The 57,380-nt window shown below is 67.1% G+C and carries 47 protein-coding genes and 1 tRNA gene (1 of these 48 running past the window's edge); 23 read left to right on the forward strand and 25 right to left on the reverse strand.

Annotated elements, in window-relative coordinates; genetic code table 11:
* Positions 1–74: 74 nt before the first annotated feature.
* Together ACTHQV_RS00005 and ACTHQV_RS00010 are read right to left on the reverse strand one after the other, a co-directional pair.
* On the reverse strand, positions 75–623 hold the full coding sequence (locus ACTHQV_RS00005) for a tyrosine-type recombinase/integrase (RefSeq protein ID WP_440487723.1): 549 nt from the start codon (positions 621–623) through the stop codon (positions 75–77).
* Positions 624–773: 150 nt separating this feature from the next.
* Positions 774–849 (reverse strand) — tRNA-Thr (locus ACTHQV_RS00010).
* Positions 850–1,071: 222 nt separating this feature from the next.
* On the opposite strand from ACTHQV_RS00010, the gene ACTHQV_RS00015 reads away from it, so the two are divergent.
* Positions 1,072–2,130, forward strand: coding sequence for a PAS domain-containing protein (locus tag ACTHQV_RS00015; RefSeq protein ID WP_440487724.1), 1,059 nt, complete (start codon positions 1,072–1,074; stop codon positions 2,128–2,130).
* A gap of 216 nt (positions 2,131–2,346) precedes the next feature.
* Here ACTHQV_RS00015 and ACTHQV_RS00020 read toward each other — a convergent pair whose 3' ends face one another.
* Entirely contained in the window at positions 2,347–2,751 is a 405-nt protein-coding gene (locus ACTHQV_RS00020) for a hypothetical protein (protein ID WP_440487725.1), read from the reverse strand.
* A 360-nt stretch (positions 2,752–3,111) separates the two neighbouring features.
* Positions 3,112–7,725, reverse strand: a complete 4,614-nt coding sequence (locus ACTHQV_RS00025) for an NAD-glutamate dehydrogenase domain-containing protein (RefSeq protein WP_440487726.1) — start codon at positions 7,723–7,725, stop codon at positions 3,112–3,114.
* Positions 7,726–7,958: 233 nt separating this feature from the next.
* On the opposite strand from ACTHQV_RS00025, the gene ACTHQV_RS00030 reads away from it, so the two are divergent.
* The 5 genes from ACTHQV_RS00030 to ACTHQV_RS00050 all read left to right on the forward strand — a co-directional run bounded on the left by ACTHQV_RS00030 (position 7,959) and on the right by ACTHQV_RS00050 (position 16,283).
* Positions 7,959–9,758 carry a tetratricopeptide repeat protein gene (locus ACTHQV_RS00030; RefSeq protein ID WP_440487727.1) on the forward strand — a complete coding sequence of 600 codons (1,800 nt, stop codon included), beginning with the start codon at positions 7,959–7,961 and terminating at the stop codon, positions 9,756–9,758.
* Between the two features lie 403 nt (positions 9,759–10,161).
* Positions 10,162–11,787, forward strand: a complete 1,626-nt coding sequence (locus ACTHQV_RS00035; RefSeq protein ID WP_440487728.1) for a DUF5597 domain-containing protein — start codon at positions 10,162–10,164, stop codon at positions 11,785–11,787.
* The gene (locus tag ACTHQV_RS00040; protein ID WP_440487729.1) at positions 11,787–14,639 is read left to right on the forward strand and encodes a TIM-barrel domain-containing protein; all 2,853 of its coding nucleotides are present in this window, start codon (positions 11,787–11,789) and stop codon (positions 14,637–14,639) included. The genes ACTHQV_RS00035 and ACTHQV_RS00040 overlap by 1 nt, the downstream gene beginning before the upstream one ends.
* A gap of 116 nt (positions 14,640–14,755) precedes the next feature.
* Positions 14,756–15,808 carry an aldose epimerase family protein gene (locus tag ACTHQV_RS00045; protein WP_440487730.1) on the forward strand — a complete coding sequence of 351 codons (1,053 nt, stop codon included), beginning with the start codon at positions 14,756–14,758 and terminating at the stop codon, positions 15,806–15,808.
* 91 nt (positions 15,809–15,899) lie between these two features.
* Complete coding sequence (locus ACTHQV_RS00050) at positions 15,900–16,283, forward strand: hypothetical protein (protein WP_440487731.1); 384 nt, start codon at positions 15,900–15,902, stop codon at positions 16,281–16,283.
* 269 nt (positions 16,284–16,552) lie between these two features.
* Here ACTHQV_RS00050 and ACTHQV_RS00055 read toward each other — a convergent pair whose 3' ends face one another.
* The gene (locus ACTHQV_RS00055) at positions 16,553–17,485 is read right to left on the reverse strand and encodes a TraB/GumN family protein (protein ID WP_440487732.1); all 933 of its coding nucleotides are present in this window, start codon (positions 17,483–17,485) and stop codon (positions 16,553–16,555) included.
* Between the two features lie 147 nt (positions 17,486–17,632).
* Here ACTHQV_RS00055 and ACTHQV_RS00060 point away from each other — a divergent pair, with 147 nt between their 5' ends.
* Both ACTHQV_RS00060 and ACTHQV_RS00065 read left to right on the forward strand, forming a co-directional pair.
* Positions 17,633–20,782, forward strand: coding sequence for a helicase-related protein (locus tag ACTHQV_RS00060; protein ID WP_440487733.1), 3,150 nt, complete (start codon positions 17,633–17,635; stop codon positions 20,780–20,782).
* Between the two features lie 42 nt (positions 20,783–20,824).
* The gene (locus ACTHQV_RS00065; protein ID WP_440487734.1) at positions 20,825–21,586 is read left to right on the forward strand and encodes an SDR family oxidoreductase; all 762 of its coding nucleotides are present in this window, start codon (positions 20,825–20,827) and stop codon (positions 21,584–21,586) included.
* Positions 21,587–21,733: 147 nt separating this feature from the next.
* On the opposite strand, the gene ACTHQV_RS00070 is transcribed toward ACTHQV_RS00065, so the two are convergent.
* Positions 21,734–22,021, reverse strand: coding sequence for a 4a-hydroxytetrahydrobiopterin dehydratase (locus ACTHQV_RS00070; RefSeq protein WP_056456550.1), 288 nt, complete (start codon positions 22,019–22,021; stop codon positions 21,734–21,736).
* 45 nt (positions 22,022–22,066) lie between these two features.
* Between ACTHQV_RS00070 and ACTHQV_RS00075 the strand changes: the two genes are divergently transcribed.
* Genes ACTHQV_RS00075 through ACTHQV_RS00085 form a run of 3 tightly spaced genes read left to right on the forward strand, consistent with a single transcriptional unit; the run spans position 22,067 to position 23,657 of the window.
* On the forward strand, positions 22,067–22,462 hold the full coding sequence (locus ACTHQV_RS00075) for a metallopeptidase family protein (protein ID WP_440487735.1): 396 nt from the start codon (positions 22,067–22,069) through the stop codon (positions 22,460–22,462).
* Positions 22,459–23,025, forward strand: coding sequence for a heme ABC exporter ATP-binding protein CcmA (gene ccmA / locus ACTHQV_RS00080; RefSeq protein ID WP_440487736.1), 567 nt, complete (start codon positions 22,459–22,461; stop codon positions 23,023–23,025). Before ACTHQV_RS00075 ends, ccmA begins: the two co-directional genes overlap by 4 nt.
* Positions 23,022–23,657, forward strand: coding sequence for a heme exporter protein CcmB (locus ACTHQV_RS00085; protein ID WP_440487737.1), 636 nt, complete (start codon positions 23,022–23,024; stop codon positions 23,655–23,657). Before ccmA ends, ACTHQV_RS00085 begins: the two co-directional genes overlap by 4 nt.
* 25 nt (positions 23,658–23,682) lie before the next feature.
* Here the strand turns inward: ACTHQV_RS00085 and ACTHQV_RS00090 are convergent, their stop codons facing one another.
* The 13 genes from ACTHQV_RS00090 to coxB form a co-directional block, all read right to left on the reverse strand.
* On the reverse strand, positions 23,683–24,549 hold the full coding sequence (locus ACTHQV_RS00090; protein ID WP_440487738.1) for a class I SAM-dependent methyltransferase: 867 nt from the start codon (positions 24,547–24,549) through the stop codon (positions 23,683–23,685).
* Positions 24,549–25,943, reverse strand: a complete 1,395-nt coding sequence (thrC, locus tag ACTHQV_RS00095) for a threonine synthase (RefSeq protein WP_440487739.1) — start codon at positions 25,941–25,943, stop codon at positions 24,549–24,551. The genes ACTHQV_RS00090 and thrC overlap by 1 nt, the downstream gene beginning before the upstream one ends.
* An 11-nt stretch (positions 25,944–25,954) precedes the next feature.
* A complete protein-coding gene (locus tag ACTHQV_RS00100; RefSeq protein WP_440487740.1) occupies positions 25,955–26,563 on the reverse strand; it encodes an SURF1 family protein in 609 nt (202 codons plus the stop codon).
* Positions 26,560–26,943, reverse strand: coding sequence for a DUF983 domain-containing protein (locus tag ACTHQV_RS00105; protein WP_440487741.1), 384 nt, complete (start codon positions 26,941–26,943; stop codon positions 26,560–26,562). Before ACTHQV_RS00105 ends, ACTHQV_RS00100 begins: the two co-directional genes overlap by 4 nt.
* Positions 26,943–27,857 (reverse strand): cytochrome c oxidase subunit 3, encoded by a 915-nt coding sequence (locus ACTHQV_RS00110; RefSeq protein WP_440487742.1) that lies wholly within the window; start codon positions 27,855–27,857, stop codon positions 26,943–26,945. Before ACTHQV_RS00110 ends, ACTHQV_RS00105 begins: the two co-directional genes overlap by 1 nt.
* A 52-nt stretch (positions 27,858–27,909) precedes the next feature.
* A complete protein-coding gene (locus ACTHQV_RS00115; protein WP_440487743.1) occupies positions 27,910–28,443 on the reverse strand; it encodes a cytochrome c oxidase assembly protein in 534 nt (177 codons plus the stop codon).
* Positions 28,440–28,574: a hypothetical protein gene (locus ACTHQV_RS00120; RefSeq protein WP_440487744.1), complete on the reverse strand. Its 135-nt coding sequence runs from the start codon at positions 28,572–28,574 to the stop codon at positions 28,440–28,442. The genes ACTHQV_RS00115 and ACTHQV_RS00120 overlap by 4 nt, the downstream gene beginning before the upstream one ends.
* Positions 28,571–29,470 (reverse strand): heme o synthase, encoded by a 900-nt coding sequence (locus ACTHQV_RS00125; RefSeq protein ID WP_440487745.1) that lies wholly within the window; start codon positions 29,468–29,470, stop codon positions 28,571–28,573. Before ACTHQV_RS00125 ends, ACTHQV_RS00120 begins: the two co-directional genes overlap by 4 nt.
* A gap of 96 nt (positions 29,471–29,566) precedes the next feature.
* Positions 29,567–31,846, reverse strand: a complete 2,280-nt coding sequence (locus tag ACTHQV_RS00130) for a TonB-dependent receptor (RefSeq protein WP_440487746.1) — start codon at positions 31,844–31,846, stop codon at positions 29,567–29,569.
* Between the two features lie 187 nt (positions 31,847–32,033).
* Entirely contained in the window at positions 32,034–33,425 is a 1,392-nt protein-coding gene (locus ACTHQV_RS00135) for a DUF1501 domain-containing protein (RefSeq protein ID WP_440487747.1), read from the reverse strand.
* Positions 33,422–35,185, reverse strand: a complete 1,764-nt coding sequence (locus ACTHQV_RS00140) for a DUF1800 domain-containing protein (RefSeq protein WP_440487748.1) — start codon at positions 35,183–35,185, stop codon at positions 33,422–33,424. Before ACTHQV_RS00140 ends, ACTHQV_RS00135 begins: the two co-directional genes overlap by 4 nt.
* A gap of 200 nt (positions 35,186–35,385) precedes the next feature.
* On the reverse strand, positions 35,386–37,044 hold the full coding sequence (gene ctaD, locus ACTHQV_RS00145; protein WP_440487749.1) for a cytochrome c oxidase subunit I: 1,659 nt from the start codon (positions 37,042–37,044) through the stop codon (positions 35,386–35,388).
* Between the two features lies 1 nt (position 37,045).
* Positions 37,046–38,242, reverse strand: coding sequence for a cytochrome c oxidase subunit II (gene coxB, locus ACTHQV_RS00150; RefSeq protein WP_440487750.1), 1,197 nt, complete (start codon positions 38,240–38,242; stop codon positions 37,046–37,048).
* A gap of 203 nt (positions 38,243–38,445) precedes the next feature.
* Here coxB and pyrE point away from each other — a divergent pair, with 203 nt between their 5' ends.
* The 8 genes from pyrE (at position 38,446) to ACTHQV_RS00190 (ending at position 44,587) form a co-directional block, all read left to right on the forward strand.
* Positions 38,446–39,027, forward strand: coding sequence for an orotate phosphoribosyltransferase (gene pyrE / locus ACTHQV_RS00155; protein ID WP_440487751.1), 582 nt, complete (start codon positions 38,446–38,448; stop codon positions 39,025–39,027).
* Positions 39,024–39,752, forward strand: a complete 729-nt coding sequence (locus ACTHQV_RS00160; protein WP_440487752.1) for a pyridoxine 5'-phosphate synthase — start codon at positions 39,024–39,026, stop codon at positions 39,750–39,752. Before pyrE ends, ACTHQV_RS00160 begins: the two co-directional genes overlap by 4 nt.
* Positions 39,753–39,897: 145 nt before the next feature.
* Entirely contained in the window at positions 39,898–40,305 is a 408-nt protein-coding gene (gene acpS, locus ACTHQV_RS00165) for a holo-ACP synthase (protein WP_440487753.1), read from the forward strand.
* Positions 40,306–40,313: 8 nt separating this feature from the next.
* Complete coding sequence (lepB, locus tag ACTHQV_RS00170; protein WP_440487754.1) at positions 40,314–41,270, forward strand: signal peptidase I; 957 nt, start codon at positions 40,314–40,316, stop codon at positions 41,268–41,270.
* Positions 41,267–41,905 carry a maleylacetoacetate isomerase gene (maiA, locus tag ACTHQV_RS00175; protein ID WP_440487755.1) on the forward strand — a complete coding sequence of 213 codons (639 nt, stop codon included), beginning with the start codon at positions 41,267–41,269 and terminating at the stop codon, positions 41,903–41,905. Before lepB ends, maiA begins: the two co-directional genes overlap by 4 nt.
* A 42-nt stretch (positions 41,906–41,947) precedes the next feature.
* A complete protein-coding gene (locus ACTHQV_RS00180) occupies positions 41,948–42,862 on the forward strand; it encodes a hypothetical protein (RefSeq protein WP_440487756.1) in 915 nt (304 codons plus the stop codon).
* The gene (locus ACTHQV_RS00185; protein WP_440487757.1) at positions 42,862–43,374 is read left to right on the forward strand and encodes a DUF2141 domain-containing protein; all 513 of its coding nucleotides are present in this window, start codon (positions 42,862–42,864) and stop codon (positions 43,372–43,374) included. Before ACTHQV_RS00180 ends, ACTHQV_RS00185 begins: the two co-directional genes overlap by 1 nt.
* 19 nt (positions 43,375–43,393) lie before the next feature.
* On the forward strand, positions 43,394–44,587 hold the full coding sequence (locus ACTHQV_RS00190) for a glycosyltransferase (protein WP_440487758.1): 1,194 nt from the start codon (positions 43,394–43,396) through the stop codon (positions 44,585–44,587).
* 135 nt (positions 44,588–44,722) lie between these two features.
* Here ACTHQV_RS00190 and pepN read toward each other — a convergent pair whose 3' ends face one another.
* Complete coding sequence (pepN, locus tag ACTHQV_RS00195) at positions 44,723–47,314, reverse strand: aminopeptidase N (protein ID WP_440488292.1); 2,592 nt, start codon at positions 47,312–47,314, stop codon at positions 44,723–44,725.
* 96 nt (positions 47,315–47,410) lie between these two features.
* Between pepN and ACTHQV_RS00200 the strand changes: the two genes are divergently transcribed.
* The 3 genes from ACTHQV_RS00200 (at position 47,411) to ACTHQV_RS00210 (ending at position 51,583) form a co-directional block, all read left to right on the forward strand.
* On the forward strand, positions 47,411–49,081 hold the full coding sequence (locus tag ACTHQV_RS00200) for a M20/M25/M40 family metallo-hydrolase (protein ID WP_440487759.1): 1,671 nt from the start codon (positions 47,411–47,413) through the stop codon (positions 49,079–49,081).
* Between the two features lie 61 nt (positions 49,082–49,142).
* Positions 49,143–50,756 (forward strand): M28 family metallopeptidase, encoded by a 1,614-nt coding sequence (locus ACTHQV_RS00205; protein ID WP_440487760.1) that lies wholly within the window; start codon positions 49,143–49,145, stop codon positions 50,754–50,756.
* Complete coding sequence (locus ACTHQV_RS00210; RefSeq protein ID WP_440487761.1) at positions 50,753–51,583, forward strand: NAD(P)-dependent oxidoreductase; 831 nt, start codon at positions 50,753–50,755, stop codon at positions 51,581–51,583. Before ACTHQV_RS00205 ends, ACTHQV_RS00210 begins: the two co-directional genes overlap by 4 nt.
* Here the strand turns inward: ACTHQV_RS00210 and ACTHQV_RS00215 are convergent.
* From ACTHQV_RS00215 to ACTHQV_RS00225, 3 genes are all read right to left on the reverse strand, one after another.
* A complete protein-coding gene (locus ACTHQV_RS00215) occupies positions 51,493–52,404 on the reverse strand; it encodes a DMT family transporter (protein WP_440487763.1) in 912 nt (303 codons plus the stop codon). The genes ACTHQV_RS00210 and ACTHQV_RS00215 overlap by 91 nt on opposite strands.
* A complete protein-coding gene (locus ACTHQV_RS00220) occupies positions 52,401–53,402 on the reverse strand; it encodes a threonine aldolase family protein (protein WP_440487765.1) in 1,002 nt (333 codons plus the stop codon). Before ACTHQV_RS00220 ends, ACTHQV_RS00215 begins: the two co-directional genes overlap by 4 nt.
* A gap of 331 nt (positions 53,403–53,733) precedes the next feature.
* A complete protein-coding gene (locus ACTHQV_RS00225; protein ID WP_440488293.1) occupies positions 53,734–55,746 on the reverse strand; it encodes a transglycosylase domain-containing protein in 2,013 nt (670 codons plus the stop codon).
* Positions 55,747–56,037: 291 nt separating this feature from the next.
* Here ACTHQV_RS00225 and ACTHQV_RS00230 point away from each other — a divergent pair, with 291 nt between their 5' ends.
* Entirely contained in the window at positions 56,038–56,400 is a 363-nt protein-coding gene (locus tag ACTHQV_RS00230) for a DUF4440 domain-containing protein (RefSeq protein ID WP_440487767.1), read from the forward strand.
* Between the two features lie 120 nt (positions 56,401–56,520).
* On the opposite strand, the gene ACTHQV_RS00235 is transcribed toward ACTHQV_RS00230, so the two are convergent.
* Both ACTHQV_RS00235 and ACTHQV_RS00240 read right to left on the reverse strand, forming a co-directional pair.
* Complete coding sequence (locus ACTHQV_RS00235) at positions 56,521–56,970, reverse strand: DUF3291 domain-containing protein (RefSeq protein ID WP_440487769.1); 450 nt, start codon at positions 56,968–56,970, stop codon at positions 56,521–56,523.
* Positions 56,967–57,380 carry the 3' portion of an HNH endonuclease gene (locus ACTHQV_RS00240; protein ID WP_440487770.1) on the reverse strand. It continues 153 nt past the right edge of the window, so the window shows 414 of its 567 coding nt (coding positions 154–567); the start codon falls outside the window, past its right edge; the stop codon is at positions 56,967–56,969. The genes ACTHQV_RS00235 and ACTHQV_RS00240 overlap by 4 nt, the downstream gene beginning before the upstream one ends.

The raw sequence follows: 57,380 nt of genomic DNA on the forward strand, positions 1-57,380 counted from the left end.
CCACCTACGCCCGGCAATGGCGGCGGAGACGACAATGCACTAACTAACATGCCGGACCACCCGCTGGGGGCTGTTCAGGTGCGCAGGGTCGCGAAACCATAGCGGAAGACACGGCCGGCGAAGGAGCGGAGCCGAAGCGCCGTCTCATGATGCCCGCGACGCTCGACCCGCTTCAGCACGTCGAGAAGCTCATGCGGGGTGATCGCCGCGATCGGACGCTTGGCGATGCCGTCGAGGAGTGCCAGGAACCAGCGCGCCTTCTTGATGGTGGCGGGGGAACGTCCCTCGCGCTCCATCTTCTCGATATATTCCCCGGCGACGAGCGCGAACGTCGTCTGCGCCGCCAGTTCGGCCTTCAGCCGCCGCTGGCGCTTCTCCTCGACGGGATCGATCCCGTCATCGAGTTCGGCCTTGGCCTCGTCGCGCTTCCGGCGCGCCTGCACCAAGGTGACATCGGGGAAACTGCCCAGCGATAATTTGCGCTCGATGCCGCAGCACCGGTAGCGAAAGCGCCAGAGCAGGGCGCCGGATGGCTGCACCAATAGATACAGGCCGTCCGAATCAGCCACCTTGTAGGGACGCTCTGCCGGTTTCAGCGCCCGGATCTGCACAACCGTAAGCATGGGGCCACGCCTCCTGCAACGTTCGTGGCTCCATGATTCGTGGCCCCTTTTGAGTGGGCCACGGCGGAACATAATGAGATTTCACGGGACCGCCGAGAGGCAGTTTACCGCAGATTTCTGCGGTTTTCCAGGTTTGTTCCGGGGACGTGGTGGTGCCGCTTACAGGACTCGAACCTGTGACCCCCGCATTACGAATGCGATGCTCTACCAACTGAGCTAAAGCGGCCCGGGACGGTTTGCCGTCTGGACGCGGGCGATTAGCAGTGGGGGGCGGGGGTGGCAAGTGGATTTCCGCTGGAAAGTGTGCCCATGCGCTTTACCGGACGTTTACCACGCGTGGTACACAAGGCGAGCGATCGGGCAGAAGGCCCATGGAGATCTGAATATGGATATCGTGGGTGGGTCTTCGGAGCGGGGGGATGGGGACCGGGAGGGTGTTGGTAGCGAAGTGGTCTCCGTCGGCACCGACGAGCGGCGGATGCATGTCCGCGCCTACAACTACTGGGTGTCGCTGCTGCAGGGGCGGCCGTGTCCGCTGATCGAGTCGCTCGACCCCGCGGGCATCGCCGATTTCGGACCCAATAGCGTCCTGCTCGACTTCACCGGCGGACAGGACGATGCCGAGATCCGGTTCCTCGGCCATGCCCTGCGCGAGGAAAGCGGCACCGATTCGTCGATCGTCCGCCTGTCGCAGGTACCGTCGCGATCGCTGCTGTCGCGGCTGACCGACCATTATCTGCAGATCATCGCCAACCGCGCGCCGATCGGGTTCGAGGCCGAATTCGTCGGCCATCGCGGCTTTCCGATGCTCTATCGCGGCATCCTGATGCCGTTCTCGTCGGACGGCGAGGCGATCGATTACCTGTACGGCGTCATCAACTGGAAGGAAGTGGTCGACGCCAGCGTCCAGTCGCAGCTGGCAGCCGAGCTGACCGAGGCGCGCCGCACCACTACCCCGCGCCGCAGCCCCGTCCTTGCCACCGCCGCCGCATGGGCCGACGGACCGAGCGCACCGATAGCGCCGACCCCGGCCGCCGCCCCCGCACCGACGTTGGCCGAGCAGCTGGTCGCGACGCGCCGCACGATCGAGGCGGCCCCGGCATCGCCCGATGCGCTGGCCGCCGCCTACGACTTCCTGATCGCCAGCGACCGCGACGCGGCCGGCTATGCGGCGATGCTGGCCGGCGCCGGGCTGACCGTCGATCCGCGCGCGCCGGTCGAGACGCTGGTCCGCCTGCTGTTCGGCACGCCGCACGAAGGCCATGCCCGCCTGCTCGCCCGCGCGCAGCGCGCCGGCGTGGGCGAGGGCGAGTTCGCCGAATGGAACGAACGCACCGGCGCCCGCCCGGCCGCCACGCCGAACGTGGTCGTGCCGGTCGCGCCGGGCGACGAACCCTATGTCGTGCTGCTGGCGCGCGCGGTCGATGCCGGATCGGTCGAGATCATCGGTCGGGTCCATGCCGATGCGGCGTTCGTCGAGACCGCGGTGCGCGATCTGGGATATTGAAGCGAGCGCGGCGCGGGCGACCGTGCGGCCATCGCCGACGCCGCGCGCGATCCGGTCCCCGAGCGCGGTGATCGCCTGAATGGCTGCCTGAGCGGGCGCGAGGGACCGATCGGCCGAGCCCGGTCGCCCCGACCGGCCCCGTTTCCGACGCTATCAGCGAACGGGTCGGCGTCCGGCAGGTCTTCGCCTGCCGGGGGTCGGCGCCGATTGCGGTACCTACAGGTCGGAGCAGCGGATACGTGTTCCCACCATCTCGACGCGCATGCGCTCGCCTGCGCGGCCGTCAAAAACACGGACGGTGCCATCCTTCAGTCCGAGGGTGAAACGAAGCGGCCCCTCCATCGTGCAAGGCGACGAACGGCACATATTTTCCACGCGTTCCCGCTCCCCCGGCGTATCGTCGACGGGGTCGAGCCTCATGCTGAACGAGGTGCTGCCCCCGGTCAGCCAACGCTGCCCGGCGGTCAACATTTGCAGGTCGATGGCGCGCCGCGTTCCAGCCACGCGCTTTTCCTTCATAGGCAGCTCGGCCGCCATGCGTTGACAGAAGGAAGGCGCGACCGGGGGTGATGCGGCCGACAGCGCCACGGGCGCGATGGACGCCCACAGCATTCCGATCATTTCTAGTATCCCGCTGCTGCCGGCCCGATCCTGCCGGGGTTTCCGATCAGCCGACGGGTACTTCGGCGAGGTTACACCTGCATGTCCGGAATGACCGGACGTTTGCAGGGTGGCTCGGGCGCCGGCCTCCGGTGGGCTGCGCTGGATATGCGGTCGAGGGGCGCGACGTTCGCAGCGGGGCTTGCCCTGCGCCGGAGTCCTGCTTCTTTCCGCAATCGTGCGAGAAGTGGGACCCCGGAGCCCGGGGGCGGCGGGAGGCGTGCTGCCGGTCCAGTCTACCGCACGGTTCCGGTCACCCTCACCCTTCCGCGGCTGCGCCGCTCCCTCCCTCTCCCGCCGGGAGAGGGAACAGCGACCGTCTTACCGCGCGAGCAGCACCCGGGCCTGCCCGGCGATCTGGGCGAGCATCGCGGCGCTGGCCACCGGGGCCTGGCGAGCGCGGTGGACGAGGGCGGCGAACTGGGCGACGCGGTCGCGGTTCGCGTCCAGCCATGCCTCGACCGCGGCCTGCGGGTCCTTGCCGGCGTTGCGGCCCAGGAAGTCGAAGCGCAGCTGCTGAAAATCGCGCGCGAGGCCGGCGATGAGCAGACGTTCCCACGGATCGCCGGTCTGGATGCGCGCCGCCACCGCCTGCGCCCAATCCAGTCCCAATGCGAAGCCCAAATGGGTGAAGGCGAGCGTCAGCCGCGTTTCGTCTAGCTTCAGGCGGCGGCCGAGATCGGCGAGGCCGACCGCGCCGTCGAGTTCGAACAGGCGCACGACCTGTCCGGCCAGTTCCTGCGGCGCGCCGGCATCCTGCAACACACCGGCGATGCGGTCGCGCTGTTGCGCGGCCTCGGCACGCAGCAGCGAGCTGGTCTGTCCGGCGAGGCTCGCCACCCCCTTTTGCAGATGCGCGACGGCGTGGGCGGGCATGGTGCCGGCAGGGAATGCGCGTAGCAGGTCGGCGATCTGCGAGCGCACCCCGACCGCGACCTCGTCGAGCAGGGCGATGCGGGCGCGTTCCGAAATGTCGGCGCCCTCGATCCGGTCGTAGAGCGCATCGATGTCGAACAGCCGTTCGGCGGCGACGAACATCGCGGCGATATCGGCCAGCGCCTCGCCCTCTTCCTCGGCCAGTTCATAGACGTGGAGCACGCCCAGCCGGTTGACGATCCGGTTGGCGAGCTTGGTCGCGACGATTTCGCCGCGCAGGCGATGGTCGAGGATCGCCTGCTTGTGGGTTTCCTGCATCTCGCGCGGGAAGGCGGCAAGCAGGTCGCCGGCCATGTCGGCATCGGTCGCGATCGGGGCGTGCTCGATCGCCTCCTGCAAGGCCAGCTTGACGCTGGCGAGCAGCACCGCGAGTTCGGGGCGGGTGAGGCCGCGGCCGTCCTGTGCGCGGCGGACATAGTCGTCGCTGGTCGCCAGCCCCTCCACCACGCGGTCGAGCTTGCCGGCGGCTTCGAGCAGTTCGATGACGCGGACATAGCTCGGCACCGCAACGGGCCCGTCATTCTCCATCACCGACAGCGCCAGCGTCTGAAGCCGGTTATCCTCCAGCACCAGATGCGCGACATCGTCGGTCATCCGGGCGAGCAGCGCGTTGCGATCGTCGATCGCGAGGCGCCCTTCGATCACTTCGCGGTTCAGCGCGATCTTGATGTTGACCTCGTTATCCGAACAATCGACGCCGGCCGAATTGTCGATGAAGTCGGTGTTGATCCGCCCACCGGCCATGCTGAACGCGATGCGCGCCGCCTGCGTCACGCCCAGGTTCGCGCCTTCGCCGATCGCCTTGGCACGCAGGCTCTGCGCATCGACGCGGATGCGGTCGTTGGCGGGATCGCCGACGTCGAGATGGCTTTCGGCACGGTCTTTCACATAGGTGCCGATGCCGCCGAACCAGATCAGGTCGACCGGCGCTTTGAGGATCGCGGAGATCAGCGCGCTCGGCTCCATCTCGCGCTCGGTCACGCCGAGCATTGCGCGGACCGGATCGGTGAGCGCGATGGTCTTGGCGGTGCGCGGAAACACGCCGCCGCCCGCCGAAATCAGCGAGGGATCGTAATCGGCCCAGCTCGACCGGGGCAGTGCGAACAGCCGGTCGCGTTCGGTCCAGCTGGCCGCCGCATCGGGTTCGGGATCGAGGAAGATGTGGCGGTGGTCGAACGCGGCCTTCAGCCGGATCGCCTTGGACAGCAGCATCCCGTTGCCGAACACGTCGCCCGACATGTCGCCGCACCCGACCACGTCGATCGCCTGTGTCTGCACGTCGACGCCGAGTTCGAGGAAATGGCGCTGGACCGAAATCCACGCGCCCTTGGCGGTTATGCCCATCGCCTTGTGGTCGTAACCGACGCTGCCGCCGCTGGCGAAGGCGTCGCCCAGCCAGAAGTTACGTTCGAGGGCGAGGGCGTTGGCGACGTCGCTGAACGTCGCGGTGCCCTTGTCCGCGGCGACGACGAAATAGGGGTCTTCGCCGTCATGGATGGTCACGCCCTGCGGATGCACGACCTTGCCATCGACGATATTGTCGGTGATCGACAGAAGCGAGCGGATGAAGATGCGGTAGCTCTCGGTCCCCTCGGCCAGCCACGCGTCGCGGTTCGACGGGGCGGGGAGCTGCTTGGGGTAGAAGCCGCCCTTGGCCCCGGTCGGCACGATCACCGCATTCTTGACGCGCTGCGCCTTCATCAGGCCCAGGATTTCGGTGCGGAAATCGTCGCGGCGGTCGGACCAGCGCAGGCCGCCGCGCGCGACCGGGCCGGCGCGCAGGTGGATGCCCTCGACCCTGGGCGAATAGACGAAGACCTCGCGCCACGGCAGCGGCTTGGGCAGGCCGGGGACCTTGGCACTGTCGAGCTTGAAGGCGAGCGCTTCGTTGGCGGCCGGAGCGAAGGCGTTGGTGCGCAGCGTGGCGGCGACGACACCGCGATAGCTGCGCAGGATGCGGTCGTCGTCGATCGCGGACACCGCATCGAGACCGGTTTCGATCGCGGCGTCGGCGGCGGCGATGCCGGCGTCGCGGTCGGAGCGCGAGGGATCGTGGGCGGCGTTGAACCGCTCGATCAGCGCGGTGGCGACGCCGGGCGCACGGCGCAGCGCGTCGACGGCAGTGGCGAGGCTGTAGCTCAATCCGGTCTGGCGCAGATAGCGGAACCACGCGCGCAGCAGGACGACGGCGACGGGGGCGATACCGGCCTCGACGGTCAGGCGGTTGAAGGCGTCGTTTTCGGCGCGGTTCTCCAGCACCGCCTCGATCGCGCGCTCGACCACGGCGACGTCGAATTTGGGGGCGTTGCCCGATGCGATCTCGACCTCGAAATCATGGATGAAGCTCTTTTCGTCATCCTCCAGCCGGGTCGGCAGTTCCTCGATCACGCGGAAACCGAAATTCTCGAACACCGGCACCGCATCCGACAGCGGCAGCGCGCCGCCGCGGCGATACACCTTGATCCGCATCCGTTCGCCGGGCGCCGACAGGATGCGCACCGAGCGCGACGTCGCATCGGTCAGCCCCGCCACGCGGACGATGTCGCGCGCCGCTTCGTCGGGGAGGTTGGAATTGCGATAGTTGTTGGGGAAGGCGTTGGCGAAGCGCAGCGCCATGCGCGTCGCCCCCTCGGGTGCGAGTTCGGCGAGCGCGCCTTCGACCGCGGCGCGCCAGCCGCGCACCATGCGTTCGATACGCCGGTCGAGCTCGGCGGCTTCGGGCATCCGCCCGTCCTGGCGCAGGTCGAGGACGTAGCGGATCAGCGCCGCTTCGCCATCCTCCATCGCGATCGACCAGTTGAGGATCGAGGCGTTGGCCGCCTGTGCCAGCATGTCGCCGATCGCGAGGCGGCGCTGCGTCGTCACATCGTCGCGGCCGAGCCAGACGAAGGCGAAGAGATGCCGCCCCAGTGCCGAGCGGATCAGCACCAGCCGCGAGCGCGGGCGATCGGCGACCGACATGGCGGTCAGCGCCAGCTGCTCCAGCGCCTCCGGGCTGAAGGCGGTGGTCAGGTCGTGCGGCAGCGTCGAGATGGCGTGGTTCAGCGCTTTGCCCGCATGGCCCGACGGGTCGAAGCCGAATTTGGCGCGCAATTCCGCCAGGTTCCGGCGCAGCACCGGCACCTCGGCCGGATCGGCCTGCAACGCGGCGCTGGTCCACAGCCCGCCATGGATCGACACGCCGGTCACCATGTCCCCTTCGACCACCGGCACCAGCACCAGATCGACCGGGGCGCGGCGATGGACGGTCGAGATGCAGTTGGATTTGAGCAGCAGCGGCTGGCGGTTGCCGGCATCGAACCATTCGATCGCGCGCTGGCGCGATGCGTCGGCGAGCAGCGGCACCTCCAGCCGCGCGCGCGACAGGCCGAGGCGTTCGCCGACCACGCCGTCGCGCGACCATGTCTCATGCGCCAATTGCGTCAGGTTGCCCGCCACGAACCAGTTGAGCAGCGCCGCATCCTCGGCGGTGTCGGCATGCGCGGTCAGCCGCGCGGCATCGGCCTGCATCGCCGCCTGCATCGCCCGCCAGTCGGCGACGGCGGCGCGGACATGGTCGAGATTGCGTTCGATCTCGGCGACCAGCGCGTGGCGCACGCGGGCATCGGCGCGCTCCATTTCGATATAGATCATCGATTCGCGGCGACCCTCGCCCGCGAGATCGGTGAGCGTCCCTGCCGCGTCGCGGGTAACCGGCACGACCGGGTGGAGGATGCGGTCGATGGCAATATCGTGGGCGACGATGGTGCTGGCGATCGAATCGACCAGGAACGGCATGTCGTCGTTGATGACCGCCAGCCGCATCCGCCGTGCCTCGCCCCGGCTGAGCGTCTCCAGCGCGACGCTGACCGTGCCGGGCGAGCGGTGCGCAGCGGTCGCCGCCACGAACTGCGCGGCATCGGCGCGGGCCGCGCCGTCCAGACCTTCGATTTCGCCGGGGAGCGCACTGTCGACCAGCAGCGTTTCCAGGGGGCGGGCAAGCTTGGCTTTTGGTGTCATGCCCGGGCTATGCGACTCCTTGTTGGCCGGCTCAACCCTTGTGGCACATGCGAACAAAATTTCGCAATGCGGCAATTATATTACTCGTGCCCTGCCGATCCCGGTTTACGGTGGTTTGGTAGCGATCACATCCAGATCAGCCGCAATATCGCCATCGAACGACTTGCATTCCGCAAGATTAGGGCGCCTGATGTCGATCGATCCCGTTGCACGGGCAAGTGGAGCATAGCAATATGAAACGCTGTTTACTGTTCGTTGCTTGTGCCGGTGCGGCGATCGCTGTCGCTGCCCCCGCTGATGCCCAGCTGACCGCGCCGGTCCGCAACGGCGACACCACCATTACCGTCACCGGCCGCAGTACGAACGCGCAGAAGGTCGACGGGAAGAAGATCGAGATGAGCGGCTGGCGGATGGCGGAAACGCCGCACGTCGCAGTGTTCAGCCAGGGCGACGAGAAGCGGCTGCGCGCGACCGCGCACAATTTGGAAAAGCTGCATTTTCTGCTGTCGGCGCTGCTGGGGCGGGTCGATCAGCCCGACAACACGATCAAGATTTCGGTGACGATCATTGGCGATGCGGCGGAGTTCGAGCATCTGCGGCTGACCGATTCGCGCTGGCAATATGGTCCGTACCCGCACGAGTTCGCGCAGACGATCTATTACGATCCGCGTCCGGAAGGCCCGGTGCTGGCCACGACCGAGACGGGGCTGAACCTGATCCTGCGCCCGTCAACGGGTCGAGCTACAAGCCGAAATTGCGGTGGTGATGACGACAACCCGATTTCAGGCAACTTCCCTGTCTTACGCCCTTCCGGTGAGAGTATTGCCCGCGGCAGCCTGCAACCAGACACCGCAGAATATCTGTCATGGTTCGCGGTGAATGAGATTACAGTATGTCAGACTGCCGAATCTCGCCTGTATAGTGGCTTCGCCCAAAATTATCTGATGACCTATTTCCCGGCCGCCTATCCGCGCTGGTTCGTGCAGGGGTTCGGCGAACTCTTCTCGACCATCGTCGCCGGGGACACCTCGATCGATTACGGCCGGCGTCCCGAAGGCTTCTTCAAGGTCATGGACCGGTTCGGCGAATATCCGATCAAGCATGTCTTCGACGGCCGCTACCTGACCGGCGAGGGGCGGGCGTGGACCCCCTATCACGCATGGCGAATGGTCCATTTCCTGTATTTCAACGACACGTGGAAACCGCGGCTCGAACAATATCTCGCCGCGGTCGCCGGCGGGGCTGATCCGAAGCGCGCCGCGAGCGTCTTCGGCAAGCCCGCCGACCTGCAACGCGCGGTCATGCTGTTTCGCGGCAGCAAGGCGCCGTTCGACCGCGTCACCTTTCCCGCCGATCGCATCGCCGAACCGACCATCCGCCGGCTGACCCGTGCCGAGGCGGGGCTGATCCGTGGGCGGCTGGAAATGGGAGCGCGGATCGACGTGCCCGACAGCGGCCCGAAGCGCGACGCGGCGCTGGCGCGGCGCACGGCGTGGCTGGAGCGGCTGCGCGGCAACGCGACCCGCTTTCCCGACCTGATCGAGAATCAACTCCTGCTGGCCGAGGCCGAGTGTCGCGCGGGCAATCCGGCCGAATGCCTGGCTGCTGCCGACCGTGCGCTGGCCCAGTCGCCCGCCGATACCAATGCGATGGTGTGGAAGGGGACCGCGCTGACCCAGCTGGCGATGCGCGCGCCCGCGAACGAGCGGCGCCAGCGGTTGGACGAGGCGCGCGGGTTCATCGTCAAGGCGAACCGGCAGGACCCCGACGGCATCCTGCCGCTGATCGCCTATTACAACAGTTTCGAGGTTGCCGGCGACCGCGCCACCGATGTCGCGGTGGGCGGGCTGTACAAGGTGGTGCAGGCGGCGCCCGCTGCGCCGGAACCGCGGTTGAAGCTGGGCGAGGAACTGGTCGCGCGCGATATCGACGACGAGGCGCGCAGCACGCTGTTGCCGGTGGCGAAGGGACCGTTCGAGACACCCGAGCAGGCGGCGGCGGCGGCGTTGTTGCCGAAGGTGAGCGGGCGGTAGGGTTCTGGGTTTACGGCGACTGCGGGGTGTGGTCGGCAGGGGGAAGCCGTCCGTGTTGAAAGTGCCCTCGTGCGGGCGAAGCAGATGCGAACGTCCTCTACCTATCCCCGACCCCGCCGTACCCCCGCGGAGGCGGGGGTCCAGAGCCCAGCAAACTAAGGCTTGCGTCTGTGGCCCTGGGTCCCGGCCTTCGCGGGGATACGGTGCGGCGGATTTTTGTGAAGGTATCGCGCAAGGGGGCTAGGATACTGGGCGCTACGGGTTGTACTGTTGGGCTCCAAGCCCCCGCCTGACCCACAGCAACGCCGCCCGAATAAAGAAGGCAATTGTCTGATATGCCGTCCCGCGGTAAGGGCGTGACAACGTTGTCGGCAGCAAGCCGGTGGCGGCGGGGAGAGCGGCGATGCGCGGATGGGCGGTGGCACTGGCATCATGGGCGCTGGTCGCGGGGGCGGCGGCGTCGGCGGCGCCGGGCGAGGCGCCGCGGATCGAGAGCCGGGGTGGCCGCCATGCGCTGATAGTCGATGGTGCGCCCTTCCTGATGCTCGGCATCCAGGCCAATAACTCGAGCAACTATCCCGCGATGCTGCCGCAGGTATGGCCGATGGTCGAACGACTGCATGCCAATACGCTGGAGATCCCGGTCGCATGGGAGCAGATCGAGCCGGTCGAAGGACAGTTCGATTTCAGCTATCTCGACGCGCTGTTGCCGCAGGCGCGCGAGCGCGGCGTCAAGCTTGTGCTGCTGTGGTTCGGGACGTGGAAGAATACCTCGCCCGGATACGTCCCGGCATGGGTGAAGCGCGACAATGCCCGCTTTCCCAGGATGCGGACCAAGGACGGCAAGACGCATTATGCGCTGTCGCCGCATGGGCAGGCGACGTTCGAAGCGGACCGGAAGGCGTTCGTCGCGCTGATGCGCTATCTGAAGGAGCATGACCCCGACCACAGCGTCATCATGGTCCAGCCGGAGAATGAGACCGGGGTGTATCAGCAGGCGCGCGATTATTCGCCCGAGGCCAACCGGTTGTTCGCCGGCGCCGTGCCGCACGAGTTGGCGAAGCAGACCGGCAAGCGCGGGAACTGGAGCCAAGTCTATGGCGACAATGCCGAACCGGCGTTCAACGCCTGGTACACCGCGCGCTATATCGACCGGATCGCCGCGGCGGGGAAGGCGGTGTGGAAGCTGCCCATGTATGTCAACGCGGCGGTCGGCGGTCCGTTCGCGCCGCCGGGCAAGTCGGGGGGCGCGAGCGGCGGTCCCGACTGGCAGGTGATCGACGTGTGGAAGGCGGCGGCGCCGAACATCGATGCGGTCGCGCCCGACCTCTATACCCGCAGCGCCAAGGATTATCTGAAGTTCCTCGATCATTATGCGCGCCCCGACAATGCGCTGCTGGTGCCCGAGACCGGCAATGCCGCCGATTTCGCCCGCTTCCTGTGGCCGACGCTGGGGCGTGGCGGGATCGGCTGGGCGCCGTTCGGGATGGACGACACCGGCTATTCCAACCATCCGCTGGGCGCGGTGACGCTGGACGAGGCGACGCTGGATGCGTTTGCGCGACCCTATGCGTTCCTGAAACCGATGGCGCGCGGCTGGGCGAAACTCGCCTATGCCAACGCCGGCTGGGGCACGGCCAAGGACGCGCCGGAGGCCGAGCAGAGCAAGGTCCTGGGCCGATGGCGGGTGTCGGCCAAATATGGCGAATGGCAGTTCGGATCGATGGATTCGCCGTGGCTGAAGGCCGCCCCACCACCGAGCGCCACCCAGCCGGTCGGCGGCATGGCGGTGCTGCAACTGGCGGCCGACCAGTTCCTGGTCACCGGCACCGACATCCGCGTCAACATCGACCTAGCCGACAAGAGCAAGGGCGAGACCGCGATGTTCATCAAGGTCGAGGAAGGGACGCTGGCCGATGACGGCCGCTTCGTGGCGCGCCGGGTGATGAACGGCGACCAGACCGATTATGGATTGAACTTTACCGCGCGGCCGATGCTGCTGCGCGTGACGATGGGGACGTATCGCTGATGAAGACGCTTCGCTGGACGCTGTTGTCGCTTGCCCTGTCGGTATCCATGCCGGCGCTGGCCGCCGAGGTGGCGAAGGTGCCGGGCGGCGTCGTCGTGACCCCCGATGCTGGGCCGGCCAAGCGGGTGCGGGTGCTGGTCTATGGTCCCGACCGGTTCCGGGTGACGGCGGTGCCGGACGCAACGCTCGACACGCCCGACAGCCTGATGGTGACCGCCAAGCCCGAAGGTGCCTTCACGGTGCGTGAGACGCCGAAGATGGTCGTGGTCAAGACCGCCGGGGGCTCGGCCGAGATCGACACCGATGACGGGCAGGTCCGCTTCCGCGATGCCGCCGGCAAGCTGACGCTGGAGGAAGCGCCGCGCGCCGCCTTTACGCCGCGCAGCGCCGGGGGCGAGCAGTTCGTGTCGATCCGACAGCAGTTCAACCGCGGGACCGACGAAGGATTCTACGGTCTGGGCCAGCATCAGAACCGGCAGATGAATTATAATGGCGAGGACGTCGAACTCGCCCAGCACAATATGGACATCGGCATCCCGTTCGTCGTGTCGACGAAGAATTACGGCGTGTTGTGGGACAATAACGGCATCACCCGCTTCGGCAATCCGCAGCCCTACAAGCTGGTCGGCGAGGGAATGCAGGTCAGCTCGGGCGGGCAGGCCGGGTGGCAGGCGCAATATTATCTGGGCGACAAGCTGGCGGTGACGCGGCGCGAGCGCACGATCAACTATCAGTTCATCAAGGATCAGGCGAACTGGCCGGCCGAGGCCAAGGCACAGACCGTCGCCGCGACCACCGGACAGAATACCGCCGGCAATGCGGTGCAGGCGCAGAAGGTAGTGTGGACCGGCACCGTCATGCCGAGCGCTACGGGGGGCCAGAAATTCCGCCTCTATTCGTCGAGCTATGTGAAGGTGTTCGTCGACGGCAAGGAGGTGCTGAACCGCTGGCGGCAGAACTGGAATCCGTGGTTCCATAATTTCGATCTGCCGATGACCGCCGGCAAGGCCGCCGAGGTCCGGATCGAGTGGGAGCCGAATGCCGGCTATATCGCGCTGTTCCAGAACGATCCGCTGCCGGAGGCCGACCGCCATTCGCTATGGTGGTCGTCCGACGTTGCCCATGCGCTCGATTATTATTATGTCGGCGGCCAGAATATGGACGGCGTCATCGCCGGCTATCGCGCGCTGACCGGGAAGGCGGCGCTGATGCCGCGCTGGGCCTATGGCTTTTGGCAGAGCCGCCAGCGCTACAATACCCAGGCCGAGGTCGAGGGGGTGGTCGCTGAATATCGCAAGCGTGGCCTGCCGCTCGACAATATCGTGCAGGACTGGTTCTATTGGCCCGAGGATCAATGGGGCTGCCATTGCTTCGACCCGGCACGCTTCCCGCAGCCGCAGAAGATGGTCGAGACCGTCCACGGACAGAATGCGCGGATCATGATTTCGGTGTGGCCGAAATTCTATCCGAACACCAAGAATGCCGAGGAACTGAACGCCAAGGGCTATCTGTACCAGGGCAATCTGATCGCGAAGGAACGCGACTGGGTCGGCAAGGGCTATTTCAACACCTTCTACGATCCCTATGCGCCCGAAGCGCGCAGCATCTATTTCCGGCAGATGAAGGACGCGCTGGTCGACAAGGGCTTCGACGCGTGGTGGATGGATGCGACCGAGCCGGACATCCATTCGAACCTGTCGATCGAACAGCGCATCGAGCGGATGGGACCGACCGCGCAGGGGCCGGCGGAGGAATTCTTCAACAGCTATCCGCTGATCCATGCCGAGGGGGTCGCCGATGGCCTGCGCGTCGCCAAGCCGAATGTGCGGCCGTTCATTCTGACCCGGTCGGGCTATGGCGGCATCCAGCGCGCCAGTGCGGCGCTGTGGTCGGGCGACGTCGCGTCGCGGTGGGACGATCTACGCGATCAGATTTCGGCGGGCGTCAATCTGTCGATGTCGGGTGTGCCCAATTGGACGCATGATATCGGCGGCTTCGCGGTCGAGGATCGCTATGCGAAGAAGGACCCGGCGCATCTGGCCGAATGGAAGGAACTGAACCTGCGCTGGTTCCAGTTCGGTGCGTTCAGCCCGCTGTTCCGCAGCCATGGCGAGACGCCGTATCGCGAAATCTATGAACTGGGTGCCAGCGATCCGGCGCTGTACGATGCGCTCGCGAAGTACGACCGGCTGCGCTACCGACTGCTGCCGTACATCACCTCGCTAGCGGCGGAGACGTGGCACCGCGACGGGACGATGATGCGCGGACTGGCGATGGACTTCACCGCCGATCGCAAGAGCTGGGGCGTCGACGACGAATATATGTTCGGGTCGGCGTTCCTGGTGGCGCCGGTGACGCAGTATCGCGCGACCAGCCGTTCGGTCTATCTGCCGGCCGGGGCCGACTGGTACGACTTCACGACCGGTGCGTATCTGAAGGGTGGACAGACGATCACCGCCGCCGCGCCGATGGCAGTGCTGCCGCTCTTTGTCCGCGCCGGATCGATCGTCCCGACCGGGGCGGCGGTGCAGTCGACCGCTGAGAAGCTCGACGCGCCCTATGTGCTGCACGTCTTTACCGGCAGGGACGGCGCGTACACGCTGTTCGAGGATGACGGCCTTTCCGAAGGCTATCGCAAGGGGCAGTCGTCGCAGATTCCGCTAACGTGGAACGAGGCGACGAAGACGCTGACGATCGGCGCGCGCAAGGGCAGTTTCCCGGGCATGACGGCGAAGCGGGCGATGTCGGTGCGCTTCCATGTGCCGGGGACGGCGGTGGCGCCGGACTTTGCCGACAATCCGGCGACGGCGTTCGTGTATGACGGGCGGGAGAAGACGGTGCCGCTTCGGTAACGTCCGTATCCCCGCGCAGGCGGGGATCCAGGGTTCCAAGCGCCAACGGTGCATTGCTTGGCTCTGGGCCCCCGCCTACGCGGGGGTACCGTGGCGAATGTTGGTGGAGAGGTTGTATGGCGGACGCAAAGCGGGTGGCATTCGGGACGCTGGACGGCGCTCCCGCCGAGGCGATCGAAGTCCGTGCGGGTAAGCTGTCGGCGCGCATCCTGCCGTTCGGGGCGACGTTGCAATCGCTGTGCGTGCCCGATCGTGGCGGGGTGGTGGCCGATATCGTGCTGGGGTTCGACGACGTCCAATCCTATCGCGACCGGCCGTCCTGGTTCGGGGTGACGGTCGGGCGCTATGCCAACCGGATCGCGGGTGGGCGCTTCAGCCTCGACGGCCAAAGCTACGACCTCGAAACCAACAACGCGCCCAACCATCTGCACGGCGGATCGGACGGGTTCGACCAGCGGCTGTGGGACGTCGCCGAGATCGGCAGCGACGACGACGCGGCATGGGTCCGCCTGACGCTGACCAGCCCCGATGGCGATGCCGGCTATCCGGGGACGGTGCAGGCAGGCGCAACCTATCGCCTGACGTCGCAGGCGCTGACGATCGAATATGACGCGACGACCGATGCGCCGACGATCGTCAACCTGACCAACCATGCCTTTTTCGACCTGAGCGGGCGTGGCGAGGCGCTACGCCATCTGCTGACGATCGAGGCGGATGCAATTCTGCCGGTCGATGCGACATCGATCCCGACTGGCGAGCAGCGCGCGGTGGCGGGGACGCCGTTCGATTTCCGCACCCCCCATGCGATCGGCGAGCGGGTGCGCGACGGGCGCGACGACCAGATCGCGATCGGACGCGGCTACGACCATAATTTCATCGTGCGCGGCGAGCCGGGGACGCTGCGCCCCGCCGCAACGCTGACCGATCCGGAGTCGGGGCGGACGATGACCCTGTCGATCACAGCGCCTGGGCTGCAACTCTATTCGGGCAATTTCCTGGGCGGGGCGGAGCCGGGCAAGGGCGGGCGGCTGTACCGGCAGGGCGATGCCGTGTGTCTGGAGCCGCAAGCCTATCCCGACACGCCGAACCGGCCGGAATTCCCATCCGCACGGCTCGATCCGGGCCAGCGGTGGAACAGCATTATACGGTTTGCGTTCTCCACCGACTGATCGAACCGTACCGCGCTGCGACGACCGTTTGTTGCGCGGCGCACAACCGTGCTTGACGAAAACGTTTGCGTTTGCGAACGGCTTTAATCCTATGAAGCACCCCCTTCTCCTCGCCGCCACCGCTGCGGCCTTCGCCCTTTCGGCCTGCGGTCAGTCGCAGCCGGAGCAGCTCGACACGCGCGCGCCCGATCCGCTGGCATCGCAGCTCGCCAACCGTGCGCCGGTGGAACTGCCCCCGCCCGTCAAGGCGAGCGTGACGTTCCGCTGCAAGGACAACAGCCTCGTCTATGTCGACTTCTTCGAAGGCGACACGCAGGCGAATTTCCGCACCAAGCAGGGCGAAATGCCCGTCCGCCTGAAGGCCGAGGAAACGGGCAAGCCGCTGACCGCCGAGGGCGGGTACAGCCTGACCGGCACCCCGAAGTCGATCACCCTGACCCAGCCGGGCAAGGCGGCGCAGGCCTGCAACGCCTGATGCGATTACCGATCGCGGCTCCCTTCCGGGCCGCTGTCGTGACATATGCCTGACGGCCGGCGGAGCGATCCGCCGGCCGTTTTCTTGTGGGGTGCACCGCGCGCGATCAGCTCTGTGATCTTCATCCAACCCGTGTCGCGCCGACCGTCATCCCAGCGAAGGCTGGGATCTCCGCGTGATAGCGCGGGGCAGGTGCCGCGCGAGGCCCCAGCCTTCGCTGGGGCGACGTTTCGTTGCGACCGGGTGTAGGGCGCCAGCCGACGCTATCCTCAATATTTCACCCGCGTCGCGCGCAGCTTGTAGCGCTTGAGCGCGTCCTGCACGCTGCCGGTGCCGGCCAGATGTCCCGCGCCGACCGCGACGAAGACCGTGCCGGGGCGCTTCATCCGTTCCTCGATCCACTTGGCCCAGCGGGCATTGCGATCGGTCAGCAGGACGCGGCGCAGTTCGGGCGAGACGGTCATGTCCTCGTTCATCGTCGCGGCGAGCGCGGCGGGATCGCCCTTCGCCCATTGATCGACCATCTTGTCGATCTGTTCGCCGGCGGTCGGCAGTTCCTTGATCGTTTCGCTCAGGAACGTGACCTGCGCAGCGTCGGACAGCGTGTCGAAGAAGCCGAATTGCTGTTCGAGCGTCTCGAGGCCGGTAACCGGTTTGCCTGCGACCTTCGCCGCCTGCGAAATCGTCTGTTCGGCACCGCTTTGCGGGTCATAGCCCTGCTTTTGCAGCGTCACCAGCGTCAGCGTCGAGGCGGCGAACCACGGATCGAGCTGTTCGAGCGCCCCCGCCGGCAGCCCGGCATCGGCGACCGCCTTGGCATAGGCATCGCGTTCGGCGGCGGGGAGTTTTTCGCTCAGCTTCGGGCCGGTCACGTTGACCGCCGACTTCATCACCGCCGCCTGCGCCTGTTCCGGTGTCGGCATCGGGATTTCGAGCACGACCTCGTTCGATTTGTCGAAGGCGGTCTTCACCGCTTCGTCGAACCACGACAGGCCGGGTTTCAGGACGTGGATCGTCCCGAACAGATAGATCGTCGTGTCCTTGTCCTTGACCACCCACAAGGCCGGATCGGCGTCGCGCGACGTCGCGGCGGCGGTGTCGGTCGTGGTCTCGGCGGCTGGGGCCGGTGCGGTCTGCGCCATGGCGGGCAGGGCGGTCATCAGGCTGAACGCGGCGCCGAAGCGCAGCAGGATCGAGGACATCGGCGTCTCCACAGGGCCGGCGGACCGGCGGTGCCGCCTGCATAGCAGCGGCCGCTCCCATGCGACAGGCCGCAGGAACGGACGCGGCAGACGCTTCGTTCAACGATCCTCTCCGCCCGATAACAGGGCTTTGCCGGGATCTCCGCTATGCCGAACACCACCGCCGCCCCCGATCGTCCGGATAGGGGGGAGCATGCGATCGGACCGATCGCGGCACGTCTGGCGGTGGAGGTCGGCAAACGCCCGGTGCTGTTCGTGGCGAGCGACGAGACGCGCGCCGCCGCGATCGCCGCGGCGCTGGCGGCGCTCGCGCCGGGGGCGGATGTCGTGCATCTGCCCGTCAGCGATGCCTTGCCCGGAGACGATGCGCCGGCCTCGCCCGGCAATGCCGGCGCACGGGTCGCGGCGCTGCGGCGGTTGCGCATGGCGTCGGTGACGAAGCGGCGCGTCGCGTGTATCACCGCGCCTGAGGCTACCGCGCTGCGTATCGCGACGCCCGAAGATTTCGATGCCGCACCGCCGGTGCTGCGGATCGGCGATGCGATCGACATGGCCGACTTCGCCGATCGCGCGGTCGAACTGGGCTATGTTGTCGACGACCGGGTCGACGAACCGGGCGAGGTCGCGGTGCGCGGCGGCGTGGTCGACATATTTCCGGCCGATGCGATCTGCCCGATCCGCGTGACGGTGGCGGACGGCGCAATCACGACGATCCGCAGCTATGATCCGGTGACGCAGCGCGGCGATGCCGATCTGGGTGAGGTGACGATCGGTCGCGCCGCCGAGCCGGTGACGACCAAGGGCGTGTCCCTGCTCGACCATCTGCCGGGTGCAGCGGTGGCGATGGACGGCGATGCCGAGCGGCGGCGGGCACGGTTCCTCGACCTCGCCGAAGACGCGACGCGGCGGCGGCGGCGCGATGCGGCGACGCTGGTCGACCGGCAGGCGTGGGAGGCGTTGCTCAAGCAGCGCGACCGGATCGACCTGCCCAACGATGAACCGGCACCGCCGCGCTTCGTCACCAACCGCGCGCCCGCCCGCGCGTTCGGCAAGTTCGTGCGCGAGGTGCTGGACGGCGGGCGGCTGGTGCTGGCCGGCAGTCCCCGCGACCTGCGCTTCCTGCGCAAGCGGCTGGCGACGCTCGGCCGGACTGAGCCGGTTACGATCGACGCATGGGAGGAAGCGGTCCGCGCCGAACCGGGCAGCGCGATGCTGCTGACCGCACCGATCGATCGCGGCTTCGTGGCGGACGGGGTGACGGTGGTGACCGGGGGCGACCTGCTGGGCGGACGGGCACGCGGCGACGAGCTGGCGGCGGCGAGCGCCAATCCGCTGTTCGCCGAAGCTGGCGAGCTGCGCGTCGGCGACGTGATCGTCCACGAGGATTTCGGCATCGGCCGCATCGTCGGGCTGGAGCAGTTGCCGGGCGAAGAGGCCGGCGACGCGATCGTGCTCGAATATGCCAAGGGCGCGCGGCGGCTGGTGCCGGTGATGGAGGCGGACCGCATCTGGCGCTATGGCGCGGACGGTGATGCGGTGACGCTCGATGCCCTCGACGGGTCGAGCTGGCAGAAGCGGCGCGGTGCGATCGACGCAGCGATCGCCGAGAGCGCGCGCGAACTGGCGGCGATCGCGGCGGCGCGCGACGCGATCGAGGTGGCGCCGATCGAGGTCGATATCGCCGCCTATGAACGCTTCGCCGCGGGCTTTCCGTTCACCGAGACCCCCGATCAGGCGCGCGCGATTGCCGCGGCGCGTGCCGATCTGGCGGCGGGCCGGCCGATGGACCGGCTGGTGATCGGCGATGTCGGCTATGGCAAGACCGAGGTCGCGCTGCGTGCCGCCGCGATCGTCGCGCTGTCGGGGCGGCAGGTCGCCATCGCCGCACCGACGACGGTGCTGGTCCGCCAGCATGTCGAAACCTTCCATCGCCGCTTCGACGGGACGGGGATCGAGGTCGCCGGACTCTCCCGCCTGTCCGATGCGGCGGAGAAGAAGCGGGTCAAGGCGGGCCTTGCCGACGGATCGATCGGCGTGGTGATCGGGACGCAGGCGGTGGCGGGCAAGGGCGTCGAATATCACGACCTTGCGCTGGTGGTGATCGACGAGGAACAGCGCTTCGGTGCCAAGGACAAGGCGCGCTTACGCGAACTTGCCGACCATGTCATGACGCTGTCGGCGACGCCGATCCCGCGCACGTTGCAAAGCGCGCTGATCGGGTTGCAGCAACTCTCGGTGCTGGCCACCCCACCGGCGCTGCGCCAGCCGATCCGAACGGCGGTGACCGAATTCGACGAGGTGACGGTGCGCACCGCATTGCTGCGCGAACGCACGCGCGGCGGGCAGAGCTTCGTCGTCGTGCCGCGGATCGAGGATATCGAACCGCTCGAGGCACGGCTGCGCAAGCTGGCGCCCGAACTGACGCTGACCGTCGCGCACGGCAAGATGCCCGCGGCGGAGATCGACGCGGCGATGGTCGGCTTCGCGAACGGCGAGGGCGACGTGCTGCTCGCGACCAACATCATTGAGGCGGGGCTGGACGTGCCGCGCGCCAATACGATGATCGTCCATCATGCCGACCGGTTCGGCCTGTCGCAGCTGCACCAACTGCGCGGGCGGGTCGGGCGCGGCGGGCGGCGCGGACAGATATTGCTGCTGACCGACCCCGATCATGCCATCGCCGAGGCGACGCTGAAGCGGTTGCGGACCTTGCAGGCGTTCGACCGGCTGGGCGCGGGCTTCGCGATCAGTGCGCGCGACCTCGACCTGCGCGGGGCGGGCGATCTGGTCGGCGAGGCGCAGGCCGGGCATATGAAGCTGATCGGCATCGATCTGTACCAGTATCTGCTCGGCCGTGCGCTGCGCGCGGCACGCGGCGAGGTGGTCGACCGGGTGGTGCCCGAACTGCATCTAGGCATCGCCGGGCGGCTGCCCGAGACGTGGATCCCCGAGACCGAGATGCGGCTGGTGCTCTATGCCCGTCTGGCGCGGATCGAGGAGGAGGGCGTGCTCGATGCGTTCGAGGAGGAGTTGGAAGACCGGTTCGGCGCCCTGCCCGAAGAAGCGCGGCTGTTGATCGATCTGGCGCGGATCCGGTTGCTGGCGCAGGCGGCGGCGGTGGCGAAGGTCGATGCCGGCCCCGCCGCCATCGCGCTGACGCCGCAGGGCGGGGGCGCGGTGCCCGATGTCGACGGACTGACCGAAAAGAACGGGCGGTGGATCGTGCCGGCGCGGATCGACGACGCCGGCGAACGGTTGACAAAGGTGCGCGACGTGCTGGAGACGGTGGCGGCCTGAAAACCGCTGGCGTCGGTGCCGATCCTGGCGGATGTTGCGGGGATGAAAGCGATCTTCATCACCGGCGGCGGGTCGGGCATCGGGCGGGCGGTGGCGCAACTGTTTGCCGCGCGCGGCTGGCGGATCGGGCTGGCCGACGTGAATGCCGCCGGGCTGGCGGAGACGGCGGCATTGTTGCCGGGCGGCGCGGCGACGTTCGTGTTCGACGTGACCGATCGCGCCGCATGGGATGCGCCGCTTGTGGACTTCGCCGGGGCTGGCGGAATCGACGTGCTGTTCAACAATGCCGGGATCGCCGCGGGCGGGGTGTTTAACGAGATGACGCCCGCCGCGATCGAGCGGACGATCGCCGTCAACCTGACCGGGGTGATCCACGGCGCGCATGCGGTGCATGCCCTTCTGAAGGCGAGCGGCGGCTGCCTGCTCAACACCGCGTCGGCGGCAGGGATTTACGGGACGGCGGGGGCGGCGGTCTATTCGGCGACCAAGTTCGGGGTGCGCGGGCTGACCGAGGCGCTGGACGGCGAATGGGCGGCGGACGACATCCGCGTGCGATCGCTGATGCCGGGGTTCATCGATACGCCGCTGCTCGACGCCTCACTCGCCGGCACGAACTACAACGTCCGGCAACAGGTGCGCGCGGCGGGGCTGGAGTTCACGCCGGTCGAGGTGGTGGCGCAGGCGGCGTGGGATGCGGTCCATGGCGATGCGGTCCACACGCCGGTCGGCCCGACGGCCAAGCGGATGCGCTTCGCCGCGCGGTGGCTGCCGGGTAAGCTACGGCAGCAGATGCGGCGGCGGTAGGGTTTGATCGCAACGCTGACCGTTCGTCCTGAGTAGCCATTGAGCTTGTCGAAATGGCGTATCGAAGGACCGTTGGTGGCAGGTGCTTCGATACGGGTCTTCGACTTCGCTAAGCCCCCACTCAGCACGAACGGGGTAGGGCGCCGGTCACTCGACCAGCGCGTCGATCGCCTGCGCCATGTCGATGTCGCGGTCGGACAGCCCGCCCGCATCATGGGTGGTAAGCAGAATGTCGACGCGGTTGTAGACGTTTGACCATTCGGGATGATGATCGGCCTTTTCGGCCAGCAGCGCCACCTGCGTCATGAACGCGAACGCCTGCGAGAAATTGTCGAAGGTGAAGCTGCGCACGATCGCGTCGCGCCCCGCATCATGGTCCCAGTCGGGCAGGCCATCCAGCGCATCGGCGCGTTCGGCTTGGCTCAGCGGTTCCATCGTCCCTCCCTTGTCTCCCGATGGCGATGGCCTATTGCTTGGGCCATGTCCGATCAAGCGCGAACCGCCCCGAGTGCCGCCGAGATGGAAATGCTCGCGCGCGCGGCGCTCGCCCGCATTCCCGAACCGTTCGCCAGCCACCTGTCCGACATCGTCCTGCTGGTCGAGGAATTCGCCGATGACGAGACGCTGGCGGCGATGGAGATGGAGCCGTACGAGCTGACCGGCCTGTATCATGGCAGCCCGATCGGCGAGAAATCGATGTTCGACGGGATGCGGCTGCCCGATCGCATCCATCTGTATCGCCAGCCGCTGCTCGCCGAATGGTGCGAGACCGGCGTCGATCTGGGCGACCTGATCCGGCATGTCGTGGTGCATGAGGTCGGCCATCATTTCGGCCTGTCCGACGACGATATGCACGCGCTGGAAGCGGCGGATTGAGCCTGCTGACGTTCGATCGTGTAAGCGGCGCGCGGGGACGGCGAATGCTGTTCGCCGACCTGTCGTTCGATCTGGGGGCAGGCGACGCGCTGTTGGTGCAGGGGCCGAACGGCGTCGGCAAGTCGACGCTGGTTCGGATCGCCGCCGGGCTGTTGCCGCCCGCTGCCGGCAGCGTCACGCGCGACGGGGTGGTGGCGCTGTTGAGCGAGGCGGCGGCGCTCGACCCGCAACTGCCGCTCGCCGAAGCGCTGGGCTTCTGGGCCGGCCTGGACGGCGCGCGGGGGCGGGTGGCGGCGGCGCTGGCGGCGATGGGGATCGATACGCTGGCCGAGGTGCCGGTGCGGATGCTGTCGACCGGGCAGCGACGGCGGGCGGCACTCGCCAGGGTAATCGCCGGCGGCGCGCCGCTGTGGCTGCTCGACGAGCCGGCCAATGGGCTGGATACGGCGTCGCTCGAACGGCTGGAGGCGGCGATCGCGGTGCAGCGTGCCGCGGGCGGGGCGGTGCTGGTCGCCAGCCATGTGCCGGTGGCGCTGCCGGGCGCGCAAGTGGTGACGCTGTGACCCCGCTGATCGTCCGCGAATTGCGGATCGCGTGGAGCGGGGGCGGGTTGCTGCTACCGGTCGCGTTCTTTCTGCTGGTGGCGACGCTGTTTCCGTTTGCGATCGGGCCCGATGCCGCGTTGCTGGCGCGGATCGGCGGCGGGGTGGCGTGGGCGGCGGCGCTGCTCGCGGCGCTGCTGCCGATCGAGCGGCTGGTCGCGCCCGATGTCGATAGCGGCTTGGTCGACCAGCTGGTCGTGCGCGGGTGGAGCGACAGCGGCATCGCACTGGCCAAGACGATCGGCCACTGGCTGGGCTTCGCGCCCGCCGTGATGATGGCGGCGGGGCTGTCGGCGGCGTTGCTGGGGATCGATGCGCCCACGCTGCTGCTGCTGGAGGCGGGGTTGCTGATCGGCACGCCGGGGCTGGCGGCGCTGAGCGTCGCGACAGCGGCGCTGGTCGCAGGACTGCGCGGCGGCGGGGCGGTGGCGGGGCTGGTCATGCTGCCGCTGGCGTTGCCGATCGTGATCTTCGGCGCGGGGGCGCTGGCGGGCGGCGTGGGGGCGATGAAGCTGCTGGCGGCGACCAGCCTGTTGCTCTGCGTCGGCGGCCCGATCGTGGCGGGAGCGGCGATGCGGATCGGCCGAACCTGAAAATCCTCCCCGTGCCGGGGAGGATTTAGCGGCTCCACCTCGCAAAGATCGCCGTCGGCAGGGTCAGTCCGCGCGTCTCCTCGCGGACGCCCAGTTCGCCGCATTCGACCCGCCCGCCCAGATCGCCGAGCGACTGGCGCAGCAATTCGCCGATCGCCAGCGCCGACATGCGCACCGCATAGACCGTCAGGAACAGGAAGCGCGAGTCGCCGTCCAACAACTGCCGGCAATCGGCGATCAGCCCGGGCAGATGCTCCTCCAGCTTCCACACCTCGCCATTCGGCCCGCGTCCCCATTTGGGCGGATCGAGGATGATGCCGTCATAGCGGCGCCCGCGACGGACCTCGCGCGCGACGAATTTCGCCGCGTCCTCGACCAGCCAGCGGACCGGCTTGTCGGTCATGTCCGACAGGGCGGCATTGGCGCGCGCCTGTTCGACCGACTTCTTCGACGCATCGACATGGACCACGCGCGCCCCCGCCGCCGCCAGCGCCAGCGATCCGACGCCGGTATAGCCGAACAGGTTCAGGCATTCCGGGTTATTCGCCCCGTCCAGCCGCCCGCGCATCCAGTCCCAGACCGGCGCCATGTCGGGGAAGAAGCCGAGATGCCGGAACGGGGTGTTGCTCGCCGAAAACCGCACCTCGCGCCACGTCAGCGGCCAGTCGCGCGGCGGTTGTTTGAAGAACAGCCAGCGCCCGCCGCCATCCTCGTCCGACCCCGGCACGAATTCGCCATGCGCATCCCATTCGGCGAGCGCCGGCGCCCACATCGCCTGCGGTTCGGGGCGGATGAAGCGATACGGGCCATAGCGTTCGAGCTTGCGACCATGGCCGCAATCGATCAGCCCGTAATCGCCCCAGGGTTCGCCGATAAGTGCGATCGGGTCCATTACGCGCGCGGTGTCGCCCGTTCGGCGATCCATTCCGTCACCGCTTCGAAGGTGGCGGGCAAGGTGACGTAGCGTTCCTCGCGATCGAACAGGTCGCCGACGCGGGGCGGCAGCGCGGCACGGGTGCCGATCGCGCGTTCGACCGCGTCGGGGAATTTGGCCGGGTGCGCGGTGGCCAGCGTCACCATCGGCGCGTCGATGCCGCTGTCGAGCGCGGCTGCCAGCGCGATCGCGGTATGCGGGTCGATGATCTGCGCGGCATGGGTCTGGGCCCATAGCATCGCCTGCGCCATGCGGTCGGCGTCGACGCGCGCGCTCTGGAACAGCGCGCTCGCGCCCTGATGCTGCGCGTTGGTCAGCCGCATCGCCCGCGTTGATTCGAACCCGCGCATCTGCTCGCCCAGCGCCACGCCGTCGCGTCCGCCAAGGTCGTAGAGGAGCCGTTCGAAGTTCGAGCTGACCTGGATATCCATCGACGGCGTCGCGGTCGGGGTGACCTGCGCGCTCGAATAATCGCCGTTGGTCAGCGCGCGGTGCAGGATGTCGTTGACGTTGGTAGCGACGATCAGCTTGGCGATCGGCAGCCCCATCTGCGCCGCGACGAAGCCGGCGAACACGTCGCCGAAATTGCCGGTCGGAACCGAGAAAGCGATGGCCTTGTCCGGTCCGCCCAGCCGCACGGCGGCATAGAAATAATAGACGACCTGCGCCATCAGGCGCGCCCAGTTGATCGAGTTCACCGCCGACAGGCGGAAACGGCCCGAAAAGGCGGCGTCGTTGAACATCGCCTTGACCAGCGCCTGTGCGGTATCGAAGTCCCCTTCGATCGCGATATTGTGAACGTTGGGCGACAGGACGGTCGTCATCTGCCGCCGCTGGACGTCGGAGACGCGGCCGGCGGGGTGCAGCATGAAGATGTCGATATGCTCGCGACCCGCCACCGCGTCGATCGCCGCCGATCCGGTATCGCCGCTGGTCGCGCCGATGATCGTCAGCCGTTCGGTCGTACCGGTCAGGAACCGTTCGAAGAACAGGCCGAGCAGCTGCAGCGCCACGTCCTTGAACGCCAGCGTCGGGCCGTGGAACAGTTCGAGCAGCCACTGGTCGTGATCGATCTGCACCAGCGGCGTCACCGCTTTGTGGCTGAAGCGGCCATAGGCGGTTTCGCACAGCGCGAGCAGTTCGGCTTCGCTCAGGGCGTCGCCGACGAACGGCGCCATCACCTTTGCGGCGGTCTCGGCATAGCTCAGCCCGGCCAGTGCCGCGACCTCCTCGCGGGTCAGCGTCGGCCACGCATCGGGCAGATACAGGCCGCCATCGCTGGCCAAGCCGGCCAGCGTCGCGCCGGCGAAGTCGAGATCGGGCGCATTGCCCCTGGTGCTGACATACCGCATGGGGGGTGCGGTTAGCGGCTGCGGCGACGAAGTGCCAGCAAGTATATGATGACCGCGGCCAAGGCGAAGGCGAACCACTGGATCGCATAGGCGAGGTGGTTGTCGGGCAGGCTGGCGGGATCGGGCCGCCGGCTGGGCTCCAGACCGGGGGCGGGGGCGTCCGACACGATCATCGGCGCAGGGGGCGTAACGTGGCCGGTCATCCGGTCGAGCAGCGTCGGGCCGCCCGGCGCTTGGCTGAGCGTGCCGGCCACCGCGCCGCCGGACCAGACCGGGCGCAGCTTCGGATCGATGGCGACCCCCATGTCGACGCGGAACGGCTGGCCATCGGGGCTGCGGCAGGCGGCGATGTGGCGATAGCCCGAACTGCCATCGACCGCGCGGCCGGCGCCCATCGTCCAGTCGCCGACCTGGGCGCAAGCGGCGGTGACACGCGCGAACAGCAGGTCGTCGGTGATCCGTGCCGGCAGCGGTTGCACGGGCCGATCGAGATTGGCGCGGGCATGGGCGATCAGCGCCGCTTTCTCCGCCCGCCGCTGCAACTGCCACAGGCCCAGCGCGACCATCGCCGCGACCGCGAGCAGCACGATCAGCGTCGGCAAGATCGGCAGGCGTTTCACGGGCGCGGGTCGATCCGGCCTTCGCCTGCGCCGCGCTTATATTCGAGGGCGATCAACATGCCCTTGGCGATGCGCAGGCTGCCGACCACGCCGAGCATGGTCAGCGGCACCCAGAGCAGCACATGCACCCACCAAGGCGGACCGGCGGCGAGTTCTAGCCAGATGGCGAGGATGGTGATGATCGTGCCGATGCCAAGCGTCAGGAACGCCGCCGGTCCGTCCCCGACATTGAACGCGCCGAAGTCCAGTCCGCATGTCCGACAGCGATCGGCAAAGGCGATGAGGCTACGGAACAGGGTCGGTGCGGCGCAACGCGGGCACAGGCCGCGCACGCCGCAATCGAAGGGCGCGGGACCGCCTGCGCCCGGTTGATCGGGCATCAGCCGCCGTGGATCGGCGCGCCCCAGCCGCCCCATACATAGATGACGACGAAGAGGAACAACCACACCACGTCGACGAAATGCCAGTACCATGCCGCCGCTTCGAAGCCGAAATGCTGCTTCGGCGTGAAGTCGCCCTGATAGGCACGGATTAGGTTGACGGCGAGGAAAATGGTGCCGACCAGCACGTGGAAGCCGTGGAACCCGGTCGCCATGTAGAAGGCGGCGCCATAGTTCAGGCCCTTAAACGGCATCGGCGCATGGATATATTCATACGCCTGGATGCACGAGAACAGCGCGCCGAGGATGACGGTCAGCCACAGCCCCTTCTTGACGCCGTCATTCTCACCCACGCCGATCGCGCCCCACAGCCCCTTCAGCGCACCGCCGCGCTGGTTGTGGATCAGCGCGTGATGTGCCCAGGTGACGGTAGTGCCCGAGAGCAGCAGGATGAAGGTATTGAGCAGCGGCAATTCGAAGGCGTTGAGCACTTCGAGGCCGGCGGGCGGCCATTGCGCGGCGACGGCGGTATTGCCCGCCTCGATCAGCGAGACGCCGTCTTCGTGATTATACTGGATCGCGGCGGGGAAGAGCGAGAAGTCGAACCACGACCAGAACCAGCCGACGAAGAACATCACTTCGGAAGCGATGAACAGGATCATGCCGTAGCGCAGGTGAAGCTGCACCACCGGCGTATGATGGCCCGCCTTCGATTCGCGGATTACGTCGGCCCACCAGAAGCCCATGCAGGCCAGCGTCGCGATCAGCCCGGCGCCGAACACGAAGCCGCCAAGCGGCGCTTCGTTCAGATACATGACGCCGCCCGCCGCCATCATGAAGGCGGCCATCGAACTGGCGAGCGGCCAGATGCTGGGGGGCAGGATATGAAAATCGTGGTTCTTCGCGCCTGCCATCATCCGTCCCTAAGCTGTTCGCGCCTTGTGCGGAGCGTGTTTGCGCGTGATCCTAGCTCGTCGTCGCGCCCGAATCCACCGGGTAAAATGTGTAGGAGAGGGTGATCGCGCGAATGTCCTTCGCATCCGGATCGTCATGGATCTTGGGATCGACGAAGAAGATGACCGGCATGCGCACCTTCTCGCCCGGTTGCAGCGTCTGCTGGGTGAAGCAGAAGCACTGGATCTTCGTGAAATATTTGCCGGCCTGGCTGGGCGTCACGTTGAAGGTCGCGGTGCCGGTGACCGGGCGGCCCGACACGTTCTTCGCGGTGAAGAACGCCATGTCGCGCGCGCCGATATCGACGGTTTCGGAGGCGCGTTCGGGCTTGAACTCCCAGCCGAGCGCCGGATTGACGTTCGTGTCGAAGCGGACCACGACCCTGTCGCCGATGCCGCCGGGTGCCTGTTGCCCACGCTGGGTGGTACCGTTGAAGCCGGTCACCTGACAGAACATGCGGTAGAGCGGGACGCTGGCGAAGCCGACGCCGGTCATGCCGACGACGCCCGCGACCGACAGCAATGCCACGCGCAAATTGCGGGTCACGTGCCCATCCCCGCCTGAATCTTGACGATGGTGATCGCGAACAGCAGCAGCACGAACGCGCCGAGCAGCCATGCCATCACCTTCGCACGTTCGCGCTGCCGGGCGCGGATGCGGTCGTCCTGTTCGCTCATGCCAACACCCACCGGTCGGCGACCAGCGCGCCGAAGATCGCGAAAAGATACAGGATCGAAAAGGCGAACAGCCGCTTTTCCGGCTTCATCCTGTCATCCGGTTGCGTCGATCGCGTCGCGACCTGCACCGCCAGCAACCCGAAGGTCGCGGTCAGCAGGCAGGCGGCAATGCCATAGATCGCACCGGTCAGCCCCAGCGGCCATGGCGCGACCGCGACCGCCGCCATCGGAATGGTGTACAGCCCTATCTGGGTCCGTGTCGTCCGCTCACCGGCCACCACCGGGAGCATCGGCACGCCGGCATTGGCGTAATCCGTCTTCACGAATAGCGCGAGCGCCCAGAAATGCGGCGGCGTCCACAGGAATACGAGGCTGAACAACAGGAACGGTAGCAACGCGATGTTGCCGGTCGCCGCCGCCCATCCGATCAGCGGCGGAAACGCGCCCGCCGCCCCGCCGATGACGATGTTCTGCGGCGTCCGGCGCTTGAGCCACACCGTATATACCAGCACGTAGAACAGGATCGACACGGTCAGGATCGCGGCGGCAGCCAAATTCACCGCCAGCCCCATCAGCACCACCGAGAATATCGAGAGGCCCACGCCGAAATGGAGCGCCGATTGCCGGTCCATGCGCCCGGCGGGGAGCGGGCGACCCTGCGTCCGCTTCATCTTCGCGTCTAGATCGGCCTCATACCATTGATTGAGCGCGCCCGCCGCGCCTGCACCAAGGGCGATGCACAGCACGGCGGTGAAGCCGATCACCGGATGGATCGCGACCGGCGCGGCCAGCATGCCGCACAGCCCGGTAAAAACGACCAGCGTCATCACCCGTGGCTTGGTAAGGGCAAGGAAATCGCGCCAGTCGGCGGGCAGGGTGATCGTCTGCGCGGTCATCGCCGCCATATAGAGGGTTGTGGCGGCGGGGGAAAGCATTGCCCGCCTGTCATTCCGGGCGTGGCCGGAATGACAGGGCAGGGCGGGCGGGACGCCTTACCGGAACTTGCCCGACAGCGAGACGCCGATGATCCGCGGGTCGTTGAACACCGCGGCCATGTAATTCTCGATCACGCCCTTCAGGTTCTTTTCGTTGGTGATGTTGCGCGCGAATACCGACACTTCCCACGCGTCGGAGGGCGGGGCGTAACCGACCTTCAGCCCGCCTTCGAAATTGCCGTTCGCGGTGAATTCGCGCGCCCGGTACAGGGTGAACTGCGTATAGCCCTGCAGATTCCAGTCGGTGGCGATGAACACGCGGGCACCGTCGTTCAGCGGCTGGTCCCAGCGTGCGGTCAGGTCGAGCGTATACTCGGGCGCGTTGGGCAGCGGTTCGCCGTCGATCTGGGCAAAGGTGTTGGCGCCGATGCGGATCGTCGGGTTGTCGACAGTGCAGACGACCACTCCGTTGAGCGCGCAGACCTGTGCATAGACGCGCTTGTCGCGAATCGCCGAATGCAGCCAGCTGCCGCCCAGACCCAGCGTCAGTTGCGGTACCGGCTTCCAGTCGAGCTCGGCCTCGACGCCGTACGCCTGGGCCTTGTCGGCATTGAACAGCACGCCGTTGCCGTTCGAATCATTGCCGTTCAGCTGGATGTCCTTGACCCGGTAGCCGAAGACGGTGGCGTTCAGGCGCAGCGTATTGTCGATCAGGCTGCTTTTGAACCCTGTCTCGAACGACAGGATCGTTTCCGAATCGGCGGTGGTGAAATCGGCGTTGAACACCGCCGAACGTCCTTGGATCGTCGGTCCGCGGAAGCCGCGCGCGACACGCGAATACAGGCTGAAATCGTCGCTCGCCTTGTACAGCAGGCTGACGTCCCAGCTCGGCTCGGTCGACGACAGGCGGACATCGGTGCGCCCGCGATAGGTGACGACGTTGGCGGCGGTGTTGGCGGTCTTCACCAGCCGGGTGCGCTTCGTATCCTCGGTAATGCGCGCGCCGGCGGTCAGCGTCAGCTGGTCGGTCAGGTCGTAATGCGCCTGTCCGAATGCCGCCCACGACGTGTTGACGTCGCGCAGCCGGACCCAGTTGTTCGGGTTGCGCGCCGCCGTCGTCAGGAAGAAGCCGCGCTGATAGAATTCGGTGACGTCGCGATTGTCGAAATAGAAGCCGCCGACCTGGAACCCGAACGGGCCGCTCCCGGTCGAGGCGAGGCGAATTTCCTGCGACCATTGGTCAAGGTCGCGGATATTGCCGCGGCTTTGGCCGAAGCCGTTGGGGACGCCATTGACCGGGAACAGCGCGGCGGCGCCGCCATCGGTGTCGCCGCGGCTCGACCCGCTGGTCGTCTCGTACGCGGTGATCGAGCTGAGCGTCACCGGCCCGAAATCGAACGCCATCCGCGCCGACGCGCCATAGGTGTCGTACGCCTGCGGGTTGTTGCCGCCTTCGTCCAGCGCCACGCGGTCGCGCGGTTCGGCCGACACGTCGTTCGACCCGCGCTTCAACGCCGCGCGGTGGAAGATGGTCGAGGTGCCTTCATACCAGCGGGCATGGCCCGACAGGTCGATGGTGATCGCATCGCTCGGCTGCGCACGCACCTGCACGCGCAGGTTGCGGTCGTCGAAGCCGCCCATCGCGTCCTTCTTAGGCGTCTGGGTATTGTCGGCGCTGAACCCGGCATAGGTGTTGTCGACCCAGTCGTCGCGGTGCTGGACCAGCGCCGATACGCGCACCATCAGCCCGTCGGCGATCGGCCCGCCGACCCCGGCATCGAAGCTGGCGCTGTTATAGGTGCCGTACGATGCCTGTGCCCGGCTCTGGAAGGTCGCGGTCGGGCGGATCGTGTCGAACTTGATGATGCCGGCGGTGGTGTTGCGGCCGAACAGCGACCCCTGCGGTCCGCGCAGCACCTCGACCTGCGCCACGTCGAACACCGGGTTCGATTTCAGCACGACATGTTCGAGGATCACGTCGTCCTGGATCACCGTCACCGGCTGCGACGCGCCGAGATAGAAGTCGATATTGCCGAGGCCGCGGATATAGAAGCGCGGAAAGATGCGGCCGGTCGTCGTCTCGGCATACAGGCCGGGGATGCGCCCCGACAGCGACAGCAGCGTATCCTCGCCGCCCGCCTGGAACTGGCGCAGATCGTCGCCGGTCGCGACGCCGACCGACAGCGGCGTGTCCTGCAACCGCTCCTCGCGCCGTTCGGCGGTGACGACGATATCGTCGAGTCCGGCCTCGGGTTCGGCGGGTGCGGTCTGTGCGAATGCCGGCGTGGCGAGCGCGATCAGTGCGGCGCTGGCAAGCAGCGGCAGACGGAGTTGCATGGTCGGTTCCTTCCCTGTGACGGGTGGATCGCTTGCCGCACCGCCACCCGCGTTCCCCCGAACCCGGATGGCCAAGTGTCTGTACGGCAGGGCGGACCACCCCCGGCGGGCGCGCTAGGACCGACTTATGGCAATTGCGTGACAGTCGTATGCATTATGCGACCCGCGCACGGTTCCGCACACGGTTTCAGACGAAACCCTGTCCCCAGCTCGATTTGTCGTAATTGCCGATATTGGGCAGCACCGTCGACATGTCGCCGTCGGACACGCCGAACCATCGCGCCAGCGTCGAGGCATATTGGTCGACCGACATGGTCGGGATCAGGCGGCCCTGACCGACGTCATCGGGGGTGCCGGTGCCGACCAGTGGCGCGGTGCCGTACAGCCGCTTGCCGTTGACCGCGCCGCCCATGACGAAGTGCATCGATCCCCAGCCATGATCGCAACCATTGCCGTTCGATGGCAGCGTCCGCCCGAAATCCGAACCGGTAAAGGTCGTCACCTTGTCCGACACGCCCAGCGCCACCGTGGTGTCGTGGAACGCGCGCATCGCCTCCGACAAGAGGGTCAGCAGCCGCGGCTGATTCCCCGCCAGATTGTCGTGCAGGTCGAACCCACCCATCGACACGAAGAATACCTGCCGCTTGGTGCCCAGATCCCCCGAGATCGCGATCATCCGTGCGACCATGCGCAGCTGATCGGCCAGCCCGTTCTCTTCGGGGAAGAGCGGAAAATTCGTTTCCGGCGCGCCCGCCAAGCTGTTGGCCAGTTGCGCCTGTACGTCCATCGCCCGCTTGTTCACTCGCGCATATTCGTTCGCGAACATATGCGGATTGGTTTCGGTCATCATCTGCCGCAGCGTCTGCGCGGCGAGTGTCGATCCGTAGAGCGACGATGCATCGCGCAGCAGGGGCACCGGACCCCCCGTTCCGACATTATACTGGATGGCGTTGCGTCCCGACAGGAAGACGGCGTTGCCCGATGCGTTGATGCACGTCATCGCCGCCGTGCCGTTGCCCGACTGGAACAGATCGCCGATCCGTCCGCCCCAACCCGATCCTGCGCCTTCCGGGCTGGATGCCTGGAAGAAGCTCTGCTGGTCGTTGTGGCTGAACAGCTTGGGCGGCAGGCGCACCGACTTGTTCTGATATTGTGCCTTGGTCGTCGGCTGGATCAGCGTGCCGACATTCATCGCCACCGCCAGCCGTCCGGCGTCGAACAGCGGGCTGAGCGGTGCCATCGCCGGCGCCAGTGCATAGGCGCGGCCCCGCATGTCGTTGGTCGGCAGCAGCGCAGTCGGCGTCAGGTCTTCGCGTGAAAAGGCAAGCGAACTGCGCAGCGACGCATATTTCGCGTGGCTGGTCGGGTCATAGGGGACCAGCGTGTTGTAATGGTCGTTGCCGCCCGACAGGAAGATGCAGACCAGCGCCTTGTAATCGCTCGCGGTCGCCGCGGCCGCCTCGCCGATCGCGCCGAGGCTGGTGACGAACGGGGCGGCGACCCCGGCCACGCCGAACAGGGCGGAGCGTTGCAGGAACGCGCGGCGGGAAACGTCGGTCAGGATGGTCGGAGCGTTCATTTGAGCACCAGATAGTCGGGCGACGCGAGGGTCAGCAGGATCGCGACCCCGGTTCGGTTGAGCGTGGCGTTGTTCGCGGTCAGCGGGATGCTGTCGACGGCGGCGCGGATCGACGCGATGGTCGATGCGCGCAGCTGTCCGGCGGCGAGGATCAGGTTGACCTCTTCGACCAGTTTCGCACTGTCCGATGCCAATGCCATCATCGGCGCGTAATCGGCCTTGGTATCGCCGGTGCCACCGCCGACCAGCGACTGCATGTAGTTGATATAGGCAATGTTGGTCTGTTCGCTGGCGATCAGGAATTCGGGCGCGGTCAGCCCGGCCTGCACCATCGCCGTGCCCGGCGGGCTGAAGCCGGGGCGGACGAAGCCGAACACGCTCGGCGCGCGACCGATGCCCTGTCCCAGCCGGGTCGTGGTGCTGGTCGTGGAACCGAAGCCCCAGGCGTCGCTGGGCGAGGTGACGCCGAACGCACGCGCCCAGTTGGTCAGCCGCAGCACCGGTTCGCGCAGCCGGCCGCCGGTCGTGGTGTTGAGCGCCGCGGCGTCGTCGCGTGCTTCGGGGTCGAGCAGGATCGCGCGGATGATCGCCTTCATGTCGCCGCGCACGCCGCTGCCGTTATTGGCGAAGGCGGCGGCGACGCGCCCGACATAAGCCGGGCTGGGGTTCGACGTAACCATGCGCTGGATAAGCTGCTTCGACACGAACGGTGCGATGTTCGGGTGGCGGAAGATGACGTCGAGCGCGGCGTCGATCGCCGCCATGCCGCCGCCCGACACGGTCGATCCAAGGAAAGTCGACGGTCCCGTTTCGTTGAGCTCGCTGTTCATGATCAGCGGCTCGCGCATCCGGTCGGGCGTCTTGCGGTCGCTGGAGGCGAGCTGCAGCCCGGTGAACACCCGGGCCAGCTGCGATACGTCGTCGAGCGTATAGGTTTCGAGCGCCTGTCCGTTCGACATGCGGACGGTGCCGTCCTGCTCCAGCTGGTTTACGCCCAGCGTGAACAGCTGCATCAACTCGCGGGCGTAATTCTCGTCGGGCAGGCTGCCGGTCGACGGATTGGCCTTACGGTTGTTTACGAAGGTCAGGAACAAGCCCATCGCCCCGTTGCGGGTGATCGCGCCCAGCAGGTCGCGATAATTTCCGAACGCATGGTCGGCGAGCACATCGGTATAGGCGGCGACGGAAAGTGCGCGCCAGTCGATGTTCAGCACGCCCATCCCGACGACCAGATAGTCGAACAGCGCGAGCGTGACCCGCTGACGCAACGCGTCGGGGCCAGCGATCGCCTGTCGCCACACGCTTGCGTCATACTGGCTCTGGACGTTGACCTTGATCGATTCGGTCGCACCGTTTGCGACCATCCAGTCCCAGTGGCTGATCTGGCGCGGAATGGCGAATTGCGCCTCGATCCAGGCAGCGACCCCGGTATTCAGCACCGAATCGATGCTGGCACGGGTCGCACCCATCGTCGCTTGCGCCAGGAACCGGCTGGCCGAGCGTGCGGCGGAACTGGCGGACGGGGTCGGGCTGGGGGTCGGCGTCGGTGTCGGCGCCGGATTGGGACCGGCGACGGTGACCGTGCCGGGGCCAGACCCGCCGCCCGAATCACATGCGGCTAGCAGGGCGGCCGCGCCGATCACGCCGTGTTTGGCGGTCAGGCCCGTGGCGGGCGCCGCATCGACGGGCAAGGCCCGCGTCGTCTGTTCCGAAATCTGTGTCCGATCAGCGGTGTCGATGATCGTGTCGTCGCCCAACATGGCAATCCCCTGTACGCTGACGACGGGGATAAGGGCCTATGGTTGGGGAATGTTTAACGTACGGATTTTTCGGAGGAATCATGGTTAACCGGCGGTTAGCGCAACGGTTGCGCAGCCGTATCGAGCCCCGGAGAACCTACAAAAAAACGCCCCGGATCGCTCCGGGGCGTTGCCGATTTTTGTTGGAATGTGCCGTCCGGTCAGTCGACCTTCGGCAGCGTTTCGAACTGGTGGAACGGCGGGGGCGACGACAGCGTCCATTCCAGAGTCGTCGCACCGTCGCCCCACGGATTGTCCGCCGCCTTGCGCCCGGCCATCAACGAGATGACGACGTTGACGAAGAAGAACACCATGCCGATCGCCATGATGCCATATCCGGCCGAAGCGATGTGGTTGAAGAAGGCATAGGCGTCCGGATAATCCGGGTAGCGGCGCGGCATGCCCTGCGCGCCCAGGAAGTGCATCGGGAAGAACATGACGTTCACGCCGATGAAGAACACCCAGAAGTGCAGCTTGCCGAGCAGCTCGTTGTACATCTTCCCCGACATCTTCGGGAACCAGTAGTAGAAGCCGGCGAACAGCGCGAACACCGCACCCAGCGACAGCACATAGTGGAAGTGCGCGACGACATAATAGGTGTCGTGCAGCACGTCGTCGACGCCGCCATTGGCGAGCACCACGCCGGTCACGCCGCCGACCGTGAACATGAAGATGAACCCGATCGCCCACAGCATCGGCGTGGGGAAGCGCAAGCTGCCCCCCCACATCGTCGCGATCCACGAGAAAATCTTGATGCCGGTCGGCACCGCGATGATCATCGTCGCGGCGGTGAAGTACATCTTGGTGTTCACGCTCAGGCCGGTGGTGAACATGTGGTGCGCCCACACGACGAAACCGACCGCACCGATCGCGACCATGGCATAGGCCATGCCGAGATAGCCGAACACCGGCTTGCGGCTGAACGTCGCGACGATGTGGCTGATGATGCCAAAGCCCGGCAGGATCATGATGTACACTTCGGGGTGGCCGAAGAACCAGAACAGATGCTGGTACAGGATCGGGTCGCCACCGCCGGCCGGATCGAAGAAGGTCGTGCCGAACTTGCGGTCGGTCAGCAGCATCGTGATCGCCGCGGCCAGCACCGGCAGCGACAGCAGCAGCAGGAAGGCGGTGACCAGCACCGACCATACAAACAGCGGCATCTTGTGCAGCGTCATGCCCGGTGCGCGCATGTTGAAGATGGTGGTGATGAAGTTGATTGCGCCCAGGATCGACGACGCACCGGCCAGGTGCAGCGACAGGATCGCCATGTCGACGCTCGGCCCCGGTTCGCCATAGGTCGACAGCGGGGCATAGACCGTCCAGCCGGTGCCCGCGCCGCCGCCGAACATCGTGCTGCCCAGCAGCAGCGCGAAAGCGGGGATCAGCAGCCAGAACGAGATGTTGTTCATGCGCGGGAACGCCATGTCCGGCGCGCCGATCATGATCGGCACGAACCAGTTGCCGAAGCCGCCGATCATCGCCGGCATCACCATGAAGAACACCATGATCAGGCCGTGCGCGGTGATGAGCACGTTCCAGAAATGGAGCGCCTGATCGCCTTCATGGCCCGACAGCCATGGCAGCCACTGGATGCCCGGTTCGGCGAGTTCGAGGCGCATCAGCCCCGAAATCGCACCGCCGATGATCCCCGCGACGATCGCGAAGATCAGGTACAGCGTCCCGATATCCTTGTGGTTGGTCGACATGAACCAGCGCGCGAAGAACGCCGGCTTGTGATCGGCATCGTGATGATGCGCGTCATGGCCGTGTCCGTGCGCGTCGAACGCATGGTGGCCGGAAAGGGCGGAATCGGTCATCTTACTGGTCCACGTTGCCGACGCCGCCGCCGTTGCCGGTGGCGCGCTGGGTGGAGGGGGAGGCGGCTTCGGTCGCGTTGACGACCGGTGTGCCCGCATCGCTGGCGGTGTTGCCGGCTTCCGACGTGGCGTCGGCGGTATCGGCACCCGGCTGCGGGATCACGGCGTTGCTGGGGGCGGCGGCCTCGGCCGGGCTCGGCAGCGTGCCGCCCTTGGCGCGGATCCACTGATTGAACTGTGCCACCGGCACCGCTTCGACCGCGATCGGCATATAGGCGTGGCGCGCGCCGCACAACTCGCTGCACTGGCCGAAATACAGGCCCGGCTTCTCGATGGTGAAGCTGGTTTCGTTCAGCCGGCCGGGCACCGCGTCGAGCTTGATCCAGAAGGCCGGGATCGCCCAGCTGTGGATCACGTCGGTCGCGGTGGTGATCAGGCGGATCGGCACGCCGACCGGCAGCACGATGCGGTTGTCGACCGCGAGCAGGCGGGGACCGTCGGCATCGGTGCGGAACCGCTGGCCGGGGCCGACCTCGTTCCGCTCCTTCAGCATGTTGGCGGTCACCGACACGCCGCCATAATCGGGATATTCGTAACTCCAGAACCACTGGTTGCCGATCGCCTTCAGCGTCACCGCATTATCGGGGGCGGGCTTGAACTGGCGCGCGAGCAGCCCGATCGACGGCACCGCGATCGCGGCGAGGATCAGGACGGGGGCGGCGGTCCAGATGATCTCGATCGCGGTGTTGTGCGACGTCTTCGACGGGACCGGGTTCGCCTTCTCGCGGAACCGGATCGCGACATAGGCGAGCAGGAACAGCACCAGCAGCGAGATCGCGACGATCACCGGCATCAGGATGTTGTTGTGGAATGCCTTGCCCTCGCGCCCGTTCGGCGTGAACTGCGTCTGCAGGTCGATCGTGCGGTCGGTCGGCTGGCCGACATGCGGCGTCGCGACCATGCGCGGCGATCCGTCGGCGTTCAGCGTCGGGTCCTGCACCGCTGGCGGCGTGGGGGCCGCGGCGGTCGCGGGCGGCGTCACCTGTCCGGTCGGATTGGCCTCCGCCGATCCGGGGGGCGGCGCCCCCGCCTGCGGCGCGGTCGCGACTTCGCCGCTGCCCGGCGTCACCGCCGCCGGCTGCTGCGCATACGCGCCGCCCGCCAACGCGACGGCCGCCGCGAACTTGAACATCCTCATCCCAATGCTTCGCATCGTGTCGTGTCACCCCGTTACAAGTTATGCGGCACGCTTCTAGGACGGCGTGGTCGCATAGGGCGGGCGTTTGGAAACCCTAACCCACCGGGCTATACGCGGCATGTCGCCCGGCCTCAAGCGATGGTTGCGAACGCACCCCCGGCGGCAGTACAGGGCGCGCGACGGCAACCGGCGGGACGACAGCCATGAACGACGACGCGATCCTCGACGAATTCCGGCAGGCGGAAGCGCTGCTGGAGGGGCATTTCATCCTGTCGTCGGGACTGCGCTCGTCACGCTATCTGCAATGCGCCCGCGTGCTCATGGACCCGCGCCGCGCCGCGTGGCTGTGCGACGAACTCGCCCGCCGCCTGCCCGGCGACGTGCGCGAATCGATCGAGGTCGTGATTTCGCCGGCAATGGGCGGGGTGATCGTCGGGCATGAGATGGGCCGATCGCTGGGCGTGTCCGCGATGTTCCTCGAACGGCCGACCGGCACCTTCGAACTGCGGCGCGGCTTCCGCATCGACGCCGGCACCCGCGTGCTGATGATGGAGGACGTCGTCACCACCGGCCTGTCGTCGCGCGAGGCGATCGCCGCGATCCGCGCTGCAGGCGGCGAGGTGGTCGCCGCCGCGTCGCTGGTCGACCGGTCGAACGGGGCCGCCGATCTGGGCGTGCCGTTCTTTCCGTTGATCCGGCTAGACGTGCCGAGCTACCAGCCCGATGCGTTGCCCGCCGAACTGGCGGCGATCCCGGCGATCAAGCCGGGGAGCCGCGCGGCATGAGCGAGGTCCTTCGCCTAGGCGTCAATATCGATCACGTCGCGACCGTTCGCAACGCGCGCGGATCGGGCTATCCCGATCCGGTGCGTGCCGCACTGCTGGCGGCGGAGCATGGCGCCGACGGGATTACTGCGCATCTGCGCGAGGATCGCCGCCACATTACCGACGAGGATATCGCGCGGCTGTCAGCGGAGCTGACCGTGCCGCTCAATCTGGAAATGGCGGCGACCGAGGAAATGCTGGGCATTGCGCTCCGCCATCGCCCACACGCCGCGTGTATCGTTCCCGAAAAGCGCGAGGAACGCACCACCGAAGGCGGGCTGGATGCTGCGGGTCAGCACAATATCCTGGCGCCGATGATCCGCGAACTGGGGGCGGCACGGGTGCGGGTGTCGCTGTTCATCGAGCCCGATGCGCAGCAGATCGCCGCCGCGGTGGCGCTGGGTGCGCCGGTGGTCGAGCTGCACACCGGCCGCTATGCCGAACTGGCGGGCGACGAACAGGTCGCCGAATTGCGCCGCATCGCCGATGCGGCGGCATTGGCGGCGAAGAACGGGATCGAGGTCCATGCCGGACACGGGCTGACCTTCGACAATGTCATTCCGATCGCGGCGATCCCGCAGGTGCGCGAACTCAACATCGGCCATTTCCTGATCGGTGAGGCGATTTTTGGGGGGCTCGGGCCGATGGTGCGGCGGATGAAGGATCTGATGGAGACCGCACGGTGAAGCGGGGATCCTCCCCGGTACGGGGAGGGGGACCAGCCGCAGGCTGGTGGAGGGGGGTGTCCTACTCCACTACCGTTGCGGTTGGGGATGTCCCCCTCCACCACCGCTGCGCGGCGGTCCCCCTCCCCGTACCGGGGAGGATTTCATGATCGTCGGTCTCGGCTCGGACCTTTGCAATATCGAGCGTATCCAGTCGTCGCTCGACCGCTTCGGCGACCGTTTCCTCCAGCGCGTGTTTACCGAGGTCGAACAGGCCAAGGCTGCCAAGCGTCCGTTCACCCGCGCCGGGACGCTCGCCAAGCGCTTCGCCGCCAAGGAAGCCTTTTCCAAGGCGGTCGGCACCGGCTTCGCGCAGGGCGTGTTCATGCGCGACATCGGCGTGGTCAATGCCGCTTCGGGCGCGCCGACGCTGGCGCTGACCGGTGGTGCGAAAGCGCGACTTGACGCGATGATGCCCGAGGGCCACGTCGCGAAGGTGCATCTGACGATGACCGACGATCACCCCTGGGCCCAGGCGTTCGTCATCATCGAGGCGGTGCCGGCAACAGAGTAGGACGATTGATGGCCGATCATCTGGCGCTGGAGAACGATGGGGTTCCCGCGTCGTCGCCGACCCCGGCGCCCGCCCACCAGCATACGCCGCGGCGCGCGCGGCTCGACTGGAAGGGCGAAGTGCGCGGGCTGTTCTGGCTGTTGCTGGTGGTGCTGGGCTTCCACAGTTTCATCGCCAAGCCCTTCTACATCCCCTCCGAATCGATGCTGCCGGGTTTGCGCGTGGGCGATCGGCTGGTGGTGAGCAAATATGCCTATGGCTGGTCGTTCGTGTCGCCGACTATCCCCAATCCGGTGGCGATGTTCCGCGACATCGTGCTGCATCAGCCACAGGAGACGTGGAGCGTCCAGTTGCCGGCATGGCATGGTCGCATCTGGGGATCGATGCCGGAGCGCGGCGACGTGGTCATCGTCAAGCCGCCGGGCAGCAATACCGACCTCATCAAGCGCGTCATCGGCCTGCCGGGCGATCGGCTGGAGGTGGCGGGCGGCGTCGTCTACATCAACGACGTCGCCATTCCGCGCAAGGCGATGGGCGATGCGATGATCCCGGTCGACGCCAATACCCGTTGTGACGCCTATCAATATCCCGGCGCGCTGGTGCGGACCGACAAGGGTGCGTTCTGCCGCCTGCCGATGTACCGCGAGACGCTGCCCAATGGGCGGCAGTATGACACGATCGACCTCGGCTATTCGCAGGGCGACAATTTCGCGCCGATCATCATTCCCGCCAACCATGTCTTCCTGATGGGCGACAATCGCGACAACAGCGCCGACAGCCGCTTTTCGGAAGCCGAGCGCGGGCTGGGCGGGCCGGTGCCGTGGGAGAATATCGGCGGGCGTGCGGAATTCATCACCTTCTCGCTCGACGGCACGACCGGCCTGAACCCGGCGACGTGGTTCAGTTCGTTCCGCAGCGGCCGTGCGGGCACTTCGCTGGTCCCGTCGAAGGGCGCCGTGCAGTGAACGAGATCACGCTGTACGACTATTTCCGGTCGTCGGCGGGCTATCGCGTACGCATCGCGCTTGGCCTTAAGCGCGTCGCCCATGACCGCGTCGAGATTGCGCTGTTGAAGGGCGAACAGCGTGCGCCCGACCATCTGGCGCGCAACCCGCAGGGGCTGGTGCCGGCACTCGTCCTGCCCGACGGGACGGTGCTGACCCAGTCGCTGGCAATCCTCGACTGGCTGGACAGCACCTATCCCGAACCGCGGCTGTTCCCTGCCGATCCGCTGGCGCGCGCGCAGGCGATGGCGCAGGCGCTGGTAATCGTCGCCGACATTCATCCGATCGACAATCTGCGCGTGCTGCAGCGGTTGGAAAGCCAGTTCGGGGCTGATGCGGCGGCGAAGGCCGACTGGTATCGCCACTGGATCGCGCTGGGCCTGGATGCTTTGGAGGCAGCTGCGCCGGCGGACGGGTTTTTCGGGGGCGATGCGCCGGGTGCGGTCGATTGCTGCCTCGTGCCGCAACTCTATAATGCGCGGCGGTTCGAACTCGATCTGTCGTCCTGGCCGAAACTAGTCGCGATCGACGCGCGGGCCGCTGCGCTGCCGGCCTTTGTCGGCGCGCATCCCGACCGGCTGGCACCCGCTGCATGATGCTGGCGAACGCCGGGCCAACCGCGTAGGACGTCGCGCGACATGGTAAGCGATGCCGAAGCTGCGCGGGCAGGTCCCGACCTAGCCGGGCTGGAGCCGCTGGAGCGGTTCCGCCCGCGCTGGCCGCGTATGCTGGGGGCGGCGCTGTCGGCGCTGATGATCGTCGGGTTGGTGCGCGAGCTGTTCGACCATGGATGGGCCGGGGTCGAGCTGGCCGCACCGGATTCGCCGTGGTTCTATGTCTTCTTCGCGCTCGCCTATCTCTCGCCGCCGCTGTTCGACTTCCTGATCTTCCGCAGGCTGTGGCGGTTGCCGTTCGACGGGTTCGGCGCGCTGGTGCGCAAACGGATCGCGAACGATGTCGTCATCGGTTATTCGGGCGACGTGTTCTTCTATGCCTGGGCGCGAGCCCGGCTGAAGATGGTGACCGCGCCGTTCGGGGCGGTCAAGGACGTGACGATCCTGTCGGGCATCGCCGGCAATATCGTGACGGTCGGCATGCTCGCGGTGGCGCTCCCCTTCGCCTTCGAACTGTTCACCCCGCCGCAGCTGCGGATGCTCAGCTGGTCGGCGGCGGTTGCGGTCGGGGTTTCGGGCGTGCTGCTCCTGTTCTCGCGCCGGGTCTTTTCGCTACCGGCGCGGATGCTCGGCTGGATCTTCGGCGTCCATTGCCTGCGCCTCGTGCTGGGGTCCTTGGCGTTCGGTATCGCCAGCTATTTCGCCATGCCATGGGTGTCGATCAAATGGTGGCTGTTCCTCGCCGCCGGGCGTCTCGTGGTGGCACGTCTGCCGCTGCTGCCGAACAAAGACCTTCTTTTCGCCAACTTCGCGATTATGTTCATCGGGCATGGCGAAGCCCTGTCCGACCTCGTCGCATTCGTGGCGACGCTGACCCTGTTCACGCACGCGGTGTTGATGGCGGCATTCGGGCTTCCTGCGCTCGCAAGGAAAGAATGATGCAATTGCCCTTGGCGCTGATCGGTGCAGCGTTGCTCGTCGCGACGCCCGCCGCCGCACAATCGATCGGCAGCGACGCCGCCGCCTGCAACAATGGGCAGGGGCCGGCGATCCGCGTCAACGTCGTCGGGCTCAAGGACCGCACCGGCCGGCTGAAGCTGGAACTGTACCCGGCCAACGACGCTGATTTCCTGAAGGACGATCGCGACCTGCGCGCCGAGGGCAAGTTCTTCCGCCGCGTCTGGGCGGAGATGCCGGCATCGGGCGCGGTGCAGATGTGCATCCGCGCACCGTCGCCCGGCCGTTATGCGCTGCTGTTCACCCATGACCGCGACGGGCGCAACAAGTTCAATTTCATGCGCGACGGCGCCGGCTTTCCGGGCGCGGGCAAGCTCGGGCGGGCGCGGCCGAAACTGGCACAGGCGATCGTCAACGTGCCGGCGGGCGTGACGACGACCACGGTGCGCGCCCAGTATCTGCGCGGGCTGGGCGGTTTCGCCCCGCTCGGCTGACCCGATCGATCGATCCCCGATGCGCGTCGTCGACGTCAATGAATTCTATTCGCCCACCGGCGGCGGGGTCCGCACCTATATCGATCACAAGATGACGATCATGGCCGAGCTGGGCCACGAACTGATCGTGATCGCGCCGGCAAAGCACAATGCGGTCGAGGAACGCCCCGGCGGCGGGCGCATCCATTGGGTGAAGGCACCGACGCTGGTGCTCGACCCCAATTACGGCATCTTCGTACGCGGCGGCGCGATCCATGCGCTGCTCGACGAACTCCATCCCGATGTGGTCGAGGCATCGAGCCCATGGCGCCCCGCGACCATCGTCGCGGACTGGCCGGGCCATGCGGTGAAGGTCTATTTCGCGCATAACGACAATGTCGGCGCCTATCCGCTGCGCTGGTTCGAACGGCTGGCCAGTCGCGAGCGGATCGAGGAAGCGTTCATGTGGTGGACGCGCTACATGGCGCGCTACCTAGCCAAGATGGACGCGTTCGTCACCAACGGTCCGGCGCTCGAAAAACGCCATGCCGCGCGCGGGCTGACGGTGCATGCGTCGATGCCGCTCGGCATCCAGCGCGGTTTCTTTTCGCCCGAGCATCGCGACGAACAGTTGCGCGCGTCGTTGCTCGAACAGCTGGGCCTGCCGCCGGAAGGGCATTTGCTGCTCGGGCTAGGGCGGCACCATGCCGAGAAACGCTGGCCGATGATCTTCGATGCGGTCGAGATGGCGGGCGAGCATCTGCCCGTCGGCATGATCCAGATCGGCAGCGGGGTGCATACCCGCCGGCTGGAACACCGCTTAAAGAACAGCCCGCATATCAAGCTGTTCCGCCCTGTCTACGACCGTGTCCGCCTCGCCCGGATCATGGCCAGCTGCGACGCGCTGATCCATGGATCGGACGCCGAACCGTTCGGGCTGGTGGGACTGGAGGGGCTGGCCTCGGGCCTGCCGCTGATCGTACCCGACGAGGGCGGCTGTGCCGAGATCGCCGAGCCGGCTTTTGCCGAGACCTATGCCGCGCGCGATCCCCGCGCGGCGGCGGACGCGATCGAACGGATGTTCGCGCGCGACTATACACAGGTCAAGGCGGCGGCGAACGCAGCGGCGGCGCGGGTCCGGACCGACCGAGACCATGCGGTCGACCTGATGCGCTATTATGAGGGGCTGGTGGCAGAAAAGGCCAAGCGCTACCCCGAGTGGTTCGCGCGCTGAGATCCTCCCCGGCACAGGGAGGGGGACCATGCGCAGCATGGTGGAGGGGGGCTTCCACCGGCGGAGCGCCTGCGGCCCGCCCCCCCTCCACCATCCGCTGCGCGGACGGTCCCCCTCCCCGCAGGCGGGGAGGATTTAGCCGTTCAGGCTCTTCCCGACCTGCTCCAGCATATCCTTCGACAGTCCCGGCACCGACAGGATCCGCTCCAGTTCGGCCCGCATCAACGCTCCCCGCGCGCGGTCGAACCGCCGCCAGCGGCCAAGCGGCGGCAGCATCTTTGCCGCCGTCTGCGGATTGATCCGGTCGAGCGCGATCAGCTGATCGGCAAGGAAACGATAACCGGCACCGTCGGCGCGGTGAAACGCCTTCTGGTTCATGCTGAACGCACCGATCAGCGCGCGGGCGCGATTGGGGTTGGTCAGGGTGAAGTCGCGGTGACCGGCCAAGTCGGCGACCTGTTCGAACGCATCGGCGCGCGTCGACAGCGCCTGGGTTGTGAACCATTTGTCGAGCACCAGCGCATTGTCGCGGTAGCGGTTGTAGAAGATGTCGAGCGCGGCGATGCGGCTGTCCGAATCCGAATTGACCAGCGTCATCAACGCGCCCTGCCGGTCGGACATGTTGTCGGCATGGCGGAACTGGGCAAAGGCGATGTCGTCGGCATCCTCGGCCCCCGACGCGGCGATATAGCCGAGCGCAACGGTGCGCAGCCGCCGCTTGCCCTTGGCATCGGGGGTATATTCGAACGTGTCGGCCTCGGTCCCGGCATAGGCCGCGCGCCATTCGACCAGCAGTGCGCGACCGATATCGGCGCGCAGCGCCTCGCGCGCGGCAAAGATCGCGTCGGGATCGACCACGCCCATTTGGTCGCCGATAAAGCTGTCGGAGGGGAGTAGCACGGCTTCGGCAACAAATGCACGGTCGAGCCGGTCGTCGGTCAGCGTGTTGCCGACCGCCTCGATCACCGCCGCATGGTCGCCCTGCCCGCTCGCGACCGCCGCGACCAGCGTGTCGAGCATCAGCTGCTGCATCGCTTCGTAGCGGGCGAAGGGATCGTCGTCCTGTGCGCTGAGGAAGGCCAAGTCGGCCGATCCGCGATCGGTCTCGACGATCACCGGCGCCGAGAACCCACGATTGATCGACAGGACCGGGCGCTCGGTCACCGTCTCAAAGGTGATCGATCCCTGTTCCTCGTCGAGCAGGAACAGCTGTTCGTCACTCAACGGACGGCCGGTTTCGGCGCCGAACAGGCGGACCCTGAGCGGCAGCACCATCGGCAGCTTGGTCGCCTGTCCGGGCGTCAGCGGCACGGTCTGCGTCAGCGACAGCGTCGCGCGCCCGCCGCCGGCGTGATGCTTTAGCGTCGCGGTGACGCGCGGGGTGCCGGCCTGTTCGTACCAGCGGCGAAAGCGGCTCAGGTCGACACCCGACGCATCCTCCATCGCCACCACGAAATCCTCGCACGTCGCGGCCGTCCCGTCATGGCGGCTGAAATACAGGTCGGTGCCGGCCCGAAACGCCGTCTCGCCCAGAATCGTCGCGATCATGCGTACGACCTCCGCCCCCTTGTTGTAGATGGTGGCGGTGTAGAAGTTGCTGATCTCCTGATAGGCGTCGGGCCGGATCGGATGGGCGAGCGGGCCGGCATCCTCCGGAAACTGCGACGCGCGCAAGCTGCGGACATCCTCGATCCGCTTGACCGCCGCCGACCCCTGATCGGCCGAAAATTGCTGGTCGCGCAGGACGGTGAAGCCCTCCTTCAGCGACAGCTGGAACCAGTCGCGACACGTGACGCGGTTGCCCGACCAGTTGTGGAAATATTCGTGCGCGACGACGGCGGCGATGCCGTCGTAATCGTAATCGGTCGCGGTATCGGGGTCGGCGAGGATGTAGCGGCTGTTGAAGATGTTCAGCCCCTTATTCTCCATCGCCCCAAAATTGAAATCGTCGACCGCGACGATGTTGAACACGTCGAGGTCATATTCGCGGCCATAGACTCGCTCGTCCCACGCCATCGACGTCTTGAGCGCGCGCATCGCATGGTCGGTCTTCGCCAGATCGGGTTCGCGGACCCAGATGCCGAGCTCGACCTCGCGGCCAGACGCCGTCACAAACTGCGCACGATTGGCGACCAGATCGCCCGCGACCAGTGCGAAGAGATAGCAGGGCTTGGGGAAGGGGTCATGCCATTCGGCCCAGTGGCGTCCGTCGTCGAGATCGCCCGACGCGACCGGATCGCCATTGGCGAGCAGTATCGGAAAGCGCGCCTTGTCGGCGGTCAGTGTCACTCGGTAGCGGCTGAGAATATCGGGGCGGTCGGGGAAGAAGGTGATGCGGCGGAACCCCTCCGCCTCGCACTGGGTGCACAGATTGCCGCCCGAGGCATAGAGGCCCATCAGCTGGGTATTGGCCTGCGGCTCGATCTCGACCTCGGTCGTGATGTCGTGGGCGTCGCCGGGCAGGTCGAGAATCAGCGTCCCATCCTCGACGACCCAGTCGTTGCGCGGTACCCCGTCGACCGCGACCGACAACGGGGTCAGCCCGTCGCCGTCGAGGCGCAGCGGCCCGTCGCCACGCCGTTCGACCGACAGGGTCGCGCGCACCCGCGTGCCGCGCGGGTCGAGATCGAATTCGAGGGCAATGTCCGGGACTTGCCACACCGGCGGGCGATAGTCGCTGCGACGGATCAGCGGTGGAACCGTCGGGGTACGCGTCGCATCGACCATCATCTTTTCACCCGTCCAATCGCGTTCGTGCCGTCGTTGCGTGGGGCCACGGCATTGGCTACGCCTGTATCTATGATCGCTTGTCGAAGGATTCCAATGTTCCGTCCAGCCTTGTTGCTCGGCCTTCTCATCAGCACCGCCGGAATTGCGCAAGACGCGCCCAAGGCACTTCCCCCCGCTCCGACCCCTGCCGAGCTGACGGCCCGCAATGCCGAGGTGAATGCCGTGCTGCCGCCGGCACAGGCGGCGATGAAGGCGCATGTCATGTTCCTGGCGAGCGACGCGATGCGCGGGCGCGATGCCGGGTCGCCCGAATTCGACATCGCCGCCAATTATGTCGCGTCGCAATTCTATGCGGCGGGGCTGCGTCCGGCGGGCGATGACGGCAGCTATCTGCAAAAGGTGCCGTTGATCCGCATGAACGCCGCCGACAAGGGTCAGGTGAGCCTGAACGGCCAGCCGCTGACCTTTGGCGAGGAGTATCTGCCGGGCATCAACCCGCAGGCGCCGGAATCGATGACCGAAGGCAAGGTGGTCTATGTCGGATACGGCATCGTCCGTCCGGGCCGCGACGATTATGCCGGCGTCGACGTGCGCGGCAAGATCGTGGCGGTGGTGCGCGGCGCGCCCGAGGGGTTGGACAGCGAGGAAGCGGCGCATTTCGGCGGCATCGCGACCAAGGCGGCGATCGCAAAGGCCAAGGGCGCGGTCGCGGTGATTGCGCTCCAGACGCCCGAAGCGGCACAGCGTTCGCCGCTGTCGCGCGGCGCGGCGAGCTATGACAGCTCGAGCGTCAGCTGGGCCGAAGCCGATGGCGTCGGCCATGTGATGGGCGGCGGCGTACCGACCATCGCCACCATCGGCGCAGCGGGTGCGGAAAAGCTGTTCGTGGGATCGGGAACGAGCTGGGCCAAGGCGGCAGCGGCGCTGTCGGGCAAGGCCAAGTTCCGCGCCGTCGCGCTCAAGCCGACCATGACCGTGTCGATCAAGACCGCGACCAAGCCACTGCCGAGCTACAACGTCGCAGGCATTCTGCCCGGCAGCGACCCGTCGGTCGCGCCGGAAACCGTGGTGCTGTCCGCGCATCTCGACCATGTCGGCGTCGGCGCACCCAATGCGAAGGGCGACACCATCTATAACGGCGCGATGGACAATGCGGTGGGCATCGCCTCGCTGATCGAGGAGGCCAAGCGCTTCAAGGCGGCGGGCAAGGCACCCAGGCGCTCGATCCTGTTCCTTGCGGTCACGGCCGAGGAAAAGGGGTTGGTCGGCTCCGATTATTTCGCGAACAATCCGACGATCGACAAGGCGCGGATCGTTGCCGACGTCAATCTCGACATGCCGATCATCACCTACAAGTTTACCGACGTCATCGCCTTCGGCGCGGTCCGGTCGAGCCTAGGCGATATCGTGAAGCGGGCGGCGGCGACGGCGGGGGTGAGCTTCTCGCCCGATCCGATGCCCGAAATGGCGCTGTTCGTGCGCTCCGACCATTATCGCTTCGTGCAGCAGGGCGTGCCCTCGGTCTTCCTGTGGCCGGGCACGTCGGGGCCAGGCAAGGCGGCGGTCGATGCGTTCTTCGCCAATAATTATCACAAGCCGTCCGACGAAGTGGTGCAGGGCCCGCCGATCGACTGGGAATCGGGCGAACGCTTCATCAACGTCAATTATCAGATCGCCCGCGACATCGCCGACGCCCCCGCGCGACCGGCGTGGAACAAGGGCGATTTCTTCGGCACGCTGTATAACGGCTACGGCGCGAAGTAAGGACCTTTGCCGTCCCGGCAACGGCCGGGGCGGTCACCACCTTAGACCATCAAGGATTCCCATGCGCCTCCTTCCGCTCGCGCTGTTGCTGGCATCGACCGGCGCGCTCGCCCAGACCGCGCCGCTGACCCCGGACGAGGCGGCAATGCGGGCGCATGTCGCGTTCCTCGCCGCCGACGACATGAAGGGGCGCGAGCCCGGTACCCCTGAATATGACCGCGCCGCCGCCTATGTCGCGGATCAGATGCGCGCCGCGGGCTTGAAGCCGGGCGGCGATGACGGCAGCTATCTGCAACGCGTGCCGCTGATCTCGGCGGTGCCGGCGGGGAAGGGCAGGCTGACCGCGGCGGGACGACCGGCGCTGACCTTCGGCACCGATTATCTGACCTCGACCAGCTTCCTCGAACCCGATCTGCGGCGGTCGGGCGAGGTGGTGTTCGTCGGGCAGGGCGTGACCGATGCGGCGAACGGCATCGACGATTATGCCGGGCTGGACGTGCGGGGAAAGATCGTCGCCTATCTCTACGGGGCGTCCAACAAACTACCAAGCGAGATCCGCGCGCACCTCGCCAGCGGCGACACCAAGCGCGCCAATGCGGCGGCGCATGGCGCGATCGGCGTGCTCCAGATCGAGACCGACGAACAGTCGAAACGCTATCCATTCAGCTATCTCATGTCGATCTACCGCAGTTCGCGCATGACCTGGGTCGGCAAGGATGGTCGCGCGCAGGTCGCCGGGGCCGCCGCGCCGTCGATCGGCTGGTTGAGCGCGTCGGGCGCGGCCAAGCTGTTCACCGGATCGGCGATCGACTGGCCGGCGGTGCTGAAGGCGGAAGCGGCAGGTACGGCGGTGCCGCGTGGCGTTACCGGCGTGCGGGTGACGACGCGACAGCGATCGACGACCCGCCGCTTCGACAGCGCCAATGTCGTCGGCATCCTGCCGGGCAGCGATCCGGGCTTACGCGACCAATATGTCGCGCTGTCGGCGCATCTCGACCATATCGGGGTGTCGACCGATCCGACGCTGCCCAAGGGGGCCGACCGGATCAATAACGGCGCGATGGACAATGGCGTCGGCACCGCGGCGATGATTGAGGTCGCGAAGCAGTTCGCCGCCGATCCGCGCAAACCCCGCCGCAGCCTGATCTTCGTCAGCGTGACGGCGGAGGAGAAGGGGCTGATCGGCAGCGAATATTTCGCGATGAACCCGACGGTGCCGAAGGGGGCGATCGTCGCCGACGTCAATCTCGACATGCCGATCCTGTCCTACCGCTTTCAGGACATGGTCGCGATCGGCGCGGACCATTCGACCGTCGCGCAGGCCGTGGCGCGCGCAGCGGGCAAGCGCGGCATTGCGCTCAGCCCCGATCCCGAGCCGGAAGAGGCGATCTTCGTCCGGTCGGACCATTACAGCTTCGTCAAGGCGGGCGTGCCGTCGGTGTCGCTCGACACCGGATGGAAGGGACCAGGCAAGGCGGCAGTCGCTGACTTCCTGGAGCATCGCTATCACCAGCCCGGTGACGATATGCACCAGAAATTCGACTGGACGGCGGGGCGGGTGTTCGTCGCGATCAACCATGACATCGCGCTCGACCTGGCCGATGCCGATGACCGGCCGCGCTGGAACAAGGGCGATTATTTCGGCGTGTTGTACGACGGTTACGGGGCGAAGTGAGCCGGCTGCTGATCTTTGGGCTGGGGTACACGTCGCGGGCGATCGCGGCGCGGCTGGAGACGCGGGGGTGGCGGGTCGTCGGGACGACGCGCGACGGGCGGGGCGGCAGCATCGCCTTTGCCGACCGCGACCGGGTGCGGTTCGAGGCGGGCCAAGCGACCGCCATCCTCTCCAGCGTGCCGCCCGATGGCGAGGGTGATCCGGTACTGACCAACTACCGGGAATTGCTGGCAGGACCGACGCTGGCCTATCTGTCGTCGACCGGGGTGTATGGCGATGCCGGGGGCGGCTGGGTCGATGAGAGCACTCCGATCGCCGGGCGGCGGGCCAATCGGAATGCGGCCGATCGGGCATGGCTGGACCTGGGGGCGCGGGTGTTCCGGTTGCCCGGCATCTATGGGCCGGGGCGCTCGCCGCTCGACCGAGTGGCGGCGGGGGAGGCGCATCGGGTCGATTGCCCCGGACAGGTGTTCAGCCGGGTGCATGTCGCGGATGTTGCCAAAGGTGTCACGTACGGGCTGTCGGCGGAACCAGGTTCGTATAATTTATCCGATGATCTGCCGGCTTCGCAGAACGCGGTCGTCGAATATGCGGCACGGTTGCTGGGGGTCGCACCGCCGCCGTTCGTTGCGATCGAGACGCTCAGTCCGATGGCACGCGCCTTTTATGGCGAGAACCGGCGGGTGGCGAACGGCAAGGCGAAGCGGATGCTCGGCTGGCAGCCGGATTACCCCGATTACCGGTTCGGCCTGCGCGCCCTGAGCGCGACCACCAGCCCGGCCAGCGCCAGCGCCGCTCCGGCCCCGGCGAGCGGCGACCAGCGATAGTTTTCGAACAAAGTTGACAACAGCATCGCGATGACCGGCACGACCACGCCGTTATAGGCCGCCTTGGCCGGGCCGATCGTGCGGATCAGCCCGAAATACAAGGTGAAGGCGACCGCCGAGGCGACGATGCCGAGATAGAGCAGCCCGCCAACATAGGACCAGCGCCAGTCGAACACCGGCGGCCCGACCGTCGCGGCGGCATAGGTCGCATCCATCGCTGCGCCGATCAGCATCGCGATGCCGAGCAGCGGCACCATCGGATAGGCTTTGGCGGTCGGTGTCGCCTGCATGACATTGGCGACCGAGGCGGAGAAGACACCGGCCAGCGCGATGCCGAGACCGATCAGCACCGCCGCGCCGTTTTCGGGATGCTCGCGCGCCTCATGGACGAACAGCAGTGCGACGCCGGCCAGCGCGATCGCCGATCCGACCAGCAACTGCCGCCCCATGCGCTGGCCGAGGAAGATGCGCGCGAGGATCGAATTGGGCACGATCAACAGCGCGTACATCAGCGCGACCAGCCCCGAGGTGACATATTGTTCGGAGCGGTAGACGAAGTTGAAGTTCAGGCAGAATTGGGCGAGGCCGAGGCCGGTGGCGAACAGGAGGCCGCGCCGGTCGACGGCAATATGGTCGCCGCGCTGCCATGCCCAAAGCAGCATGACGATGCCGGCGATCAGGAAGCGATAGGTCACCGACCACGACGCCGGGACGATGCCCAGTTGATCGCGGATCACGATCCAGGTCGATCCCCAGATCAGGGTGACGATGCCGAACGGGATCAGTACCGCCGGCGTCGCCGAACGGGGGGTGTCGGTCATAGCGCGGCTATCGCCTCCGCCAGCGGACGGACGGTCGCCGCATCCTGATCCCAGGCAACGACCAGCCGCGCCTGTCCGACGCCCCAATCGTAGAAATCGAACCCCTGTGCGCGCAGGCCGGCGGCTTCTTGCGCCGTCAGGCGGAGGAAGACCTCGTTGGCCTCGACCGCATGGACCAGCCGGTCGCCCGCCGCCTGTGCCAACATCGCCGCCCCGGCATTGGCGGCGCGGGCATTGGCGAGCCAGACATCGTCGTCGAGCATCGCCAGCAACTGCGCGGCGAGGAAGCGGCCCTTCGACGCGAGCAGCCCGGCGCGCTTGCGGCGGTAGCGGGCGACCTTCGCCAGTTCGGGGCGGAAGAAGACCAACGCCTCGGCCGACATGCCGCCATTTTTGATGAAGCCGAACGACAATGCGTCGACGCCGGCTTTCCACGTCACGTCGGCAGGCGTGCAGCCGAGATGGGCGACGGCATTGGCGAAGCGCGCGCCGTCCATGTGCAGGCCGAGGCCGCGCGCGCGGGCGACCGCGCCGTTCGCGGCGACCTCGTCAGGGGTGTAGACGCGGCCGGCCTCGGTCGCCTGGGTGATCGAGATCGCGTGCGGCTGGACCTGATGCACGTCGTCGCGGATCGTTGCCAGATAGGCTTCGATCGCGTCGGGGGCGAGTTTCGCGCCGTCACCGTCCAGCAGCATCAGCTTGGCGCCATGGGTGTAGAATTCGGGCGCGCCGCCTTCGTCATTCTGGATATGGGCGTCGTGGTGGCAGACGATGCCGCCATGCGGCGGACACATCGCGGCCAGCGCGATGCAGTTGGCGGCGGTGCCCGACGGCACCCACAGCACCGCGACCTCGCAGCCGAACAGTTCGCCGAAGCGGGCGTCGAGCCGCTTGCTCAAGCCGTCGCCGTCATAGGCGGTGTCCTGTCCGTTGGCGGCGACGATCGCGTCGAGCACGGCGGGGCAGGCGGGGGCGGCATTGTCGGAAAAGAAGCGCATGGCGATGCCTTGGCGGCGCGGCGGGCGGGGGTCAACCGGGCGTGTTCATGGCGCTGGGCCGGTTGGCCTCCGGTCGCGCGGAAATGGTTCGAGACCGTTGCGAGGGTCTCCATTTTCGTATCCCCGCGCAGGCGGGGATCCAGAGCCACACGCACAAACCGTTGTATTGCTTGGCCCTGGGCCCCCGCCTGCGCGGGGGTACGTAGTGGGTCGGAGAGGGCAACTTCCGAGACAAGCTGGACCTTACCTGTGCGGGGGTACGGCGCGCGGGGGAGTTTCGCAGAGGTCTTGATCCAGTCCGGGATGGCAGCGGGACGGGCCGGCGCGCGCCCTATTGCTCTTCCTCGTCCGGCGGGCGGCGGTCTTCGGGCTCGGGTGGTTCCTCCTCGCGGCGGCGGCGGTCGTTGGGGTTGAAGCGGACCTGCCCGTCGGGGTCGACCGAGACGTCGAAGCCCGGTCCCTGGATGGTCGGCGGCGCGTCGAACGGATTGCCGATCAGGTCCTGCACCGCGTCGATCGCATTGTCGATCGGTTCGGGTTCGGGCGCGGCGACCGGCACCGGATCGCGCAGGTTCAGCGCCTGTCGCATGAAATCGCGCCAGATACGCGCGGGCAGGCCGCCGCCGGCCAGCCCCGGATTGGTGCTGTTGTCGTCGTTGCCCAGCCATACGCCGGCGACGATGCCGCCGGCATAGCCGACGAACAGCGCGTCGCGATTGTCCTGGGTCGTGCCGGTCTTGCCGAACGCCTCGACCGGCAAATTGGCGGCGATGCCGGTACCCTGTCGGATCGACGCGGCGAGCAGCGTGCGCATCCCCTCCAGTTCGTCACGCGACAATGTCTTGCGGGTCGAGCGCAGCCGGTCGAGCCAGGTCGGTTCGTCCTTTTCGGCCAATCCGCGCGGGATGACCGGCGCCTCGCCCGCCGCGATCGCAGCATAGGCGCTGGTGAGTTCGAGCAGCGACACGGTCGAGGTGCCGAGCGCGATCGACGCTTCGTTGGCGATCGGCGTCGAGATGCCGAGGTCGCGGGCGGCGCGGATGACGTTGCGTACCCCCACTTCCTTGGTCAGACGCGCGGCGGCGACGTTGCTGGAGCGTTGGAAGGCACGTTCGAGGGTGATGGTGCCGAGATAGCGGCCGTCGCTGTTCTTGGGACTCCAGTCGCCAATGGTGACCGGTTCGTCGAGCACCTGGCTCTGCGGCGTGAGCCCTGAGCGCATGGCGGCGAGATAGACGAACAGCTTGAAGGTCGATCCGGGCTGGCGCCGCGCCTGTACCGCGCGGTTGAACGGGCTGTTGCGGTAATCCTTGCCGCCGACCATCGCGATGACGCGGCCATCGGGACGCATGGCGACGATCGCGACCTGCGTCTGGCGGAGACCTGCATTGCGCACGGCGCGTTCGGCAGCGCGCTGCATGCGGACTTCGAGCGTGGTCGCGACCTTGCGATCGGCGCCGATGCCGCCCGCCCGGTCGCGCGCCTGTGGCAGCACCCAGTCGGCGAAATAGGTGCCCGAGGGCAGCGTGCTGTTGTCGGTGACGCGCAGCACGGCGGGTTTGACGCGGCGGGCCTCGGACGGGGTCAGATAGCCGGCATCCTCCATCGCGCCGACGACGACCGCCTGCCGCGCCCGCGCGCCCTTGAGGTTGCCGGTGGGGGCGAGGCGCGAGGGGGCCTTGACCAGCCCGGCGAGCATCGCCGCCTGTCCAACGGTCAGGTCCTTGGGCGCGCGGCTGAAATAATGGCGGGCGGCGGCGTCGAGGCCGTACGCATTGTCGCCGAAATAGGCGTTGGAGAGATAGCGCGAGAGGATCTCGTCCTTGGTCAGCCACGCCTCCAGCCAGAAGGCGATCAGCACCTCGCGCAGTTTGCGCGCCGCGGTCCGGTCCGAATCGAGAAAGGCGTTCTTGGCGAGCTGCTGCGTGATCGTGCTCGCCCCCTGTCGCACGCCGCCCGCCTGGGTATTGGTCCACATCGCGCGGAGGATGCCGCGCGGATCGATGCCCCAATGGGTGCGGAAACGGCGGTCCTCGATCGCCATGAAGGCTTCGCTGACATGCGCGGGGAGTTTGGTCGCGTCGACCGGCTTGCCGATATTCGCGCCGCGCTCGGCGATCGGCGTGCCTTCGGCTGAGAGCAGGGTGATCGAGGGCGGGGCGGGCGGTTCGAGCGATTTCGACAGCGGCGCGGTGAAGGCCAGCCACGCGATGGCGATCACCAGCAGGATGATGAGGATGCCGAAACCGCGCATGATCCAGCGCAGCCACCAGCGCAGCGGGCGGCGGCGCTTCGCGGTCTGCGGCGCTTCGGGCGGCGGGGGTGGCGGCGGCGCGTCGCCCATGCCGGGGAAGCTGCGATCGTAATCGGCCAGCGCATCATCGAACGCGGCCAGCCGCCGCCGCCGCTCCAGCGCTTCGCCCGTCAACGGGGTCGACAGGCGCCCGATCCGGCTGGGATCGATCGGGCCGGAGGGCGCGGACGGGGGATCGTAAGCCATGATACCGGCCGTGTATTACCGTTCTGATACAGCTTCGGCAAGCTGGATGCGACGGCGCGGGGGTGCGTGGTGGACCGTTGCCGGAACCGGTTGCGCCTCCGAACGCTAGGTGCCCGACAGTCAAGGAGAATCGGCGTGGACGACGAACGCATTTGGAGTTTCGAGGAAAGCCTGTGGACCGCCGACGCGGCGCATTACGAAGAATCGATCGACGACGAATGCCTGATGGTGCTGCCGACGCCGCCGTTCGTGTTCACCGGGCAACAGGCGATCGATGCGGTCAAGGACACGCCGCGCTGGGAACAGGTGTCGCTGACCGAACGACAGGTCGCGCGGCCGCAGGAAGGGCTGATCGTCGTCGCCTACAAGGCGGAGGCGCATAAGGGCGGCGAGGCGTATCTGGCCTATTGCACCTCGACCTATCGCTGGATCGAACATGGCGTGTGGACGGTGGTCCAGCACCAGCAGACACCGCCGCTGACGTCGAAGGGGGAATAGGCCGCCTTCCCGATCGGGCCGCTACCGTTCGTCCTGAGTAGCCACTGCGCTTGTCGAAGGGGCGTATCGAAGGACTGCTTGCCAAGTGCTTCGATACGGGTCTTCGACTGCGCTCAGCCTCTACTCAGCACGAACGGTTTGGCGTGTTGGGCGTAAGCTGACCCCGCCCGTGACGCGCGGCGCGTCGAACGTCATCGGATCATGCCCGGCGGCGGCATGATGGACCTTCGATACGCGCCCCTCGCTGCGCATCCGGCGATCGGCCTCGTGCCAGTCGGGCAGGGTGTCGCCCGCCTGCGTCCAATGCGCGATGCTCGCCTGATCGCACCAGCGCATCAGCTTGGGCATTGCGCGACGGTGCGGGCCGGTGGTCATATAGGCGCGCATCGCCGCGGCATCGTCCCATGCCGTCATGGTCCAATAGGCGCGGTCGCGATCGGCGAGCAGCGCACCGCCGCGATAGCCGGCCGCGCGCTTCACCTGTCGCATCGAGAGCCACGTATCGATCAGGAACGCCGGCAGGAAGCGCACCGAGCGGATGCGCAGCCGGGTGATGCTGACGAAGGTCACGCCTCCAGCTCGACGTCCCAATAGAGCCAGTCGTGCCAGGTTTCGTGGAGGTGGCCCGGCGGGAAGCGGCGGCCCTGTTCCTGCAACTGCCAGCTGGTCGGGCGGATCGGTTGGACGTGGAGCGGCATCGCCGCCTGTTTCGGCGTCCGTCCCCCTTTGCGCAGGTTGCAGGGGGCACAGGCGGTGGCGACATTCTCCCACGTCGTCCGCCCGCCTTGGGCTCGAGGCACGACATGGTCGAAGGTCAGGTCATGGGTCGCGCCGCAATATTGGCAGCTGAACCGGTCGCGCAGGAACAGGTTGAAGCGGGTGAAGGCCGGGAATTCGGACGGCTTCACATATTGCTTGAGCGCGATGACCGAGGGCAATTTGATGCGCGCGGTCGGGCTGCACACTTCGCGGTCATATTG

The sequence above is a fragment of the Sphingomonas sp. SAFR-052 genome (genome assembly GCF_051965015.1).
Lineage (GTDB): Bacteria > Pseudomonadota > Alphaproteobacteria > Sphingomonadales > Sphingomonadaceae > Sphingomonas.

What these genes read in the sequence shown, in the direction of transcription:
- ACTHQV_RS00055 (WP_440487732.1), bottom strand. Translation starts at nt 17,485, where the DNA reads ATGTCCTCGATCCTGCTGCGCTTCGGCGCCGCGTTCAGCCTGATGACC.
- ACTHQV_RS00130 (WP_440487746.1), bottom strand. Translation starts at nt 31,846, where the DNA reads ATGCAACTCCGTCTGCCGCTGCTTGCCAGCGCCGCACTGATCGCGCTC.
- ACTHQV_RS00105 (WP_440487741.1), bottom strand. Translation starts at nt 26,943, where the DNA reads ATGCCCGATCAACCGGGCGCAGGCGGTCCCGCGCCCTTCGATTGCGGC.
- ACTHQV_RS00065 (WP_440487734.1), top strand. Translation starts at nt 20,825, where the DNA reads ATGAAAGCGATCTTCATCACCGGCGGCGGGTCGGGCATCGGGCGGGCG.
- ACTHQV_RS00030 (WP_440487727.1), top strand. Translation starts at nt 7,959, where the DNA reads ATGAAACGCTGTTTACTGTTCGTTGCTTGTGCCGGTGCGGCGATCGCT.
- ACTHQV_RS00180 (WP_440487756.1), top strand. Translation starts at nt 41,948, where the DNA reads ATGGTAAGCGATGCCGAAGCTGCGCGGGCAGGTCCCGACCTAGCCGGG.
- ACTHQV_RS00135 (WP_440487747.1), bottom strand. Translation starts at nt 33,425, where the DNA reads ATGAACGCTCCGACCATCCTGACCGACGTTTCCCGCCGCGCGTTCCTG.
- thrC (WP_440487739.1), bottom strand. Translation starts at nt 25,943, where the DNA reads ATGCGGTATGTCAGCACCAGGGGCAATGCGCCCGATCTCGACTTCGCC.
- ACTHQV_RS00220 (WP_440487765.1), bottom strand. Translation starts at nt 53,402, where the DNA reads ATGCGCTTCTTTTCCGACAATGCCGCCCCCGCCTGCCCCGCCGTGCTC.
- ACTHQV_RS00160 (WP_440487752.1), top strand. Translation starts at nt 39,024, where the DNA reads ATGAGCGAGGTCCTTCGCCTAGGCGTCAATATCGATCACGTCGCGACC.
- ACTHQV_RS00205 (WP_440487760.1), top strand. Translation starts at nt 49,143, where the DNA reads ATGCGCCTCCTTCCGCTCGCGCTGTTGCTGGCATCGACCGGCGCGCTC.
- ACTHQV_RS00140 (WP_440487748.1), bottom strand. Translation starts at nt 35,185, where the DNA reads ATGTTGGGCGACGACACGATCATCGACACCGCTGATCGGACACAGATT.
- ACTHQV_RS00200 (WP_440487759.1), top strand. Translation starts at nt 47,411, where the DNA reads ATGTTCCGTCCAGCCTTGTTGCTCGGCCTTCTCATCAGCACCGCCGGA.
- ACTHQV_RS00045 (WP_440487730.1), top strand. Translation starts at nt 14,756, where the DNA reads ATGGCGGACGCAAAGCGGGTGGCATTCGGGACGCTGGACGGCGCTCCC.
- ACTHQV_RS00025 (WP_440487726.1), bottom strand. Translation starts at nt 7,725, where the DNA reads ATGACACCAAAAGCCAAGCTTGCCCGCCCCCTGGAAACGCTGCTGGTC.
- pyrE (WP_440487751.1), top strand. Translation starts at nt 38,446, where the DNA reads ATGAACGACGACGCGATCCTCGACGAATTCCGGCAGGCGGAAGCGCTG.
- ACTHQV_RS00035 (WP_440487728.1), top strand. Translation starts at nt 10,162, where the DNA reads ATGCGCGGATGGGCGGTGGCACTGGCATCATGGGCGCTGGTCGCGGGG.
- ACTHQV_RS00075 (WP_440487735.1), top strand. Translation starts at nt 22,067, where the DNA reads ATGTCCGATCAAGCGCGAACCGCCCCGAGTGCCGCCGAGATGGAAATG.
- ACTHQV_RS00120 (WP_440487744.1), bottom strand. Translation starts at nt 28,574, where the DNA reads ATGAGCGAACAGGACGACCGCATCCGCGCCCGGCAGCGCGAACGTGCG.
- ACTHQV_RS00215 (WP_440487763.1), bottom strand. Translation starts at nt 52,404, where the DNA reads ATGACCGACACCCCCCGTTCGGCGACGCCGGCGGTACTGATCCCGTTC.
- ACTHQV_RS00040 (WP_440487729.1), top strand. Translation starts at nt 11,787, where the DNA reads ATGAAGACGCTTCGCTGGACGCTGTTGTCGCTTGCCCTGTCGGTATCC.
- ACTHQV_RS00020 (WP_440487725.1), bottom strand. Translation starts at nt 2,751, where the DNA reads ATGATCGGAATGCTGTGGGCGTCCATCGCGCCCGTGGCGCTGTCGGCC.
- ACTHQV_RS00090 (WP_440487738.1), bottom strand. Translation starts at nt 24,549, where the DNA reads ATGGACCCGATCGCACTTATCGGCGAACCCTGGGGCGATTACGGGCTG.
- lepB (WP_440487754.1), top strand. Translation starts at nt 40,314, where the DNA reads ATGGCCGATCATCTGGCGCTGGAGAACGATGGGGTTCCCGCGTCGTCG.
- ctaD (WP_440487749.1), bottom strand. Translation starts at nt 37,044, where the DNA reads ATGACCGATTCCGCCCTTTCCGGCCACCATGCGTTCGACGCGCACGGA.
- ACTHQV_RS00185 (WP_440487757.1), top strand. Translation starts at nt 42,862, where the DNA reads ATGCAATTGCCCTTGGCGCTGATCGGTGCAGCGTTGCTCGTCGCGACG.
- pepN (WP_440488292.1), bottom strand. Translation starts at nt 47,314, where the DNA reads ATGGTCGATGCGACGCGTACCCCGACGGTTCCACCGCTGATCCGTCGC.
- ACTHQV_RS00005 (WP_440487723.1), bottom strand. Translation starts at nt 623, where the DNA reads ATGCTTACGGTTGTGCAGATCCGGGCGCTGAAACCGGCAGAGCGTCCC.
- coxB (WP_440487750.1), bottom strand. Translation starts at nt 38,242, where the DNA reads ATGAGGATGTTCAAGTTCGCGGCGGCCGTCGCGTTGGCGGGCGGCGCG.
- acpS (WP_440487753.1), top strand. Translation starts at nt 39,898, where the DNA reads ATGATCGTCGGTCTCGGCTCGGACCTTTGCAATATCGAGCGTATCCAG.
- ACTHQV_RS00060 (WP_440487733.1), top strand. Translation starts at nt 17,633, where the DNA reads ATGCCGAACACCACCGCCGCCCCCGATCGTCCGGATAGGGGGGAGCAT.
- ACTHQV_RS00050 (WP_440487731.1), top strand. Translation starts at nt 15,900, where the DNA reads ATGAAGCACCCCCTTCTCCTCGCCGCCACCGCTGCGGCCTTCGCCCTT.
- ACTHQV_RS00070 (WP_056456550.1), bottom strand. Translation starts at nt 22,021, where the DNA reads ATGGAACCGCTGAGCCAAGCCGAACGCGCCGATGCGCTGGATGGCCTG.
- ACTHQV_RS00190 (WP_440487758.1), top strand. Translation starts at nt 43,394, where the DNA reads ATGCGCGTCGTCGACGTCAATGAATTCTATTCGCCCACCGGCGGCGGG.
- ACTHQV_RS00225 (WP_440488293.1), bottom strand. Translation starts at nt 55,746, where the DNA reads ATGGGCGACGCGCCGCCGCCACCCCCGCCGCCCGAAGCGCCGCAGACC.
- ACTHQV_RS00110 (WP_440487742.1), bottom strand. Translation starts at nt 27,857, where the DNA reads ATGGCAGGCGCGAAGAACCACGATTTTCATATCCTGCCCCCCAGCATC.
- ACTHQV_RS00125 (WP_440487745.1), bottom strand. Translation starts at nt 29,470, where the DNA reads ATGACCGCGCAGACGATCACCCTGCCCGCCGACTGGCGCGATTTCCTT.